Origin of the sequence: Oscillibacter valericigenes (assembly GCF_016902445.1) — a bacterium.
Classification (GTDB): Bacteria; Bacillota; Clostridia; order Oscillospirales; family Oscillospiraceae; genus Oscillibacter; species Oscillibacter avistercoris.
Genome location: NZ_JACSNX010000007.1, coordinates 1 through 55,873 on the forward strand (window position 1 = coordinate 1; position 55,873 = coordinate 55,873).

52 protein-coding genes, 5 tRNA genes, 1 riboswitch and 1 other annotated feature (1 of these 59 cut by a window edge) are annotated in these 55,873 nt (G+C 64.2%); of the genes, 19 read left to right on the top strand and 38 right to left on the bottom strand.

The window, feature by feature from the left end:
* Positions 1-468 precede the first annotated feature (468 nt).
* The 5 genes from thrS to H9X91_RS06795 all read right to left on the bottom strand — a co-directional run bounded on the left by thrS (position 469) and on the right by H9X91_RS06795 (position 6,027).
* Positions 469-2,235, bottom strand: coding sequence for a threonine--tRNA ligase (thrS, locus tag H9X91_RS06775; protein WP_204803792.1), 1,767 nt, complete (start codon positions 2,233-2,235; stop codon positions 469-471).
* 356 nt (positions 2,236-2,591) lie between these two features.
* Positions 2,592-3,584, bottom strand: a complete 993-nt coding sequence (locus tag H9X91_RS06780; protein WP_204803794.1) for an asparaginase — start codon at positions 3,582-3,584, stop codon at positions 2,592-2,594.
* A 14-nt stretch (positions 3,585-3,598) separates the two neighbouring features.
* Positions 3,599-4,696, bottom strand: coding sequence for a metallophosphoesterase family protein (locus H9X91_RS06785; protein WP_204803796.1), 1,098 nt, complete (start codon positions 4,694-4,696; stop codon positions 3,599-3,601).
* Positions 4,693-5,181 carry a YbaK/EbsC family protein gene (locus H9X91_RS06790; RefSeq protein ID WP_204803798.1) on the bottom strand — a complete coding sequence of 163 codons (489 nt, stop codon included), beginning with the start codon at positions 5,179-5,181 and terminating at the stop codon, positions 4,693-4,695. The genes H9X91_RS06785 and H9X91_RS06790 overlap by 4 nt, the downstream gene beginning before the upstream one ends.
* 72 nt (positions 5,182-5,253) lie before the next feature.
* Complete coding sequence (locus H9X91_RS06795; RefSeq protein ID WP_204803799.1) at positions 5,254-6,027, bottom strand: TIGR00282 family metallophosphoesterase; 774 nt, start codon at positions 6,025-6,027, stop codon at positions 5,254-5,256.
* 162 nt (positions 6,028-6,189) lie between these two features.
* On the opposite strand from H9X91_RS06795, the gene H9X91_RS06800 reads away from it, so the two are divergent.
* Positions 6,190-7,077 (top strand): LysR family transcriptional regulator, encoded by an 888-nt coding sequence (locus H9X91_RS06800; RefSeq protein WP_204803801.1) that lies wholly within the window; start codon positions 6,190-6,192, stop codon positions 7,075-7,077.
* Between the two features lie 4 nt (positions 7,078-7,081).
* Positions 7,082-7,711, top strand: coding sequence for a trimeric intracellular cation channel family protein (locus tag H9X91_RS06805; protein WP_204803802.1), 630 nt, complete (start codon positions 7,082-7,084; stop codon positions 7,709-7,711).
* Positions 7,712-7,742: 31 nt separating this feature from the next.
* On the opposite strand, the gene H9X91_RS06810 is transcribed toward H9X91_RS06805, so the two are convergent.
* A complete protein-coding gene (locus H9X91_RS06810) occupies positions 7,743-7,952 on the bottom strand; it encodes a helix-turn-helix domain-containing protein (protein ID WP_243414470.1) in 210 nt (69 codons plus the stop codon).
* Between the two features lie 92 nt (positions 7,953-8,044).
* Between H9X91_RS06810 and H9X91_RS06815 the strand changes: the two genes are divergently transcribed.
* A complete protein-coding gene (locus H9X91_RS06815) occupies positions 8,045-8,215 on the top strand; it encodes a hypothetical protein (protein ID WP_204803804.1) in 171 nt (56 codons plus the stop codon).
* A 46-nt stretch (positions 8,216-8,261) separates the two neighbouring features.
* Here H9X91_RS06815 and H9X91_RS06820 read toward each other — a convergent pair whose 3' ends face one another.
* The 4 genes from H9X91_RS06820 to ychF all read right to left on the bottom strand — a co-directional run bounded on the left by H9X91_RS06820 (position 8,262) and on the right by ychF (position 11,542).
* Positions 8,262-9,632 carry a M23 family metallopeptidase gene (locus H9X91_RS06820; protein WP_204803805.1) on the bottom strand — a complete coding sequence of 457 codons (1,371 nt, stop codon included), beginning with the start codon at positions 9,630-9,632 and terminating at the stop codon, positions 8,262-8,264.
* Entirely contained in the window at positions 9,571-10,110 is a 540-nt protein-coding gene (locus tag H9X91_RS06825) for an RNA polymerase sigma factor (RefSeq protein ID WP_204803806.1), read from the bottom strand. Before H9X91_RS06825 ends, H9X91_RS06820 begins: the two co-directional genes overlap by 62 nt.
* 137 nt (positions 10,111-10,247) lie before the next feature.
* Positions 10,248-10,433 (bottom strand): hypothetical protein, encoded by a 186-nt coding sequence (locus H9X91_RS06830; RefSeq protein WP_204803807.1) that lies wholly within the window; start codon positions 10,431-10,433, stop codon positions 10,248-10,250.
* A 17-nt stretch (positions 10,434-10,450) separates the two neighbouring features.
* Positions 10,451-11,542 carry a redox-regulated ATPase YchF gene (ychF, locus tag H9X91_RS06835; RefSeq protein ID WP_204803808.1) on the bottom strand — a complete coding sequence of 364 codons (1,092 nt, stop codon included), beginning with the start codon at positions 11,540-11,542 and terminating at the stop codon, positions 10,451-10,453.
* A 195-nt stretch (positions 11,543-11,737) separates the two neighbouring features.
* On the opposite strand from ychF, the gene H9X91_RS06840 reads away from it, so the two are divergent.
* Together H9X91_RS06840 and H9X91_RS06845 are read left to right on the top strand one after the other, a co-directional pair.
* Positions 11,738-12,043 (top strand): hypothetical protein, encoded by a 306-nt coding sequence (locus H9X91_RS06840; protein WP_204803809.1) that lies wholly within the window; start codon positions 11,738-11,740, stop codon positions 12,041-12,043.
* A gap of 3 nt (positions 12,044-12,046) precedes the next feature.
* Entirely contained in the window at positions 12,047-12,241 is a 195-nt protein-coding gene (locus tag H9X91_RS06845) for a helix-turn-helix transcriptional regulator (RefSeq protein WP_204803811.1), read from the top strand.
* 470 nt (positions 12,242-12,711) lie between these two features.
* On the opposite strand, the gene H9X91_RS06850 is transcribed toward H9X91_RS06845, so the two are convergent.
* The gene (locus tag H9X91_RS06850) at positions 12,712-14,079 is read right to left on the bottom strand and encodes a S1C family serine protease (protein ID WP_204803813.1); all 1,368 of its coding nucleotides are present in this window, start codon (positions 14,077-14,079) and stop codon (positions 12,712-12,714) included.
* Between the two features lie 218 nt (positions 14,080-14,297).
* On the opposite strand from H9X91_RS06850, the gene H9X91_RS06855 reads away from it, so the two are divergent.
* From H9X91_RS06855 to H9X91_RS06870, 4 genes are all read left to right on the top strand, one after another.
* Positions 14,298-15,899: an FAD-dependent protein gene (locus tag H9X91_RS06855; RefSeq protein ID WP_204803815.1), complete on the top strand. Its 1,602-nt coding sequence runs from the start codon at positions 14,298-14,300 to the stop codon at positions 15,897-15,899.
* A gap of 4 nt (positions 15,900-15,903) precedes the next feature.
* Complete coding sequence (locus H9X91_RS06860; protein WP_204803817.1) at positions 15,904-16,875, top strand: D-2-hydroxyacid dehydrogenase; 972 nt, start codon at positions 15,904-15,906, stop codon at positions 16,873-16,875.
* Between the two features lie 100 nt (positions 16,876-16,975).
* Positions 16,976-17,473 carry a helix-turn-helix domain-containing protein gene (locus H9X91_RS06865; protein WP_204803819.1) on the top strand — a complete coding sequence of 166 codons (498 nt, stop codon included), beginning with the start codon at positions 16,976-16,978 and terminating at the stop codon, positions 17,471-17,473.
* Between the two features lie 49 nt (positions 17,474-17,522).
* A complete protein-coding gene (locus H9X91_RS06870) occupies positions 17,523-18,716 on the top strand; it encodes an iron-containing alcohol dehydrogenase (protein WP_204803821.1) in 1,194 nt (397 codons plus the stop codon).
* A 54-nt stretch (positions 18,717-18,770) separates the two neighbouring features.
* Here the strand turns inward: H9X91_RS06870 and H9X91_RS06875 are convergent, their stop codons facing one another.
* Complete coding sequence (locus H9X91_RS06875) at positions 18,771-19,619, bottom strand: AraC family transcriptional regulator (RefSeq protein WP_204803823.1); 849 nt, start codon at positions 19,617-19,619, stop codon at positions 18,771-18,773.
* A gap of 215 nt (positions 19,620-19,834) precedes the next feature.
* Here H9X91_RS06875 and thyA point away from each other — a divergent pair, with 215 nt between their 5' ends.
* Positions 19,835-20,665 carry a thymidylate synthase gene (gene thyA / locus H9X91_RS06880; RefSeq protein ID WP_204803826.1) on the top strand — a complete coding sequence of 277 codons (831 nt, stop codon included), beginning with the start codon at positions 19,835-19,837 and terminating at the stop codon, positions 20,663-20,665.
* A gap of 13 nt (positions 20,666-20,678) precedes the next feature.
* Positions 20,679-21,182: a dihydrofolate reductase gene (locus H9X91_RS06885; RefSeq protein ID WP_204803827.1), complete on the top strand. Its 504-nt coding sequence runs from the start codon at positions 20,679-20,681 to the stop codon at positions 21,180-21,182.
* 79 nt (positions 21,183-21,261) lie between these two features.
* Here the strand turns inward: H9X91_RS06885 and H9X91_RS06890 are convergent, their stop codons facing one another.
* From H9X91_RS06890 to H9X91_RS06900, 3 genes are read right to left on the bottom strand one after another with little or no spacing between them, the layout of a single operon-like run.
* Positions 21,262-21,804 (bottom strand): hypothetical protein, encoded by a 543-nt coding sequence (locus H9X91_RS06890; RefSeq protein ID WP_204803828.1) that lies wholly within the window; start codon positions 21,802-21,804, stop codon positions 21,262-21,264.
* Positions 21,801-22,553, bottom strand: a complete 753-nt coding sequence (locus H9X91_RS06895; RefSeq protein WP_204803829.1) for a zf-HC2 domain-containing protein — start codon at positions 22,551-22,553, stop codon at positions 21,801-21,803. The genes H9X91_RS06890 and H9X91_RS06895 overlap by 4 nt, the downstream gene beginning before the upstream one ends.
* Positions 22,534-23,016, bottom strand: a complete 483-nt coding sequence (locus tag H9X91_RS06900) for a sigma-70 family RNA polymerase sigma factor (protein WP_204803830.1) — start codon at positions 23,014-23,016, stop codon at positions 22,534-22,536. The genes H9X91_RS06895 and H9X91_RS06900 overlap by 20 nt, the downstream gene beginning before the upstream one ends.
* Before the next feature lie 463 nt (positions 23,017-23,479).
* Between H9X91_RS06900 and recG the strand changes: the two genes are divergently transcribed.
* From recG to H9X91_RS06915, 3 genes are all read left to right on the top strand, one after another.
* Positions 23,480-25,528 (top strand): ATP-dependent DNA helicase RecG, encoded by a 2,049-nt coding sequence (gene recG, locus H9X91_RS06905; protein ID WP_204803831.1) that lies wholly within the window; start codon positions 23,480-23,482, stop codon positions 25,526-25,528.
* A 93-nt stretch (positions 25,529-25,621) separates the two neighbouring features.
* Positions 25,622-26,089: a sigma-70 family RNA polymerase sigma factor gene (locus H9X91_RS06910; RefSeq protein ID WP_204803832.1), complete on the top strand. Its 468-nt coding sequence runs from the start codon at positions 25,622-25,624 to the stop codon at positions 26,087-26,089.
* Entirely contained in the window at positions 26,086-27,243 is a 1,158-nt protein-coding gene (locus H9X91_RS06915) for a hypothetical protein (protein WP_204803833.1), read from the top strand. Before H9X91_RS06910 ends, H9X91_RS06915 begins: the two co-directional genes overlap by 4 nt.
* A 76-nt stretch (positions 27,244-27,319) precedes the next feature.
* On the opposite strand, the gene yfbR is transcribed toward H9X91_RS06915, so the two are convergent.
* Both yfbR and mtaB read right to left on the bottom strand, forming a co-directional pair.
* Positions 27,320-27,895 carry a 5'-deoxynucleotidase gene (gene yfbR, locus H9X91_RS06920; protein ID WP_204803835.1) on the bottom strand — a complete coding sequence of 192 codons (576 nt, stop codon included), beginning with the start codon at positions 27,893-27,895 and terminating at the stop codon, positions 27,320-27,322.
* A 1-nt stretch (position 27,896) separates the two neighbouring features.
* Positions 27,897-29,186, bottom strand: coding sequence for a tRNA (N(6)-L-threonylcarbamoyladenosine(37)-C(2))-methylthiotransferase MtaB (gene mtaB / locus H9X91_RS06925; protein ID WP_204803837.1), 1,290 nt, complete (start codon positions 29,184-29,186; stop codon positions 27,897-27,899).
* Positions 29,187-29,399: 213 nt separating this feature from the next.
* Here mtaB and H9X91_RS06930 point away from each other — a divergent pair, with 213 nt between their 5' ends.
* Genes H9X91_RS06930 through H9X91_RS06945 form a run of 4 tightly spaced genes read left to right on the top strand, consistent with a single transcriptional unit; the run spans position 29,400 to position 33,499 of the window.
* Positions 29,400-30,536, top strand: a complete 1,137-nt coding sequence (locus tag H9X91_RS06930) for a cysteine desulfurase family protein (protein WP_204803839.1) — start codon at positions 29,400-29,402, stop codon at positions 30,534-30,536.
* 36 nt (positions 30,537-30,572) lie between these two features.
* Positions 30,573-31,958 (top strand): MATE family efflux transporter, encoded by a 1,386-nt coding sequence (locus tag H9X91_RS06935; RefSeq protein WP_204803840.1) that lies wholly within the window; start codon positions 30,573-30,575, stop codon positions 31,956-31,958.
* Positions 31,958-32,782, top strand: a complete 825-nt coding sequence (locus tag H9X91_RS06940; RefSeq protein WP_204803841.1) for a putative RNA methyltransferase — start codon at positions 31,958-31,960, stop codon at positions 32,780-32,782. Before H9X91_RS06935 ends, H9X91_RS06940 begins: the two co-directional genes overlap by 1 nt.
* A gap of 15 nt (positions 32,783-32,797) precedes the next feature.
* Positions 32,798-33,499 (top strand): cysteine hydrolase family protein, encoded by a 702-nt coding sequence (locus H9X91_RS06945; protein ID WP_204803842.1) that lies wholly within the window; start codon positions 32,798-32,800, stop codon positions 33,497-33,499.
* Between the two features lie 66 nt (positions 33,500-33,565).
* Here the strand turns inward: H9X91_RS06945 and abc-f are convergent, their stop codons facing one another.
* From abc-f to H9X91_RS07045, 20 genes are all read right to left on the bottom strand, one after another.
* Positions 33,566-35,059 carry a ribosomal protection-like ABC-F family protein gene (gene abc-f, locus H9X91_RS06950; RefSeq protein ID WP_204803843.1) on the bottom strand — a complete coding sequence of 498 codons (1,494 nt, stop codon included), beginning with the start codon at positions 35,057-35,059 and terminating at the stop codon, positions 33,566-33,568.
* 357 nt (positions 35,060-35,416) lie between these two features.
* Entirely contained in the window at positions 35,417-37,078 is a 1,662-nt protein-coding gene (locus H9X91_RS06955; RefSeq protein ID WP_204803844.1) for an ATP-binding protein, read from the bottom strand.
* Between the two features lie 20 nt (positions 37,079-37,098).
* Positions 37,099-37,767, bottom strand: coding sequence for a response regulator transcription factor (locus tag H9X91_RS06960; protein ID WP_204803845.1), 669 nt, complete (start codon positions 37,765-37,767; stop codon positions 37,099-37,101).
* A 61-nt stretch (positions 37,768-37,828) separates the two neighbouring features.
* Positions 37,829-38,488 carry an HD domain-containing protein gene (locus H9X91_RS06965; protein ID WP_204803846.1) on the bottom strand — a complete coding sequence of 220 codons (660 nt, stop codon included), beginning with the start codon at positions 38,486-38,488 and terminating at the stop codon, positions 37,829-37,831.
* Between the two features lie 83 nt (positions 38,489-38,571).
* Positions 38,572-39,219: a phosphate signaling complex protein PhoU gene (gene phoU, locus H9X91_RS06970; protein WP_204803847.1), complete on the bottom strand. Its 648-nt coding sequence runs from the start codon at positions 39,217-39,219 to the stop codon at positions 38,572-38,574.
* A 12-nt stretch (positions 39,220-39,231) separates the two neighbouring features.
* On the bottom strand, positions 39,232-39,987 hold the full coding sequence (pstB, locus tag H9X91_RS06975) for a phosphate ABC transporter ATP-binding protein PstB (protein ID WP_204803849.1): 756 nt from the start codon (positions 39,985-39,987) through the stop codon (positions 39,232-39,234).
* A 14-nt stretch (positions 39,988-40,001) separates the two neighbouring features.
* The gene (gene pstA, locus H9X91_RS06980) at positions 40,002-40,883 is read right to left on the bottom strand and encodes a phosphate ABC transporter permease PstA (protein WP_243414471.1); all 882 of its coding nucleotides are present in this window, start codon (positions 40,881-40,883) and stop codon (positions 40,002-40,004) included.
* A 6-nt stretch (positions 40,884-40,889) separates the two neighbouring features.
* On the bottom strand, positions 40,890-41,765 hold the full coding sequence (gene pstC, locus H9X91_RS06985) for a phosphate ABC transporter permease subunit PstC (protein ID WP_204803850.1): 876 nt from the start codon (positions 41,763-41,765) through the stop codon (positions 40,890-40,892).
* 102 nt (positions 41,766-41,867) lie between these two features.
* A complete protein-coding gene (locus H9X91_RS06990; protein ID WP_204803851.1) occupies positions 41,868-42,740 on the bottom strand; it encodes a phosphate ABC transporter substrate-binding protein in 873 nt (290 codons plus the stop codon).
* Between the two features lie 380 nt (positions 42,741-43,120).
* Positions 43,121-44,200: an iron-containing alcohol dehydrogenase family protein gene (locus tag H9X91_RS06995; RefSeq protein WP_204803852.1), complete on the bottom strand. Its 1,080-nt coding sequence runs from the start codon at positions 44,198-44,200 to the stop codon at positions 43,121-43,123.
* 87 nt (positions 44,201-44,287) lie between these two features.
* Positions 44,288-45,514 (bottom strand): hypothetical protein, encoded by a 1,227-nt coding sequence (locus tag H9X91_RS07000; RefSeq protein ID WP_204803853.1) that lies wholly within the window; start codon positions 45,512-45,514, stop codon positions 44,288-44,290.
* An 80-nt stretch (positions 45,515-45,594) separates the two neighbouring features.
* Positions 45,595-45,842: a binding site (T-box leader), on the bottom strand.
* Positions 45,843-45,940: 98 nt separating this feature from the next.
* A complete protein-coding gene (locus tag H9X91_RS07005) occupies positions 45,941-50,362 on the bottom strand; it encodes an acyl-CoA dehydratase activase (RefSeq protein ID WP_204803854.1) in 4,422 nt (1,473 codons plus the stop codon).
* 413 nt (positions 50,363-50,775) lie between these two features.
* Positions 50,776-50,850, bottom strand: a tRNA-Cys gene (locus H9X91_RS07010).
* Positions 50,851-50,949: 99 nt separating this feature from the next.
* Positions 50,950-51,025, bottom strand: a tRNA-Gly gene (locus H9X91_RS07015).
* Between the two features lie 3 nt (positions 51,026-51,028).
* Positions 51,029-51,104: transfer RNA gene (locus H9X91_RS07020), tRNA-Phe, on the bottom strand.
* Between the two features lie 86 nt (positions 51,105-51,190).
* Positions 51,191-51,267, bottom strand: a tRNA-Asp gene (locus H9X91_RS07025).
* Between the two features lie 10 nt (positions 51,268-51,277).
* Positions 51,278-51,354, bottom strand: a tRNA-Val gene (locus tag H9X91_RS07030).
* Positions 51,355-51,422: 68 nt separating this feature from the next.
* Complete coding sequence (gene hslO / locus H9X91_RS07035; RefSeq protein ID WP_204803856.1) at positions 51,423-52,322, bottom strand: Hsp33 family molecular chaperone HslO; 900 nt, start codon at positions 52,320-52,322, stop codon at positions 51,423-51,425.
* 19 nt (positions 52,323-52,341) lie between these two features.
* A complete protein-coding gene (locus tag H9X91_RS07040; protein ID WP_204803858.1) occupies positions 52,342-53,094 on the bottom strand; it encodes a class I SAM-dependent DNA methyltransferase in 753 nt (250 codons plus the stop codon).
* Positions 53,091-53,387, bottom strand: coding sequence for a YerC/YecD family TrpR-related protein (locus tag H9X91_RS07045; protein ID WP_204803860.1), 297 nt, complete (start codon positions 53,385-53,387; stop codon positions 53,091-53,093). The genes H9X91_RS07040 and H9X91_RS07045 overlap by 4 nt, the downstream gene beginning before the upstream one ends.
* A 199-nt stretch (positions 53,388-53,586) precedes the next feature.
* On the opposite strand from H9X91_RS07045, the gene H9X91_RS07050 reads away from it, so the two are divergent.
* Entirely contained in the window at positions 53,587-54,276 is a 690-nt protein-coding gene (locus H9X91_RS07050) for a DUF3298 and DUF4163 domain-containing protein (RefSeq protein WP_204803861.1), read from the top strand.
* A gap of 57 nt (positions 54,277-54,333) precedes the next feature.
* On the opposite strand, the gene H9X91_RS07055 is transcribed toward H9X91_RS07050, so the two are convergent.
* Positions 54,334-55,704 (bottom strand): alanine/glycine:cation symporter family protein, encoded by a 1,371-nt coding sequence (locus H9X91_RS07055; protein ID WP_204803917.1) that lies wholly within the window; start codon positions 55,702-55,704, stop codon positions 54,334-54,336.
* Positions 55,705-55,807: 103 nt separating this feature from the next.
* Positions 55,808-55,873, bottom strand: a riboswitch (glycine riboswitch); it runs 26 nt beyond the window's last position.

Genomic DNA, 55,873 nt, shown 5'->3' on the forward strand with positions numbered 1-55,873 from the left:
GGCGGGGATCCGCCCCCCCCCCGGACGAATCCGCCGGATCGGGACGGCATTTGAATTTTGAACGCCCAAGGAGTTTTGTTCCCTTCACACGGCACACATACCGTGGCTAGCCGTTATACCCGTATCTGCGCCGGGCTGTCAGGAACGGACACCTCGTTTGTTCATGATGGATTGTATCAGAGCAAAAATCCTTTTTCAAGAGCTTCAAATGATTTGTAACACAGCCGTAACAAAAGCCGTGTATGGATTATGGAAACCGGTTTTTGGAGATCCCTGGATGGAAAGACTGGCATTTTTTCTATATTCAGCGGGCATTTCGGCCGTTGATGCACGGTTTTGTGCAACAAAAGCGAAGAAAACCTCCCCGGCGGGCACATGGTCCGCCGGGGAGGCAAGAGATATGATTTGAAATGTCCCGCAGCCGTCACATTCGCCGGGGACGCCGGGCGGCTGTCCAGGAAAACCGCTTTACCAGATGGCCTTGGTGTCCACGTCCTGCTTCAGGCGGGCAGTGAAGTCCGCCAGGGACATGGCCCCCAGGTCCTCGCCGGTCCGCAGGCGGACGGAGACGGTCTGGTTCTCCATGTCCCGGTCGCCCACCACCAGCATGTAGGGGATCTTCTCCAGGGTGGCCTCCCGGATCTTCTTGCCGATCTTCTCGTTGCGGCCGTCCACTTCCACCCGGAAGCCGGCGCCGTCCAGCTGCTTTGCGATCTCATCGGCATACCCCAGGGCACGGTCTGTAATGGGCAGGACCTTCACCTGCACCGGGTTCAGCCACACGGGGAAGGCGCCGGCGAAGTGCTCGGTGATGACGCCGATGAACCGCTCGATGGAGCCCAGCACTACCCGGTGGATCATGACGGGGCGGTGCTTCTCGCCGTCCTCGCCCACATACTCCAGCTCGAACCGCTCGGGCAGCTGGGAGTCCAGCTGGATGGTGCCGCACTGCCAGGTGCGGCCCAGTGAGTCGGCCAGATGGAAGTCCAGCTTGGGGCCGTAGAAGGCGCCGTCCCCCTCGTTGACGGTGAACTCCTTGCCCATGTCGGTGATGGCGTTCTTCAGGATGTCCTGGTTGTGTTCCCACTGCTCCACGGTGCCGATGTGGTCCTCGGGCATAGTGCTCAGCTCGATGGCATAGCTCAGGCCGAAGGTGGAGTACACCTCGTCAAACAGGCGCACCGTCTCCTGGATCACGTCCTTGAGCTGGTCGGGGGTCATGAAGATGTGGGCGTCGTCCTGGTTGAAGCAGCGCACCCGGAACAGGCCGTGGAGGGCGCCGGACAGCTCGTGACGGTGGACCAGACCGATCTCACCCACCCGCAGGGGCAGCTCCCGGTAGGAGTGGGGCTCGCTGGCGTAGACCAGCATGCCGCCGGGGCAGTTCATGGGCTTGATGGCGTAATCCTCCTCGTCGATGACGGTGGTGTACATATTCTGCTTGTAGTGGTCCCAGTGACCGGACCGCTCCCACAGCTGCCGGTTCAGGATGATGGGGGTGGAGATCTCCACATAGCCGTACTTCTTGTGGACCTGCCGCCAGTAGTCCAGCAGGGTGTTCTTCAGCGTCATGCCCTTGGGCAGGAAGAAGGGGAAGCCGGGGCCCTCGTCCCGGAGCATGAACAGGCCCAGCTCCTTGCCCAGCTTCCGGTGGTCCCGCTTCTTGGCCTCCTCGATGCGCTGCAGGTAGGCGTCCAGCTCATCCTTCTTGGGGAAGGCGATGCCGTAGATGCGCTGCAGCGTCTCCCGGTTGGAGTCGCCCCGCCAGTAGGCGGCGTTGCAGGCGGTCAGCTTCAGGGCGTTGCCCTTGATGCGGCCGGTGGAGTCCAGATGGGGGCCGGCGCAGAGATCGGTGAACTCACCCTGCTTGTAGAAGGAGATGTGGGCGTCGGCGGGCAGGTCGTTGATGAGCTCCACCTTGTAGGGCTCGTTCTTTTCCTCCATGAACTTGAGGGCTTCCTCCCGGGGCAGCTCGAACCGCTCCAGCTTCAGCTTCTCCTTGCAGATCTTCCGCATCTCCGCCTCGATCTTCTCCAGGTGCTCCGGGGTGAAGGCGAAGGGGGCGTCCAGGTCGTAGTACCAGCCCTCGTCGATGGAGGGGCCGATGGCCAGCTTCACCTCCGGCCACAGGCGCTTCACAGCCTGGGCCATCACGTGGGAGCAGGTGTGCCAGTAGGTCTGGCGGTACTCCGGGTTGTCAAAGGTAAATTCGTTGTTCTTCACTTCTTCAGACATGGTTGATCCTCCTTTGATGTGAGGGGCAGAAAGCAAAAATCCCACCCCTGAATGATCAGGGGTGGGATACAAAGTCGTATTCCACGGTTCCACCCTGCTTGCACCCTATTTTATATAGGATGCCGCTCGTGTCCTCTGTAACGGGAGGTCCCGTCCCAGCCTACATATCGGTGGGCGGCTCCAAGGCGGTGGCTGATCCCCGGGCTCCGACCAGGGCCGCTTGCAGCCGCGGCGGCCCCTCTCTGCTGCCTTGCCCGGACAGCGTCCTTTTCAATGCCTTTTTCTTGACAAAGCCCAATATAGCACGGGGATTTCGCCTTGTCAAGTGGCGAAATCCGGTTTTCCGCCGGGGATCGTCAGGTCCCCAGCCACAGGATGTCCCGGGCCACCGGGGTGTAGAACAGCCGCTCCACCTCCGCCCGGTCCCGGGTCTGGCCCAGGATCCACATGAGCTTGGCCACCACGGCCTCGGTGGTCATGTCATAGGCCTCCAGCACCCCCAGGTCGCTCTTCAGCCGGTAGCCCACGTGGTAGACCCCCAGGTCGCTGCCCTCGCTGGCCACCTGGGTGGTGAGCACCACGATCTTCCCTGCCTCCATCCAATGGCGGACGCAGTCGTAGAAGCCCCCCGCCTCCGGCAGGCCGCCCACGCCGAAGCTCTCGATGATCAGGGCGTCGTTCCGCTCCAGCAGGAAGTCCGCCGCCTCCCGGCCGGCGCCGGGCACCAGCTTCAGCAGGGCCACCCTCGGGTCCAGGCGGTCGTAGAACACCGGCGCCGGGCCGCAGTCCTGGTGGATGTAGCGCAGCAGCACGCCGTCCCTCAGCACAGCCAGCTCCGGGTGGTTGATGCTGGAAAAGGCCTGAAAGCTCTTGGACCGGGTCTTCCGGGCCCGGGTCCCCAGGATCACTCTTCCGTTGAACACGATGGACACGCCCGGCAGGTCCGCCGCCGCGCAGCGGAAGGCGTCCGTCAAATTCACCTTGGAGTCCGTGGAGTCAAAGCCGATGGGCTTCTGGGCGCCGGTCAGCACGATGGGCTTGGGGCTCGCCTGGATCAGATAGCTGAGGGCCGCCGCTGTATAGGCCATGGTGTCCGTGCCGTGGGTGATGACGAATCCGTCATAGCGGCCGTATCGTTCCCGGATGCAGGCGGCGATCTCCAGCCAGTTGGCCGGCGTCATGTTGGTGCTGTCCAGATTCAGCAGCTGAACGCAGTCCGCATGGCAGATCTCCGAGATCGCCGGCAGGTGGGAGAGCAGCTGCTCCGTGGTCAGCTCCGGCGCCAGACCGCTGTCCGTCACCTCGGAGGCGATGGTGCCGCCGGTGCCGATCAGCAGGATGGTCTTCATAGCGCAGCCCCTCCTTATCCCAGGTCCCGGTGGTCCAGGGCCGCCAGGCCGAACCGGGCCGCCAGGTCGATCTCCGCCCGGGCCGCCTCGTCCTCCGCCGCCTCCCGGCGGGCCAGCAGCTCCCGGAGGAACAAACCCCGCAGGGAGTCCTCCCCCGCCCGCTGCCACAGATCCTCCGCCATGCGGGTCCGGTCCCGGACCTCCAGCGTGTCGAAGCGGTCCGCCAGAGCCTCCCGCAGCGCCGCAGCGCCGGCGCCGCCCTCGGCCGTCTCGCCGGTGAGGAGGATCCGGTACAGGTCCCCCGCCGTATCCGGCGGCAGGGCCGCCTCCACGGCGGTCCGGGGATCCTTTCCTGTGACGTCCACCTCTAAAATCTCATACCGGTGCCGGGCAAAGGGCACAAAGGCCAGCGACACCTCGCCGCTGTCAGAGATCGTGCCCTCATAAAAGCCCTTCTCCCCCAGCTCGTCGAAGCCCCGACCCTCCAGACAGCCGGGCCAGGCGCAGACGGTCCGGCCCAGCGTCAGAGGCTCCATCCGCTTGTGGACGTGGCCCAGGGCCAGATAGGCAAGGCCGCTGGCCGATACCTCTTCCCGCCGGATGGGGTCATACCGGTCCTCCGCTCCGTCCAGCTCCCCGTGGAGCAGGCCGATGTGGACCTTCCCGTCCGCCGGGGCGGTGAAGCCCGCCAGCAGGCTCTCCGGCTGGTCCGGCCCGGTGAAGGCCGCGCCGTGGACCACCAGATCCAGCTCCGGCACCTCCGCCGCCGTCATGGCTCTCTCCCGGAACACGGTCACGTTCTCCGGCCAGGTCTCCGTCTCCCAGGGGCTGCCGGGGCCGTACCAGTCGTGGTTGCCGGGGGCGACGAACACCCGGGCCCGCATCTGCCCCAAAGCCGCAGCCAGCTGCTCCCCTGTCTCCCGGAAGGGACTGGCGCTGTCAAACAGGTCTCCCGCCAGCAGCACCAGGTCGATGTCATGCCCATTCACATAGTCCGCCAGACGGAACAGCAGCTCCCGGCTCTCTCTCCGCCGCTCCGCCGCCCGCTGGGCCGGCAGGGCGCCGAAGGCGCTGTCCAGATGGAAGTCCGCCCCGTGCAGAAACCGGATCATCCCTGCTTCTCGGGCCGCCAGCCCTTGCACACGTCCACCCATTCCACGAAGTTGGAGGCGTACCGCTCCAGCTCGTCGCAGGTCATCTCCACGGCGCTGTTGTCACTGCCCGCGGCGGGGAACACCGTGCTGAACCGCTTCAGAGACGCATCCAGATAGACCTTCACATCCTCCGGCAGGGCGAAGGGGCAGACGCCGCCCACGTCATGGCCGATCCAGTCATGGGCCTCCTCATGGGTCAGCATCTTGGCCTTGGTGTGGAACTGGGCCTTGTAGCGGCTGTTATCCACCTTGGCATCTCCCGCCACCACGATGATGATGGGCTTGTCCTCCACCTTGAAGCTGAGACTCTTGGCGATGCGGGCGCCCTCCACCCCCACGGCCACCGCCGCCAGCTCCACCGTGGCAGAGGACACGTCGAACTCCCGGATCCGGTCCTCGATGCCCAGGGGCTTGAAGTAGGCTCTGACTTTTTCAATCGACATGATGGTTCGTTCCTCTCTATTATAAAATAGTGTAAGATCTGTCCTATGCCGCGCGTTTTCGGACAATCCCGCTCAGCGGATGTCGATGCGCTCCACGGCGGTGCACAGCCCGGTGGCGCTGTCCAGGGTGAAGATGGCCCCCTGGAGCTTGGCCGGTCCCTCCGGCGCCCGGTAGCGGCCGGGCAGCCCCCCCAAGAATCCCTCCACCGACTGGCGGGGGTCGATGCCCAGCACCGACTCGATGACGCCGGTCATCCCCAGGTCCGTGATATAGCCCGTGCCCTTGGGGCACACCCGCTCGTCAGCGGTGGGCACGTGGGTGTGGGTCCCCCACAGGGCGGAGACCCGCCCGTCCAGATAGTAGCTCATGGCCAGCTTCTCGCTGGTGGCCTCGGCGTGGAAGTCCACCAGGGTGAAGTCCGCCTCCCCCTCTTCCAGCAGCCGGTCCGCCGCTGTAAAGGGGTTGTCCGCTCCCCAGGCCAGGTCGCACCGGCCGATCAGGTTCAGCACCCGGATGCGGACCCGGCCCAGGTCGTAGATCCCGCAGCCCCGCCCCGGGGCCCGGCCGGTGTAGTTGGCGGGCCGCAGCAGCCAGGGGGCGTCCTCCAGGAAGTCGGCGATCTGGCTCTTGCCGAAGGCGTGGTTCCCCAGGGTCACCACGTCTGCGCCGGCGTCGTAGATCCGCTCCGCCTGCTCCGCCGTCAGCCCCACGCCGGCGGCGTTCTCTCCGTTCACCACGGTAAAGTCGATGGCCTTCCACTTCTGCAGGGGCCGCAGGTGCCGCTCCAGATGGCGGAGACCCGGCTCCATCACCACGTCTCCCACCGCCAGAATGTGATATTCCATATACGCGCCCCCGTTTCTGCGATCTAATGGTTTAGTATAACAAAAACCGCCCGGATTGGAAAGGTCCTTCAAAAATTTTTCTCTCCGGTTGCGTTTCCTCCGGTCATCCCTTATAATGGTTCCGGCATCTATTAGAAATTCTGATTACTGGAGGAATGGTCCATGGCGGTGAAACTGGAGCTGTACCGGGTCTTCAAAGAGGTGGCGGAGACGGGCAACATCTCCCTGGCGGCGAAAAACCTTTACATCTCCCAGTCGGCGGTGAGCCAGTCCGTCAAGCAGCTGGAGACGGCACTTCAGGCCCGGCTGTTCGCCCGCAGTCCCCGGGGCGTCTCCCTCACCTGGGAGGGGCAGATGCTCTACCAGTACGTCCGCAGCGCCCTGGGCCTGCTGGCCACGGGGGAGGACAAGCTGTCCCAGGCCCAGCAGCTGCTGCTGGGGACGCTGACCATCGGCGCCAGCGACACGGTCACCAGCTTTTTCCTGACGCCGTTTCTGGAGACGTTCCACCGTCAGCACCCGGGCATCCGGCTGAAGATCGTCAGCGGCCGCAGCGCCAAGGTGCTGAGCATGCTGCGGTCCGGCGCCGTGGACATCGCCTTCGCCTCCTCCCCGTCGGAGCCCGGACTGTCCACCTGGTCCTGCTTCGCCACCCACTCCGTGTTCGTGGCCGGCAGCGGCTATGACTGCGACTTCGACCACGTGTACACCCGGCAGGAGATCGCGGACTTCCCCCTGATCCTGCTGGAGCGCAAGGCCAGCAGCCGGGTGTTTCTGGAGCAGTACTTCCTGCAGAGCGGCATCACTCTGACGCCGGAGATCGAGCTCTCCTCCCGCAGCCTGCTGGTATCCCTGGCCAAGATCGGGCTGGGCGTGGCCGGCGTGACGCTGGAGTTCGTGCAGGACGCCCTGCTCAGCGGGGACATCCGCCTGCTGAAGACGGACTTCACCATCCCCTCCCGCAGCGTGGACATGTGCACCCTGCAGGACGTGTCCCCAACTGCTGCGGCCGCCGCCTTTATGGAGATGGTCCGCAGAGAGGCCCGGTGACTGCATGGAGCGGCTGTTTTTGATCCTGGAGCTGGCGGGCACCCTGGCCTTTGCCGCCTCCGGCGCCATCACCGGGCTGAAAAAGAACATGGACATCTTCGGCGTGTGCATCCTGGGTCTCACCACCGCGGTGGGGGGCGGTGTCATCCGGGACGTGATCCTGGGCATCACCCCGCCCACCACCTTTCTGGATCCCATCTACGCGGTGGTGGCCCTGCTGACCTCTCTGGTGCTGTTCCTGCCCCGCATCCGGCGGCTGCTGATGTGGGACCAGCGGCTCTACGACCTGGTGCTGCTGATCATGGACTCCGCGGGGCTCGGCATCTTCACCGTGGCGGGCATCCGCATCGCCTACCAGCAGGCGTCCCGGCCCACGCTGTTCCTGCTGGTGTTCGTGGGGGTGGTCACCGGCGTGGGCGGCGGCGTCCTGCGGGACGTGATGGCCGGGGACACGCCCTACATCTTCGTCAAACACGTCTACGCCTCCGCCTCCCTGGCCGGAGCACTGACCTGCGTGGGGCTGTGGCCCCTTGTGGGAGAGGCGGCGGCCATGCTCTGCGGCGGCGGGCTGGTCATCGCCATCCGCATCCTCTCCGCCCACTTCCGCTGGAATCTGCCCCACGCCCACGACTGAACAGACAGAGGACCGCTCGAAAGAGCGGTCCTCATTTTTTCGGGGGATAGGGCCTCTGCTCGTCCGTCAGCCCGGCAAGATAGTCCATGCTGGTCTCCAGCGCCAGGGCGATCCGTCGGCACTGTTCAAAGGTCATATTACGCTTCCCCGTCTCGATCTTGGAGTAGTCGCTCTGATCGATCCCCGTCAGCATCTGCATCTTGACCTGGGAGTACCCTTTGGCCTTTCGCAAGGCTCTCATTGGAGTCATCGTCATCACCCAGAGAAATTATGCCCTGTTGACCTATTGAAAATAGGGTGATTTGGACCTATAATAAATATGAGGTGATGACCATGCCCCAGGAACCGGACTACAAGGCTGCCTATGAAATCCTGGAGGAAGCCCTGCGGAATGCCGACCGCATCCTGCGCCAGGCCCGGCTGCACACCGCTCTGCGGCTGGAACAGGAACGGGACGCCTGGGAACCCGCAGACCCTGAATTCCCGCAGGACGAAACCAAATAACACGGGAGCCGCTGCGATGCAGCGGCTCCCGCCTTTTCAGAGCACGTTATCCCATCCGCAGCGTGTCCCGGACGTCGCTGTCAAAGTACGCCACCGGGTTCTGGGGCTCATCGTCCTGGCGGACCTCAAAGTGGAGGTGGGGGCCTGTGGACATGCCGGTGGAGCCCACGGCGCCGATCATCTCCCCAGCCCGGACGGTGTCGCCCTCTTCCACCGTGAAGTCCCGGCACTGGCCGTAGAGCGTCGTGAGGCCGTCCCCGTGGTCCAGGACCAGGTAGTTGCCCCGCTCCGGATCAAAGCCCACCTCGGAGACGGTGCCGTCCGCCGCCGCCAGGATCACCTCACCCTCCGGGGCCGGGATATCGATGCCGGCGTGGACCGTCTCCCCCTGCCCGCCGGGCTTGACCCGGCTGCCGTAAGGATTGGAGAGGCTGATGGTATTGGTCCCCTGCACCGGCCATTGGAAAAAGCGGCTGCTTTCCTCATCCACGGCGTAGACGCCGTAGATCCAGGGATCGTCGTCCCCCGCCAGCTGGGGCAGGAGGGTCATGGTGCCGTCCTCTTCGTATTCCACCTTCAACTGCCCTGTGGACAGCGTGTAGATCTTGGTCTGCTCTGTGCCATCAGTGAAGGTCACGGTCACCGTCAGCCGGGCGCCGTCCAGCCGGTCGATGCTCTCCTGGTTGGCCGTCCGGGGATCCCCTTCCCAATCAATATCGCCGGTGTCCGGGATCAGGAAGCCGTAGCGGGCCTCCGGGTCATAGTCCTCCGTGACGCTGGCCCCCAGGTCCGTCACCACCTCCAGGGTCAGGGGCTCCTCTTCCCCCTCGCTGTAAACTGCGGCGATGACATCTCCGCCTCCGGGCAGCTGGTATTCCGTGCCGCTGGCCTCGGCCTCCAGGTACTTCTGCACCTCCTCCCCGGGGAGGTCAGTCAGGGTCCTGCTGCGGTACAGCGCCTCCCGGTCGATGGCCAGGGAAATGGTCTGGATGTTCTCTCCTGCCACCTGGAACAGGCAGCCGGTGTAGTGTCCGTCCTCGGCGGACCAGGAGCCCTGGCCGGATGTGCTGAAGGCCAGTCCCCCGTTGGCGTTGGCTTCGTAGCGCTCCCCCGTGTCGGCGGCATAGGCCGTCAGGCCGAAGGAAAACGCAGGCAGGGCCGTCACCGGGGCGCCGTCGGCGGTCGTCTCTCCGCCGCCGATGGGCCACAGGGTCACGGAGCCCGCCACCAGGGCCAGGGCGCAGGCGGCGCACACCGCCGCCCGGACCACCGGCCGCCATTTCCTGGGCGCCAGGCGCTTGGGGCCGGCGGGCTCTTGCTCCGCCGCCCGCCGCCGGGCGGCGGACAGCACCCGGTCATTCAGCCCGGCGGGGGGCTGGATATGCTCCATCATATTCTGATAATCGTTCTTCTTCATGGTCGTCTCCTCCCAGCAGGTCGTGCAGTTTGTTCCGGGCCCGGCGGAGCCGGGTGCGGACCGTGGCCGCCGGAATATCCAGCAGTCCGGCGATCTCCTCCGTGGAATACCCCTCGGCATAGTACAGGTGGATGGGGATGCGCAGCTTTTCCGGCAGGCGGGCCACCGCATCCCACAGCTCGGCGGTGCCGCTGTCCGGCTCCGCCGCGGTCTCCGGCAGGTCCGCCAGGGCCAGCACCGGCCGCCGCAGGCGGAAGCGGTGCAGATCATGGCACCGGTTCACCGTGCACCGCAGCAGCCAGGCCCGCAGGTGGTCACCGTCCCAATGTGTGCTGTCCTGGTCCAACAGCCGGAGAAAGACGTCCTGGTACACGTCCTCCGCGTCCTGGACGCTCTGCATCCGGCACAGTGCCAGCCGGTACACGGCGGCGCCGTGGTGTTCCATGGCATTGCGCAGCAGGATCTCCGTATCTTCCATGCAATGCCTCCTTTCTCTCGTCTGAAAAGCGCTTTCACTCTATACACGCCGGGGGACGCCGAAATGTTTCCTGCGGGCGGAGATTTTTTCGTCTGCCGGGCAGCAAACAGGCAGGCGCGTCTGCGCCTGCCTGTCTCTCACATCTCTTTGATGCCGTAGATCTCGAACCGGCCGATCAGGTTCTGGACCGTCAGCTTCTGGGCCAGCAGCTGCTGGTAGGTGGCGCCCCGGTTCTTTCCCGCGGCGCGGAGCTTGTCCATGTCAGAGGCCACCTTGTCCCGCTCCTTCAGCAGGTCGGCATACAGGCGGTCGTAGGCCGCCAATCTCTCCTGGTCCGTCATCACACGTTGAACCGGAAGTAGATCATGTCGCCGTCCTGGACCACGTACTCCTTGCCCTCGCTGCGGAGCAGGCCCTTCTCCTTGGCGGCGTTGACGCTGCCGCAGGCGATCATGTCGTCATAGGCGATGACCTCCGCCCGGATGAAGCCCCGCTCGATGTCGGAGTGGATCTTGCCGGCAGCCTGGGGGGCCTTGGTGCCCTTCTTGATGGTCCAGGCCCGGCACTCGTCCTTGCCGTAGGTCAGGAAGGAGATGAGCCCCAGCAGGGCATAGGAGCACTTGATGAGCCGGTCCAGGCCGGACTCCTCCACCCCCAGCTCCTCCAGGAACATCAGCTTCTCGTCGCCCTCCAGCTCGGCGATGTCCTGCTCCATCTTGGCGCAGATGGGCAGCACCTGGCTCCCCTCCGCGTCGGCGATGGCCTTCACCTGCTGGTAGTACTGGTTATGCTCCAGATCGGTGAAGCCCGCCTCGTCGGTGTTGGCGGCGTAGATCACCGGCTTCAGGGTCAGCAGGTCGCTGGTGGCGATCAGAGCCGCGTCGTCCTCGTCGCATTCGAACGTCCGGGCCAGGTTGCCTTCGTCCAGGTGCTTTTGGAGGGCGGTGAACACGTCCACCTCATGCTGGAACTTCTTGTCGCCCTTCAACGCCTTGGTAGCCTTCTCCACCCGGCGCTGGACCATCTCCAGATCCGCCATCACCAGCTCCATGTTGATGATGTCGATATCCCGCCGTGGGTCCGTGCTGCCCTCCACATGGATGACGTTCTCGTCGTCAAAGCAGCGGACCACGTGGACGATGGCGTCGGTCTCCCGGATGTTGGCCAGGAACTTGTTGCCCAGACCCTCGCCCTTGCTGGCGCCCTTCACCAGGCCGGCGATGTCCACGAACTCGATGACCGCTGGGGTCTTCTTGTCCGGCTGGTACATCTCCGCCAGCTTGTCCAGCCGCTCGTCCGGCACCGCCACCATGCCCACGTTGGGGTCGATGGTGCAGAACGGATAGTTGGCGCTCTCCGCGCCGGCGTTGGTGATGGCATTGAACAGAGTGGACTTGCCCACATTGGGCAGTCCCACGATTCCTAATTTCATAAAAGCAGCGCTCCCTTGCTGATATTTTTGGACAATTATTGTATCATTTCAGTTCCAAAAGCGCAAGGGCCAGCCTGGATTCCTCAGCAGGTTTCTGCCTTGCTCGCAAAATGTAAAATATTATGACATTTTCGCCCCGCTATGCTATAGCCAAAATGTCAAGAAGATTTGACAATTCAAAAAGGAGGCCGTCCCATGAAACTCTTTCGGAAAATGGATGGGATGGAACTCCACCTCTCTCTGAACGCCATCCGGGTGGCCTGGTTCTTCATGGTGATGGCCCTGTTTGTGTGGGGGACCTGGGGGTACGTTCAGACGGGCCGCTTCACCGCGCCCATATACCTGTTCGTCTTTCAGAATCCGCTGTACTTCCTGGCTCCGCAGGTGGGCCGGTGGCGCACCGGGGACCGGGACGGCGCCAAGCGCCTCCTGCTGTATGTCCTGCTGCTGGTGATCTTTCTGCTGGCCTTCGGCCTGCTGCTGTGGCGCGTGGGGCTGTGAGCCATGGAGAATCGGATCCGGGAGCTGCGGAAGGCGGCGGGTCTCCGGCAGGAGGACCTGGCCCGGCTGCTGGGCGTCACCCGCCAGACCATCCACGCCATCGAAAACAACAAGTACGACCCCACCCTGGGCCTTGCCATGCGGCTGGCCCGGCTGCTGGGTGCGCCGGTCGAGGAGATTTTCCATCTGCCGGAGTAGTGCAGCGCCTTGTTTTGGGGGTTGCATTCGGGTCCCCCCAGTGTTAAAATGTCGTTAAGATGATCAGGCACTGGCGGATCGCCGGCCACCGGTCATCTGCCCTGCCAAAAGGCCCTCCGGCAGGATCTCTCCAGTCTCCGCGGGCCTTTTGCCGGGCGGTGATCCTCAAGGGCCTGCCCTTTGATGAGGCTCCATCTGTCACCTCCCTCTTTACTCAGCACAGGGGCGCCGTTCGTGAAAGCCGGACGGCGCCTTTGTGCTGCAAACACAGGCATCTCATCCGCAGCACGAACAGAAGGCGCACCGCGTTCATAAAACGCGGTGCGCCTTTGGGGTGTTTTGGAGTGTTTGGGGATCTATTTGAAATCTCCGCTGTCCGTCGCATCCGGTAGCCTTTGCCCTTCCGCAGCTTTTGCCGCAGGGCCGCCCACAGACTGCGAAGTGATTTCTCACGTCCCCCTGTCAGGGGATCAGCCGAAGAAGTAATTGAAGAGGTCGTTCGGGTCAATATATCCGCCGCTCTGGCTGTTGTCCTGCTGGGTCTGGCTCTGGCTCTCCGCCTGCTGTTCCGCAGGGGCCGCGCCCCAGGTCAGCTGCAGGGTGATGGTCTCCCCCTGGCGGTAGACGGTCAGGGTGCAGGTGTCGCCTGCGGTGTAGGACTTTCTGGCAGCCGTCAGATCATCCAGGGAGGTGATCTCCGTGTCGTCGATGGCGATGATCACATCGCCCAGCTGCAGGCCCGCCTGGTCGGCCGGGCCGCCGTCCTCCACGGAGTAGACGAAGGCGCCCTCGGTGATGTCATAGCGGTACTGCTGGGCCATGCTGGCATTCAGGGAGCCGATGGTGGCACCCAGATAGGCCCGGTTGCTCACATAGCCGTTGGTCATGATGTCCTGGATCATGCTGGACACATCGTTGATGGGGATGGCGAAGCCCAGGCCCTCCGCTGTCTCACCGTTGCTGCCGGTGCTGGAATACTTGGCAGACACGATGCCCACCACCTCGCCGTAGCTGTTCAGCAGCGGACCGCCGGAGTTGCCGGGGTTGATGGAGGTATCCGTCTGGATCATGTTGAAGGGCGTGCCATCCACATTGATGGTCCGGTTCACGCTGGAAACCATGCCGCCGCTCATGGAGAAGGTCAGCTCGCCCAGGGGGTTGCCGATGGCCAGCACATGGTCGCCCACGTTCAGCTCCTCGCTGTCGCCCAGGGTGACGGCCTGCAGGCCGGTGGCCTCGATCTTGATGACGGCGATATCATAGTCCTCGTCGCCGCCCACATACTGGGCGTCATACGTATCGCCGCTGTACAGCGTCACCTGGATGGTCTGGGCGTCGCCCACCACATGGTAGTTGGTGACGATGTAGCCGTCGCTGGTCAGGATAAAGCCGGAGCCGGCGGACGCCGTCTGCACCGGCTGGCCGAACCAGTTGGTGCCGCTGGTGCCGGTGACGTTGATGGACACCACGCTGTTGACATTGGCGGCGTAGACCTCCGCGTCGCTCATCTCGGTCTGTCCGTCCACCTTGTTTACAGCCACCTGGCTGACGGTGCGGTCGCTGACGTTGATGGTGGTGCTGTCTTCTTCGCCGCTGTTGCTGACGCCCCAGACGATGCCGCCGCCCACAGCGCCGCCCAGAAGGGCACAGCACAGGGCCAGTGCCGTGAGCTTCATGCCCACACGATTTTTCTTCACAGGCTTCATCTCCTGCACAGGCTGCTGGGGCCCGTTCTGATATTCCGGTGCCGGACCGGCCTGGGGAGCCGGATGCGTCTCCGTCTCACTGCCGTCCTTGCGGTATGTGTAATGGTACAGGTTGTGTTCGTCGTTATACATAATTGATGCCTCCTATTATGTATCCCGTACATCGTCTCTTTAGAACTGATGATAGCAGGGAATCATGTCGGGAATATGAACTTTGTTTGTATGCTTTTTAAATTTCCTCGGGGAAGCCGCCCGGAAAAACCGGGATCTTTTCAAAGGCTCTTCCTTGAACCTTTACCTGAAGTATAGTATGCTTATCTTAAAATCATCTGAAAGGAACTTTGAACAAGGTGTTAAGAATCGATTCCGTCAAGCTCCCGCCGGAGGCCGGCATGGGGGCGCTGGCCGCCGAGGCCGCCCGCCTCCTGCGGGTGCGGGAGAAGGATCTCCTCTCCCTCCGGGTCCTGCGGCGCAGTGTGGACGCCCGGGAGGAGGTCCGCCTTGTCTATACGGTGGAGGTCTCCGTAAAGGATGAGGCGTCGGTGCTCCGCCGGGTCCGGAGCCGGAAGGTCAGCCGGGCCGTCCCCCAGGCGGCCTATGCGCCCCCCGCTCCCCTGCCGGCGCCGGCGGTCCCGCCCGTGGTGGCGGGGGCCGGGCCCGCCGGACTCTTCGCCGCCCTGGTGCTGGCCCGGGCGGGCCAGCGGCCCATCCTGCTGGAGCGGGGCCGCCCGGTGGAACAGCGGAAGGCGGACGTGGAGCGGTTCTGGACCACAGGAGAGCTGGACCTGACCTCCAATGTCCAGTTCGGCGAGGGCGGCGCCGGCGCCTTCTCCGACGGCAAGCTGAACACCGGCACCAAGGACCTCCGCCACCGCTTCATTCTGGAGACGCTGGTGTCCTGCGGCGCGCCGGAGGACATCCTCATCGACGCCAAGCCCCACGTGGGCACGGACTTTCTCCACATCGCCCTGGTGAACCTGCGGCGCCGACTGCTGGAGCTGGGGGCGGACATCCGGTTCGAGAGCCGTCTGGCGGACCTGGACATCCGGGACGGCGCCCTGGCCGGCATCACGGTGGAGGGCCCGGCGGGGACGTATGCCCTGCCCTGCCGCCAGCTGATCCTGTGCCCCGGCCACTCCGCCCGGGACACCTTTGAAATGCTCTACGAGAGGGGTGTGCCCATGGAGGCCAAGCCCTTCGCCGTGGGGGTGCGGATCGAGCACCGTCAAGCGGACTGCGACGCCGCCCAGTACCGGCAGTACGCCGGGCACCCGGGGCTGCCGGCGTCCACCTACAAGCTCTCCTGCCATCTACCAAACGGACGGGCGGCCTACTCCTTCTGCGTCTGCCCCGGCGGGCAGGTGGTGGCCGCCGCGTCAGAGGCGCAGCGAGTGGTCACCAACGGCATGAGCGAATTTGCCCGGGATCAGGAGAACATCAATGGCGGCCTGCTGGTGAACGTGACGCCGGAGGACTACGGCGGAACGCAGGATCCGCTGGCGGGCATCGCCTTCCAGCGGAGGCTGGAGGCGGCGGCCTATGACCTGGGGGGCGGCGGCTACCGGGCACCGGCCCAGCGGGTGGGGGATTTCCTGGCGGGCAGGCCCTCCACGGGCCCCGGCCGGGTGAAGCCCAGCTACCGCCCCGGCGTCACCTGGACGGATTTGCGCCAATGCCTGCCGGACTTCGTGGCGGACACCCTGGCGGGCGCCCTGCCCCTGCTGGGGCAGAAGCTCCGGGGCTACGATGACCCCGACGCCGTGCTGACGGCGGTGGAGAGCCGCTCCTCCTCCCCGGTGCGGATCCCCCGGGACGAGACGTACCAGTCCTCCCTCCGGGGCCTGTACCCCTGCGGCGAAGGAGCCGGCTATGCCGGCGGCATCCTCTCCGCCGCTGCGGACGGCATGCGCTGTGCCGAACAACTCTGTCAATCCATCGAGAAAGGATCTTGATCATATGAGCCGTGATATCTGCGTCTATCTGGAATTCCTCACAGAGGGTCACAAAGCCCAAATCCGGGAAACTGCCCGGCGGACCGGCTTTGTCCCTCACTTCTTCACCCTGGACCAGTTTGAGGAGGCGAAGGCCTGCCTCCAGCACTGCAAGGTGCTGTACGCCCACTCCGCGGACCTGCTGCGCACCGCCCCCGCCAGCCTGAGATGGTACTGCTGCTCCTTTGCCGGGGTGGACCTCTACTGCAAGGACCCCGCCCTGTTCGCCAACCCCGACTGCCTGCTCACCAACTCCAATGTCTACGGTGTCACCATCGCCGAGCACGTGGTGATGGTGACGCTGATGCTGCTGCGGCGGATGCCGGAGTACGCGGTCATCATGGGGCAGCGGAGCTGGTCCAACCAGCTGCCTGTCCGCTCCATCCGGGACAATGAGTTCACCATCCTGGGCACCGGAGACATCGGCCGCAACGTGGCGGAGCGGCTGCGGGGCATGGGGGCGGCGAAGATCACAGGACTCAGCCGCAGCGGCAGGCCCCATCCCGCCTTTGACGAGGTGCGCCCCATCTCCGACCTGGACGACGTGCTGCCCCGGACGAAGATCCTGGTGATGGCCCTGCCCAGCACGCCGGACACCATCCACATCCTGAACCGGGAGCGGATCGCCCTGCTGCCCGCTGACGCCTATGTCATCAACGTGGGCCGGGGCACCGCCCTGGACCAAACAGCCCTGGCGGAGGCCCTGAACGGCGGAAAGCTGGCCGGCGCCGCCCTGGACGTGATGGACCCGGAGCCCCTGCCCAAGGACGACCCCCTGTGGGACGCCCGGAACATCATCCTCACCCCCCACGTCTCCGGCAACATGACCCTGGGCTACACCTGCGACGAAAACGTGGCCCGCTTCTGCGCCGATCTGGAGAACTACGCCGCCGGCCGGCCTCTGGCGGGGCTGGTGGACCGGGCGCTGGGGTACTGAGCAGTCTGCAAGCGGAAATTGCAGCATTGCCCGCTGGCAGCGGCAGACTTCCCGGCAGTTTCGTGATATGCTGATGCTGTCTAAGAAAGGAGTTTTGCCCATGACCATCGGTGAAAAAATCTCCCTCCGGCGGCGGACTGCCGGTCTCTCCCAGGAGGCGCTGGCAGCACAGCTGGGTGTCTCCCGCCAGGCGGTCAGCCGCTGGGAGACTGGCGAGTCCCTCCCAGACGCGGAGAAAATCGTTCAGCTGTGCCAGATCCTTGGCGTCTCTGCTGACGAGCTGCTGATGAAAAACGCACAGCCAACTCTCAGGGGCAGCCAAAATACCTCGGTTTCAGCGCCCTCCGGACGGCAATGGGCCAGCCTGGCCGCGGCGCTTCTGCTCTGCTTAGGCGTGTTATCCATCCTTGCCTCCCTTCTGGCACTTTTCTTCCGTGTATGGGATTACTGCTTTATCACAGCCGGCATCGGATGGAGCTGGTATATTACGGGAAACTTCCTCTTCTACTCCTGGCGCGGCCTTCTTCTGACGGTGGGGACTGGAATGACAGCTAGCGGCATCATAATTCGGATCTGGCTGCGGAAAAACGGTTTTTAAATACCACGCTCTCTCCACCCCATATTCCATTCAGAAAGGAAATCATCTTATGAACAACTTCACCTTCTACTCCCCCACTCTCTTCTCCTTCGGCGACGGAGAGGAGAATAACACCGGCGCCCTGGTGCGCCGGTTCGGCGGCACCCGGGTGCTGCTGGTCACCGGCGGCGGGTCCGTCCGCCGCAACGGCGCCTATGACGCCGTCACCGCCTCTCTGGAGGCGGCGGGCATCCCCTTTGCCGAGCTCTCCGGCGTCCAGGCCAACCCCCGCAGCGGCAAGGTCTATGAGGGCATCGACATCGTCCGGCGGACCGGCGCGGACTTCCTGCTGGCGGTGGGCGGCGGCAGCGTCATCGACACCGCCAAGGCCATCGGCTTCGGCGCGCTGTACAAGGGGGATTTCTGGGACTTCTTCACCGGTGCCGCCAAGATCGAAAAAACGCTGCCCGTGGGCGTGGTGCTGACCATCTCCGCCGCCGGCAGCGAGGGGTCCGACAGCTGTGTCATCACCCAGGAGCGGGGCAACCTGAAGTGGGGCTGTCCCAAGACGGATGTCATCCGCCCCAAATTCGCCGTGCTGGACCCCCGCTTCACCTGCTCCCTGCCCGCCTATCAGACCGCCAGCGGCGCCGTGGACATGATGGCACACATCCTGGAGCGGTACTTCACCAACACCCCCGACGTGGCCCTGACGGACCGGCTGTGCGAGGCCCTTCTGAAAACCGTGCTGGACGCGGCCCCCAAGGCCATCGCCGATCCAAACGACTACGCTGCCCGGGCGGACCTGATGTGGGCGGGCATGCTGGCCCACAACAACTCCTGCGGCGTGGGCCGGGACCAGGACTGGGCCAGCCACCAGATCGAGCATGAGCTCTCCGCCTTCTACGACTGCGCCCACGGCGCGGGCCTGGCGGTGGTGCTACCCGCCTGGATGGAGTATGTGCTGCCCCACGATCCCGCCCGGCTGGCCCAGTTCGCCGTGCGGGTCTTCGGGTGCGAGATGAACTTCGCCGACCCGGCGGAGACCGCCCGCCAGGGCATCGGGCGGCTGCGGAGCTTCTTCCGCTCCCTGGGCATGCCCACCACGCTGGAGGAGCTGGGTGCCAAGGCGGAGGACATCCCCGCCATGGCGGCCCACCGGGCGGAGAAGCCCAACGGCTTCCCCTTCGGCGGCTTCGTCAAGATCCAGCCCGCCGACATGGAGGCCATCCTCCATCTGGCCGAGGGCGGAAAGCAGGCCTGACGACCATCAGGAGGCGGGAGCGCCGTGCGCTCCCGCCTCTTTTTTCCCGCCGCCTCACCGGAACTCCCGGGGGCTCATGTGGAACGTGCTGCGGAAGGCCCGCAGGAAGGTGGAGTACTCGGTGAACCCCGCCTGCTCCGCCGCCTTCATCACCGGCACGCCGGAGCGGATCAGCTCTCCGGCCCGCAGCAGCCGCTTCTGGGTGATATACTGGTGGACCGTATAGCCGGTGACCGCCTTGAACCGGTGCATGAGATAGTACCGGCTGATGAAGAACTGCCTGGACAGGGTCTCCACTGTCAGATCCTCCTCCAGATGGCTCAGGATGTACCGCAGGATCTCCTCCATCTTGGGATCCACCCGGTAGCTGTCCCGCTCCTCCTGGGCCGTGCGGGACCGCAGCACATCCCGGTTCACGTCGATCAGCAGCTGCTGGCACAGGGTGTCCGCCATGCGGGCGGCACCGAAGCCCCGGTCCCGCTGGGCCGCCTCCATCTGCTGGATGCGCTGCATATAGTGGAGCCGCCGCTCCGCGTCGAACCGCAGCAGGTGGAACCCCCGCTGCCGGGTGGTGTCGAAGCAGGCCGACAGCGCCTCGCCGGGGTCGCTGCGCCGCTCCAGCCACTCCCGGCCCAGCCACACCACCACCCTCTCATAGGGCTCCGCCGGGTCGATGATGGGCCGGTGGATCAGGTCGTGGCCCACCAGCAGCATGTCCCAGGGCCGGAGGAAGTAGGTGACGCCCTCCACCACGTAGGTGACCTTTCCCCCCAGCAGCAGGATCAATTTGTCAAAGGCGTGGTAGTGGTAGTCCACCGTCTGGGCCCGGCTGTCCTTCAGGTGGAACAGGCGGAAGTCCTCCTTCAGATATCCCCGCCTGCTGATCTCGTTCCGGTCCAGCATCTTCCGCCTCCTCTCCCGTGCAATGGTCCCCGCCGCCCGCCGGCGGCAGGGGCGTTATTGGTTATTGTACCGCATCTCGCCGGTTTTCACAACCGGGAGGCGGAAAAATCCCTCCGATTTGGAAGCCCCCGCCCAACTGCGGGATTGAGTTTTCCCGCCGGATTTGCTATACTTTGCTATACGAGAAAAAAGTCGAATCCTGAGGAGGGACCGCCATGAGCCGCGCTGACGCGCTCTTTCTCCAAAACTGCCGGGACATCCTGGACCACGGCGTCTGGGACACCGACCAGGCCGTCCGCCCCCGCTGGGAGGACGGCACCCCCGCCCATACCGTCAAGAAGTTCGGGATCGTCAACCGCTATGACCTGCGGGAGGAGTTCCCCATCCTGACGCTCCGCCGGACCTACTGGAAGACGGCGGTGGACGAGCTGCTGTGGATCTGGCAGAAGAAGTCCAACAACATCCGCGACCTGCGGGGCCACATCTGGGACGAGTGGGCGGACGCGGACGGCTCCATCGGCAAGGCCTACGGCTATCAGCTGGGCATCAAACACCAGTACCCCGAGGGGGAGATGGACCAGGTGGACCGGGTGCTGTACGACCTGAAGCACAACCCCGCCTCCCGCCGGATCCTCACCAGCCTCTACAACCACCAGGACCTCCACGAGATGAATCTGTACCCCTGCGCCTGGTCCATGACGTTCAACGTGTCCGGCAATGTGCTCAACGCCATTTTGAACCAGCGGAGCCAGGACATGCTGGCGGCCAACAACTGGAACGTGGTGCAGTACGCCGTGCTGGTCCACATGCTGGCCCAGGTCAGCGGCCTGATCCCCGGCGAGCTGGTCCATGTCATCGCGGACGCCCATATCTATGACCGCCACGTGCCCATCATCGAAAAGATGCTGACCCAGACGCCGTCCCCGGCGCCGGTGTTCCGCATGGACCCGTCCGTGACAGATTTCTACGCCTTTACCCGGGACAGCTTCTCCCTGGAGGGATATACCCCCGCCCCCTTCGAGGACAAGATCCCCATCGCCATTTGAGGAGGTCGCCGCTGTGAATGCCATTGTCGTTGTGGATCGAAACTGGGCCATCGGCCGGGAGAACCATCTGCTCTTCTCCCTGCCCGCGGACATGAAGCGCTTCCGCTCCCTCACGCTGGGGGGCACCGTCATTCTGGGCCGGAAGACGCTGGACACCTTCCCCGGCGGGAAGCCCCTGCCCCAGCGGAAAAACATCGTCATCACCCACTGCGCGGACTTTCACCGGGAGGGGGCCGTGGTGGTCTCCAGCCTGGATGCCGCCATGGAGGCCGCGGCGGACACGCCGCCGGACAAGCTCTGGGTCATCGGCGGCAGCAGCGTCTACGCCGCCCTGCTCTCCAAGTGCCGGCGGGCCTGTGTGACGCGGGTGGACGCCGCCGCGGAGGGGGCCGACTCCTTCTTCCCCAACCTGGACAAGCTGCCGGGCTGGACCGTGGAGTCCGTCAGCGACCCGGTGACGGAGAACGGCCTCACCTATCGGTTCTATGACTATGTGAATACGAAGCTGTGCATCTGAACAGGCAGGCGGCCCGCCGGGGTTTTCCCGGCGGGCCGCCTGTTTCTGTATCGTCCGAGCGGCCGGCGGGCCGCGCAGGTCACGGGATCCCCCAGATCTCCCGGGCCCGGGACAGCAGCGCCTCCACATTCTCCCGGTGGGCCGCCAGCACCGCCTGGTTGGCAGCGTCCTCCGCCGCGTCGCCGTAAGGGATATAGGTCCCGTCCGGGGCGATATACAGCTGATGGCCGGTGCAGGTGACGCCGCCCTCCTGAACGTCGTACTCGTACAAAATTACGCCCAGCTCCGGCTCCCCAAGCATATGGGGCCAGATGATCAGGGAGTCTGTGAATACCGCCTCTTCCCCATTTTCCAGCGTCAGCGCAGGCAGGCCGATCCCCAGATTTCCCGTCCAGTGGAGGAAGCCGGGCCGGGCCACGTTGCAGGTGCAGCCCTCCCCGTCCACGCCGCACTCCGGGAAGCCCGGGTCCTCCCGAAAGCCCGGCTGGGCCCGCAGGGCGGAGACGTATGCGTCATAGGGGCGGTAGGCGGTGACATACCACACGGCAGAAAGCAGGGCGAAGGCGGCGAGAATGATTGCCAGCAACTTCAGTCCCCGGCGGCGGAGCTGCGCCCCGGTCATGGCGTCGCCTCCAAGGGACCATAGTGGGCCTCCCAGTAGGCAGCACTGGGTGCACTGTATCCCCACTCTGCCTCGTCTGCCGCACTGGCGGCTGGCAAGTCCATTCCCTCTTCCCACAGGAGAACGCGGTCCTCGCCCATACCGTACCAGACCGCCGTGATTTCGGCATGGATACCATCTGTCTGGGCATAGTCCTGCATTTCCTTCATATCCAGGATCATATCCATATCCGCCGCATTGGAGCTGTGCGAAATCCTCTTTTCCGTAATCAATGCCCGCCGGGGCACATAATACGCATTACCCTCCTCATTAAACTCAAAGTAGATATTGCGCAAGCCCAGGTCGTCGTCGATATAGAAGTGATACAGGATCCGTCCGTCGGAGAGCTGGCGGACATTCGTAATCTCGATCTTCTCCGGGTCCACCGGAAAGCAATGCAGCTGGGTGGCTGCCAGCCAGCCTCCCACCAGCACTGCGCACACCGCCGCCGCGATGGCCGCTCCCTTGAGCCGCGCCTTCCACTTGGTTTTTTTCCATTCCTCCGAGATCTTCTGCACCGCCGCCGCGTCGTCGGCGGCGGCCTCTTTCTCAGCCCCCGGCAGGGGCGCGTCCATGGCCGCCAGGGTGGCCCGGCAGGTCTCGCAGGTTTTCAGATGTTCCTCTACCGCCGCCCGGCTCTTCTCCGAGCAGACGCCGTCGTGGTACAGGGGCAGCAGGTCCTGCACGATGTCATGGTCCAGCCGGTCCATCAAATCCCTCCTTCAATTTCTGTCTCGCCCGGAAATAGGTCACCCGTGCCCAGGACTCCGTCTTGCCGAACAGCTCCCCGATCTGGGCGAAGGGCAGCTCCCCGAAGGTCCGCAGGGAGAACACCTCCTTATAGGGCTCCGGCAGGTCGTGGAGCAGCCGGTGGAGCCGCCTGGCGGCGTCCCGGTCCGCGAAGCCTCGCTCGATGCCGTCGTCTCCCGGGTCCTTCCCCAACTCCCCCCGGCGCTTTCGCTCCCGGCACAGCGAGAGGTACTGGTTCCGGGCGATCTGGCACAGCCACACCCGCAGCTGGCAGTCCCCCCGGAACTGGTCGATGGAGGCCAGAGCCCGGAAGAAGGTCTCCTGGGTCACCTCCTCCGCCGTGTGGGCGTCCCGGCTGAGAGCCAGGACATAGCGGTACACGTCGGCGAAATACGTCTGATAGATCTCCTCAAAATCCGGCACAGCCTCACCTCCCTCTCTCTGCCATAGGACGCATGGGCGGCGGTTTCGTTACAAAAAAAGTGTCCGGAGGACCGGACACTTTTTTATGACTCTTTTCTGCGGCATTCCTCTACGGGAAACATGGCTCCGCAAATGTGGCAGCACATGATTTTGTTCCCATCCGGGCCCCACTTGGATGATCGGGAGTCCCGCCCCGATAACTCTGCGCCGCAGGCGGGGCACACAAATACAGCCGTATACCGCCGGCCCCACAGGACCAGTCCCACGGCGCCCACCGCCGCCGCTGCCGCCCCCAGGGGCCACAAACCGGTCCCGGCCAGGATCATCCCGCCGAACAGAACCACGCACCAGATCACGAAGCCCGCCCATTTCCTCCAGGTCCCCATCCGCCTCATCTCCTTGTTTTTTCTCTGGCGCCATTATATAATGGAGGCCAGTGATTTGCAAGGCGGGAGGTGATCCAATGGCGGACCTGAACACAGACGTACGGTACATCAAGGGCATCGGCGAGCAGCGGGCCAAGGCCCTGGGCAAGCTTGGCATCGCCACCCTGCGGGACCTGATCTCCTACTTCCCCCGGGCCTATGACGACCGCACCCAGCTCCGCCGCATCGCCGACCTGGTGCCCGGCGAGGCCGCCGGCGTGGCCGCCATGGTAGCATCTCCCCCCACCGTCTCCCATATCCGCCGCGGGCTGGACCTGGTGAAGCTCCGGGCGGTGGACGACACCGGGGAATTGAACGTGACCTTCTTCAACCAGGCATGGCTGAAAAATAACCTGCGCCAGGGGGAGACGTATGTCTTCTACGGCCGGGCGGAGGGCTCCCTCTTCCGCCGCCAGATGACGAATCCCGTGGTGGAGCCGGAGGGGCGGCGGGAGGTCACCGGCCGCATCGTGCCCATCTATCCCCTCACCGCCGGGGTCAGCCAGCTGATCCTGTCCCGGTCCATCCGCCAGGGGCTGGACGCCTGCGCCGACATTCTGCCGGACGTGCTGCCGGACCTCGTGCGGCGGGACCATCAGCTCTGCCGCATCGAGTACGCCTACGAGAACATCCACTTTCCGGAGAGCGCGGAGGCCCTGGACCTGGCCCGGCGGCGGCTGGCCTTTGAGGAGCTGTTCCTCTTCACCATCGGCCTGGAGCGGCTCCGCCAGCGCCGGGAGGTGGTCCACGTGCCCCCCTGCGGCCAGGTGGACATGGAGCCTTTCTATTCCGCTCTGCCCTTCACCCTGACGGACGCCCAGCGCCGCTGCGTGGAGGAGGCCCTGGCGGACATGCGCTCCGGCACCCCCATGAACCGCCTGGTCCAGGGAGACGTGGGCTCCGGCAAGACCATGGTGGCCGCCGCCTGTGTGTTTTTTTGCGTGAAGAACGGCCGCCAGGCGGCCCTGATGGCCCCCACGGAGATCCTGGCCCAGCAGCACTACCAGGGCCTGGCCCCCCTTCTGGAAAATTTGGGCATCCGGTGTGCCCTGCTGACCGGCTCCACCACCGCCAAAACAAAAAAATCCATCACCGCCCAGCTGGAGAGCGGGGAGATCGACTTTGCCATCGGCACCCACGCCCTCATCACCGGCAGTGTGGCCTACCGCGACCTGGGGCTGGTGGTGACGGACGAGCAGCACCGCTTCGGTGTGGCCCAGCGGGCGGACCTGGCCGCCAAGGGGGACCACCCCCATATCCTGGTCATGTCCGCCACGCCCATTCCCCGGACGCTGGCCCTCATCCTCTACGGGGACCTGGACGTGTCCGTCATCGACCAGCTACCCCCCGGAAGACAGCCGGTGCAGACCTTCGCCGTCACCGGGGGCTACCACCAGCGGGTGTACAGCTTCATCCGCAAGCTGGTGGGAGAGGGCCGCCAGGCCTACATCGTCTGCCCCATGGTAGAGGAAAACGACGAGCTCCCCGACGAGCGCAAAGCGGTGACGGAGTACGCCAAAAAACTCCAGGCGGAGGTGTTCCCCGACCTGAAGGTGGCCTTTGTCCACGGCAAGATGAAGCCCAGGGAGAAGGATGCCGTCATGGCCGCCTTTGCCGCCCGGGAGACGGACATCCTGGTGTCCACCACCGTCATCGAGGTGGGGGTGGACGTGCCCAACGCCGCCGTGATGGTCATCGAGAACGCGGAGCGGTTCGGCCTGAGCCAGCTCCACCAGCTGCGGGGCCGGGTGGGACGGGGGAAACACCAGTCCTACTGTATTCTGATCTCCGACAACCAGAACGAGGAGACCCGGCAGCGGCTGAAGGTGATGACCAGGACCACCGACGGTTTCAAAATTGCCGAAGAGGATCTGCGGCTCCGGGGCCCCGGCGACTTCTTCGGCCAGCGGCAGCACGGCCTGCCGGGCCTGAAGGTAGCGGACCTGGGCTGCGACACCCTGCTGCTGCAGGAGGCACAGGCCGCCGCCCGGCAGCTGCTGGCGGAGGACCCGGAGCTCATCTCCTGCCCTGCCACGGCGGAGCGCATCCAGGCCCTGTTCACCCAGGCAGCGGACACTCTGAACTGAAACGCCCCGGCGTCTGCCGGGGCGCTTTTTTCCATTCCCCCCGTGACCTTTCTGCCCGCTCATTCGTAATGAAAACAGAAGGAGGTGAGGCCAGTGACCGAATCGGAGCGGCTCTTTGAGCAGGTGTACCGGACCTATGGGCCCTCTCTGTATCGGTTCTGCCTCCTCCAGATGAAGAACCCGGCGGACGCGGAGGACGTGCTGCAGGAGGTGTTCTGCAAGCGGCTCTACCAGGCGCCGACCTTCGCCTCGCCGGATCACGAGCGGCGGTGGCTGTTCCGGGTGGCCCTGAACCAGTGCCGGGACGCCTGGAAACGCTCCAGCCGGTCGGACCTGCCGCTGGAGGCCGCCTCCGCCGCCGTCACGCCGGAGGAGCTGGGCCTGCTGGAACACGTGGCCGCCCTGCCGGAGCCCCAGCGGACGGTCCTCCACCTCCACTACTACGAGGGGTACTCCCTCCGGGAGATCGCGCGGCTCCTGGGGGTGACGGTGCCCACGGTGAAAATGCGGCTGAAGCGGGGCCGGGACGCCCTGCGGTCAACATGGGAGGAACACTTATGAATCGCTATCACGACGCAATGGAACACTGCGCGCCCCCGCCGGAGCTGGAAGCGCGGCTGCGGGAAGCCATTTTGTCGACAGAGCCGATGCCACAGGCACGGCCCGCCGTCTTTCGGCCCAAGGGCTTTGTCCGCAAGGCGGCGCTGGCGGCGGTGCTAGCCGTGGCGCTGACACTGTCCGTAGGGGCGGCGGTGCTGGTGAACTGGGATGACATCTTCACTGACTACTTCGGCCCCGGCGCGGCGGAGACCCCCATGGCGGCGAAGGCCTTCCAGGAGGTAAACATCTCCTCTGTCTGCGACGATGTGACGCTGACCCTCCGGCAGGCCCTGGTGGATGAGAAAAATCTCTATCTGATCCTGGACTACCAGCTGCCGGACACGGTGGACCGGGAGGCCGTGGCAATGGCCTATGAGAGCGAGGACCGCCAGGTGAATGGGATCGGCCTGCCGGACATCTCCTACTACCTCACCGGCGACGTCTCCTGGGAGGACCTGAAGGCCGCCGATCAGGGCATGTGGGCGGACATCGACTGGACTGATCCCAACGCCTATATCAGTTATGTGGGCAGGGAAAAAGCCCTGATGGGATCTGCCCTGGCAAAACACACCAGCGGGACGACCGGCGGCTCGGAGAGCCAGGGCTATGACATGGAGGCCAACACCCTCACCTATCTCTTCCGCATCGCCGTGGAATCCGGCAGCGTCGACTTCATCGCCCAGCCGGTGACGGTGCTGCTGACGCCACCCGTCCTGCGGGTGGACGGCGTAGACACCGCCGTCACAGACCACCCGGCCCTGGTGACCTTCCGGCCGACGGGGGGCTCCCAGACGCTGACGGCCTCCTACCAGCAGGATGGCACCTCCATTCAGGTGGTTTTGTCCCCCTTCACCATCAGCCTGCACCTCACCGGCAACACCACCTATCTGGACATGGAGGAATTGATCTCCGACACCTCCCTGGTCCTGACAGACGGCAGCACCCTGCCGGTGCGGGGCCTGAACCGTAGTGGAGGATACAGTGGCCACACCAGCCGCAAGCAGGGCGAGGAATTCCCCTTCTCCCTGTCCTTTAGCGGCTCCTTCCGGGACCTGCTGGACGTGAGCCAGGTAGCAGCCATCCAGGTGGGCGGCATGACGGTTCCCCTGGCGTGAGGCGCTGTCCCTACTAAAATCCCATACAGACGCAAAAGGAAGCCGGAGGGCAGTGCCCGCCGGCTTCCCTGCTGTTTCACTTCAATTCATCCAGCGTCAGGGAGAAGCTGTCCATGAACGTCTCCAGAAAATAGGCCACCTCCGGCAGGCCGTAGCTCTCCAGCGCCCGCAGGGTCTGGCCGGCGGCCTCCCGGAACTCGTTGTTGCCGGCCTTCAGCTCCTCCACGCACTTGATGTAGGCGGAGAGCTTGTCCGCCGCCTTCACCACCTGCCGGATCTCCGGGTCCGCTTCCGTCAGGATGGGCTCGTACACCCCCTGGAGCTCCGGCGGCAGCATCTGGAGCAGCTTCCGCTCCGCCACCGTCTCCACGTCCTGGTAGGCGCTGCGGATAGCGGGGTTGTCATACTTGATGGGGGTGGGCATGTCGCCGGTGAGGATCTCGCTGGCGTCGTGGTACAGCGCCGCCACCGCCACGGCGCCGGGGTCCAGATGCCCGCCGAACTGTTCGTTGCGGATCACCGCCAGGGCATGGGCCAGGACGGCCACCTGGTGGCTGTGCTCCTGGACGTTCTCCGGGGCGGTGTTCCGCATCAGGGCCCACCGCTGGATGAACCGCATCCGGGAAATATAGGCAAAGAAGTGGCTCTTCATGTCAGTCCTCCAAAATCTCACCCAGCAGGGACTCCCCGTCGCTGCCGGTGATCTTCACGCTCCGGATCTGGTTGTGCAGATCCGTGCCCTCCGCCAGCACCTCCATGTAGTTGGGAGCGTGGCCGACATATCTGCCATCCCTGGGCTGCTCGAAGAGGACGGGGTACACCGCCCCCACGCAGTCCGCCAGATACTTCCGGTGGAGCTCCGCCGCCGCCTCTGCCGCCCGGTGGGCCCGCTCCTCCTTCACAGCTTTCGGCACCTGCCGCATCTGCGCCGCCGGCGTGCCGGGCCGGATGGAGTAGGGGAAGATGTGCATCTGGGCAAAGCCGCACCGGCGGAGGAAGTCCAGGGTCTGGGAGAATTCCTCCTCCGTCTCCTCCGGGAACCCGGTGATCAGGTCCGTCGTCACGGCCGGATGCGCAAAATATTGGTTTAAAAGCGCAACAGATTGCACATATCGAGCCGTGTCGTATTTTCGGTTCATCCGTCTCAGGGTGTCGTCGCACCCGCTCTGCAGGGACAGATGGAACTGGGGGCAGAGGTTCGGCAGGGCCGCCGCCCGGCGGCAGAAGTCCTCGGTGATGGTCCGGGGCTCCAGGCTCCCCAGCCGGATGCGGACGTCCGGCGCGGCGGCACAGACGGCCTCCAGCAGATCGATCAGGGTCTCGCCGTTCTTCAGGTCCTGGCCCCAGGAGGAGATCTCGATGCCCGTCACCACGATCTCCCGGTAGCCCTCCGCCGCCAGCTGCCGGGTCTGCTCCGCCGCCGTGGGGATGGGCAGAGACCGGATCCGACCCCGGGCATAGGGGATGATGCAGTAGGTGCAGAAGTTGACGCAGCCGTCCTCAACCTTCAGCATGGCCCGGGTGCGGCCCTCCAGCCCGCCGGCGGGCAGCACCTCGAACACCCGCCGCTCAAAGGGCTGGTCGATGGCCTCGATCTGCCGCTTCTCCGCCGCGGTCTCCTCCAGAAGGCGGATGAAGCCCGTCCGGTCGCCGGTGCCGGCGATCAGGTCCACCCCCAGCTTCCGCACATCGTCCACGTGGGTCTGGGAATAGCAGCCGCACACCGCCACCACGGCGCCGGGGTGCTTCCGCTGGATGCCGTGGATCACCTGCCGGGACTTCTGGTCGCTGACCGCCGTGACGGAGCAGGTGTTCACGATATAGGCGTCCGCCTCCTCCGCAAAGGGCACGACGGCGTGCCCCCGGGCCCGCAGCGCCTGCTCCATGGCCTGGGACTCGTATTGGTTCACCTTGCAGCCCAAGGTGTAGATGGCAATTTTCATGTCGATTCCTCCGGTGGGGTTTTGGCCGAAGCGGATCCGGCAGAGGGCGGCAGAGGCAGGGCGTCCGATGCGTTGTCTCCTTCCGGACTTTCTTCTGGTCCATCTTACCACACCCGCCAGGAACCGGCAAGTTCTCCTTGCCTTTTTTCTGTTTTCTCTATATAATATTTAAACGTGCGACCGTTTTCCTTTTCAGAAAGAGGGTTTTTCCATATGATCTATCTGGACCACGCCGCCACCACGCCTGTCCCCCGGGCGGTGGCGGACGCCATGTACGAGGTGCTGACCGAGCAGTTCGGCAACCCCAGCTCCCAGTATCCCCTGGGGCTGGAGATGAAGCGCCGGGTGGAATCCTGGCGCCGTACCATCGCCGGTGCCCTGGGCTGTGACGCCAGGCAGCTGTTCTTCACCTCCTGCGGCACGGAGGCGGACAACTGGGCCGTCACCGCCGCCTGCTGGCAGAACCGCCACGTGGGACGCCACATCGTCACCACCGCCGTGGAGCACAGCGCCGTGCTGGAGGCCTGCCGCTGGATGGAACGGCAGGGGTACGAGGTCACCTACCTGGCTCCGGCCCAGGACGGCTCCATCACTGCGGAGCAGGTATTGGACGCCGTCCGGCCGGACACGGCGCTGATCTCCGTCATGCTGGTGAACAACGAGCTGGGGAACGTCTACCCCATCGCCGACATCGCCCGGGGCCTGGCGGCGAAGAATCCCAAGGCCCTGCTGCACACCGACGCCGTCCAGGGCTTTCTGAAGGTCCCCTTCACCGCCAGATCCCTGGGGGCGGATTTCCTCACCATCTCCGCCCACAAGATCGGCGGCCCCAAGGGCATCGGCGCCCTGTACATCGGCCAGCGGGTAAAGAACCCCAAGCCCCTGCTGGCCGGCGGAGAGCAGGAGAGCGGCCTCCGGGCCGGCACCGAGGCCACAGCCCAGATCGCCGGCTTTGCCAAGGCCGCAGAACTGCGGCTGGAAAACCTGGAGGACAAGCTCCGCCACATGGCCCGGATCCGGGACTACGCCGTGGAGCGGCTGGCCGCCATCCCCGATCTGAAGGTCCTCTCCGCTCCTGGCGGGGCGCCCCACGTGCTCTCCGTCTCTCTGGTGGGCTGGCCCAGCCAGAACATCGTCAACGACCTGGGGCAGCAGGGCATCTGCATCTCCGCCGGCTCCGCCTGCCACCAGGGCAAGCCCAGCCATGTCATCGCCGCCCTGAAGCTGCCGAAGAAGGTCTCCGGCGGCGTCATCCGCCTCAGCTTCGGCCCGGAGACCACCGCCGCCGACATCGACGCCTGCGCCGAGGCCCTCCAGCGGCACCATGACACCCGGATGCCCATGCTGTAAGGCATATCCACTTCACAGTTAAGAGGTTTCGTTTCTATGCTGCGTCATCTTCACCGGGAGCCCGGTTTTTATAAGCGGCTGTTCTATCTGGCGCTGCCGCTGATCCTGCAGAATCTCATCACCACATCCCTGGGCTTTGTGGACACTTTCATGGTGGGCATGCTGGGGCAGAACGAGCTGTCTGCCGTCACGGCCGCCAACACACCCATCTACATGCTGCAGATCATCATTTTGGGCCTGCTCAGCGGCCTCTCCGTCCTGGCCAGCCAGTACTGGGGCAAAGGGGACACCGAGAGCATCAACCGCTGCATGGGCGTCAGCCTTTACGCCGGCCTCATCATCGCGGTCTCCGTGGCCGTGGTGCTGTTTTTCTTCCCCCTTCAGGTCATGGCCCTGGTCACCAACAACGGCCTGCTCATCGAGCTGGGCGCTCCCTATCTGCGGATCGTGGGACTCAGCTATATCTTCAACACCATCAGCTCCGTCTACATCGGCATGCAGCGCAGCACGGAGAACCCTGCCATGGGCATGATCGTCTTCGGCATCTCCATGCTGACCAACACCTGCCTGAACTACATCCTGATCTTCGGCAAACTCGGTGCTCCCGCCCTGGGCATCACCGGTGCCGCCATCGCCACCCTGATCTCCCGGGTGGTGGAGGTGGTCATGGTCCTGTGCTATGCCACCCACTACCACCGGGTCCCGCTGATGCCCCACCTGCTGCTGCGGCCGGGCCGGGCCATGGTGCACAGCTTTCTGAAATACGCCACTCCCGTCCTGGTCAATGAGGTCCTGTGGGGCCTGGGCGTCAGCGTCATGACCGCCATCATGGGGCATATGGCCATCAGCACCGACATCCTGGCGGCCTACGCCATCATGGGCAACATCGACAAGTTCTCCACCGTGGCCTGCTTCGGCGTTGCCGGCGCCACTGCCGTCATCGTGGGCAAGCGGATCGGCGAAGGTGCCGGCCGGGAAGAAGTCTACTCCGTGGGCTGCTGCCTGCTGACGGTCTCCTTCGGTGTTGGCCTGGCGGTCTCCCTGTGCCTGGCCGTGCTGCTGCCCACTGTCTTCATTCCCTACCTCTACCCCCTGTTCCACCTGAAGGGCCTGGCTCTGGAGATCGCCGTCATCATGTGTGTGGTCTATCTCTTCATGCTGCCGTTGAAGGCCTTTGACATCACCAACATCACCGGCCTGCTGCGGGCCGGCGGCGACTCCCGCACGGCCTCCATCATCGACCTGAGCTGCCAGTGGGTCATCGCTGTGCCCCTGACCTTCCTGACAGCTCTGGTGTTCAACGCGCCGGTGGCAGTGGTATGCCTGTGCATCCAGTCGGAGAACGTGTGCAAGTGCCCCTGGGGCATCCTGCGGCTGCGGAGCCGGAAGTGGATCAACAACGTGACGGAAGAGGGACTGTGATGGAGAGCCTCTTTCGCTGCCCAGTCTGCGGCGCGCCCCTGACGCGGGAGACGCATGTCTACCGCTGTCCGAACCGCCACAGCTATGATATCGCCCGGGAGGGCTACACCTACCTGCTGCCCCCCAACCAAAAACACTCCGCCGCTCCCGGCGACGACCGCGGCATGGCCGCCGCGCGGCGGGATTTCCTCTCCAAAGGGTATTATGCCCCGCTTTTGAATACCCTTTGTTGTCAGATTTTGTCCCACTCCGGCGATTCACCGGTGATTTTGGATGCAGGCTGTGGAGAGGGTTATTATACCGCCGGTATCTATCAGGCCCTGACTGCCGCCGGGAAAACGCCCCGGATGGCGGGCACGGACATCTCCAAAGCCATCCTCCGGTCCGCCGCCAGGCGGGCGCGCGGCGTCGAATGGGCCGTGGCCTCCTCTTTCCATCTGCCGGTGGCGGACGGGACGGCGGATATCCTGCTGGACTGCTTCTCCCCTCTGGCGCTGGAGGAATTCCGCCGGGTGCTGAAGCCGGGCGGCCGCTTCCTCTACGTGGTGCCCGGGCCGGACCACCTCTGGGAGCTGAAGCAGGTCCTCTACGACCGGCCCTATCCCAATGAGGAAAAGGAGACGCCCTATGAGGGCTTTGCCTACCGGTCCATCGTGCCGGTGGAGGACACCATCACGCTCCCCTGTCAGGCGGACATCCACGCCCTGTTCCAGATGACGCCCTATTACTGGAAGACGCCGAAGGCGGGGGCCGTGCGGCTGGCGGCCCTGGATACCCTCACCGCCCGCATCTCCTTCCGCATCCATATCTTTCAAAAATCCTGACAGGAGGTCCTGCTGATGAAACCCAATCCCACCCGTTCCGCCCTGCTGGTCATCGACATGGAGAACGGCTTCGTCCATCCGGAGGGCGGCCACTGGATCCGCTTCGCCCAGTCCATGGTCCCCAACTGCGTCCGGGCCGTGGAGCTGGCCCGGTCCAAGGGCATCCCGGTGTTTTTTGTCAAGCGCGTCTACCGCTCCGACGGCAGCGATGTGGAGCTGACCCGCTACCCCGGCTGGGTGGCCGGCGGCCGGGCCTGCCAGCCCGCCTCCACCGGTCCCAACAGCGCCCAGGCGCCGGAGGGCCTGCGGCCCCAGCCCGGGGACTACACCATCCTCAAGCCCCGGTGGAGCGCCTTTTTCCAGACAGAGCTGGACCTGATCCTCCGGCGGCTGGACGTGCGGACGGTGATCCTCACCGGCACCACCACCCCCAACTGCATCCGCACCACCTGCTATGACGCCATCGCCCTGGAGTACAATGCCGTGGTGCTGACCGACTGCTGCTCCTCCCACACGGAGGAGATCCAGCGGGTGAATCTGGAGGACATGGCCCGTGCCGGCGCCATTCTCATGGACTCAACGGCCTTCGCCGATTACGGCCCCGACACGGTGGAGGACCTCTCCGCCGCCATCCGGGCCCGGATGCTGGATGAGGACACGGTCCCCGAGCCCTTCCGGACGGAGGACGGGCAGACGTTCTGGCCCGACCTCTGGTGACCGCAGAGAATCGCAAAGAAAAACGGACGCCTTCCGTGATCGCGGAGGGCGTCCGTTTTTAACGCATCACGCCCGCCAGATCCGGACGCGCTGTGTGGCGATCTCCTCGCAGAAGCGGGCGTCGTGCTCCACGAACAGCAGCGTGGGCCGGCAAGCCAGCAGCAGTTCCTCCACCTGCATCCGGGAGATGACGTCGATGAAGTTCAGCGGCTCATCCCACACATACAGGTGGGCCTGGGTGCAGAGACTGGCGGCCAGCAGCACCTTTTTCTTCTGGCCGCTGCTGTAGTCCGCCAGGTCCCGCTCAAACTGCTCCCGGGGGAAGTCCAGCTTCCGCAGAATGGTCCGGAACCGGCTGCCGTCCAGCCCCTGCTCCCGGGCAAAGTCCGTCAGACTGCCCCGCAGGTGGTCTGTGCTCTGGCTCACATAGGAGATCACCAGGCCGCTCATGGTCTCCACAGTGCCGCTGTGGGGGATGTTCTCCCCCAGCAGCAGCTTCAGCAGGCTGGACTTGCCGCAGCCGTTTCCCCCCTCCAGGGCGATCCGCTCCCCCGCCAGGACCTCAAAGGTGACATCCTCGCAGACGGTCCGTCCGTCATAGCAGACGGCCACGTTCCGGAACTCCGCCAGCCGGATCCCCGCCCGGCAGGGCAGCGGCGAGACGGCCAGCGTCTCCTGCCGCTCCAGATCCTGCAGCAGCTGCCGCTTCTCCTCCACCGCCTCCTCCCGGCGGCGCTGGATGGATTTGGACCGCTGCATCAGCTTGGCGGCCTTGTGGCCCACAAAGCCCCGGTCGGCGGCCTTGGCGCCGGTCTTGTCCACGCCGAACTTGCTCTTCTCCGTCCGGTCCGACCAGCCGGAGGCCCGCCGGGCGGACTCCGTCAGCCGGCCGATGTCCCGCTGCAGCTTCTCCTGCCGGGCCAGCTCGAAGGCGTCCTGCCGCTGCCGGTTCTCCCACCAGGAGGAGAAGTTCCCCCGCTGGACCTCGATATGGGTGCGGTTGATGGCCAGGATGTGGTCCACACACTGGTCCAGGAACGCCCGGTCATGGGACACCAGCAGAAATCCCCGCTTCCGGGCCAGATAGCCCCCCAGCTTCCGCCGCCCCTCCAGGTCCAGGTGGTTGGTGGGCTCGTCGATCAGCAGAAAGGCATTCTCCTTCAAAAACATGGCCGCCAGCAGCACTTTCGTCCGCTCCCCGTTGGAGAGGACAGAGAAGGGCTGCTCCAGGGCCTCTTCCGCCAGGTCCAGGAGCCCCAGCTCCCGCTGGATCTCCCAGTCCTCCGCCTCCGGGGCGATCTCCCGCACCACCTCCAGCCCTGTCCGGGACAGGTCCGCCACCTCGTAGGGAAAGTACTCGAACGCCACGGAGGCGGAGATGGTGCCGCTGTAGGGATACTTCCCCTGCAGCAGCCGCAGGAAGGTGGTCTTCCCCCGGCCGTTCCGCCCGGTGAATCCCAGCTTCCAGCTGGTGTCGATCTGAAAGCTCACATGGTCAAAGATCAGCTCCGGGCTGCCCTCATATCCAAACGTCAGATCCGAGACGTCGATCATCGACATATTGCATTCCTCCTTTGCGTAAACGCCGCAGGCGCCGGCAGATGCCGCAGGAACGGCGGTTTCATGGGGCGGTCCCGTTGCGCGATGCCTTTGCATCACAAAAAAACGGCCGCAGGAGAGCAGACCTCTCCTGCGGCCGGGCAAACGCCGTCCGCCCCGTTTCCGGGGCCGTGGGGCGTCTGGGTGCGTCAGCGGTCTGCCTTCCCTGTGATGGCATGGAGATGCCGGCGGCGTCTCCGCCGCAGCGTCCCTCTGTTCTGCCAAAACACGAAAGCTCAGATCCGCATCTTCACACCCCTCCGTTCATTTCTTGATTCTTGGCTATCCTAGCACACTTCCGCCGGGATTGCAACCCTTTTATGCCTCCGCTTTGGGAAACGTGAGGACAAAGGTGCTGCCGTGGCCCGGCTCACTGTGGAGCTCCACCTGAGCGCCCAGATAGGCCGCCCCGTGCTTGACGATGGAGAGCCCCAGCCCCGTGCCGCCGGAGGAGTGGCTCTTGTCCACCCGGTAGAACCGCTCAAACACCCGGCCCTGGGCCTCTCTGGGGATGCCGATGCCGGTGTCCGCCACCGTGATCCGGGGGCCGAAGGCGGTGTCCTCCACCGTGACGGTGACGCTGCCGCCGGGCCGGTTGTAGGCGATGGCGTTGTCGCAGAGGTTGTAGACGATCTCCTCCACGATCTGGGGCACGCCCCGCACCAGGGCCCTGTCGCCCCGGAGCTGAGTCGTCACCTGCTTCCGCTGGGCCGCAGGGGCCAGCTGCTCCAGCACGGCCCGCGCCTGCTCATACAGATCCACCGTCTCCCACTGGCCCAGGCCGCCGCCCTCGTCCAGACGGGAGAGCTTGATGATGTCGTTCACCAGCCCGATGAGCCGTTCCGTCTCCCGGTGGATGTTCCCGGCAAAGTGGGGGATGTCCTCCGGCTTCACCAGGCCGCCCTTCATGATCTCCGCCGTGCCCAGGATGGAGGTCAGAGGCGTCTTCAGCTCGTGAGAGACGTTGGCGGTGAACTCCCGCCGCAGCCGCTCCCGCTGCTCCTTCTCCGTCACGTCCAGGATCACCAGCACCGCGCCCGCGATCTGGCCGTCCTGCTCCACAGGGCTGGCGATGATCTGGCGGCAGTCATCGTCCTTCTCCAGCAGCTGCTCACAGCGCCGGCCGGCCAGGGCCTCCTCCACGCAGCGGCGGAAGCCGGCCTCCCGGTTCAGGGCGTAGACGCTCTCCCCCTCCTCTGCCGGGTCCTGGGCGTAGAGCAGCCGCAGCACTGCGGAGTTGTAGGTCAGCACCCGGGTCTCCTGATCGATGACCAGAAAGCCCTCGCTCATATTCTCCGTGATGGCGATGAATTCCTCCTGCCGGCGCTTCAGATCCCGCATCTGCCGCTGGATCTGCCGCTGCTGGCTGCGCAGCTTGGAGAGCAGGGGCGTCAGCTCCTCATAGGTCTCGCTGGCGGCAGGGTCGCTCAGGTCGATGTTGTTGATGGGCTCCACCAGCTGCCGGGACACCCGGGATGCCAGCACCATGGCCAGGACGAAGGCCAGCAGCATCATCAGCGCCACCGGCTGCAGCGCCTGCAGCACCAGCATCCAGACAGAGTACTGGTCGCTGGATACCCGCAGCACCGTCCCGTCAGAGAGCCGCTGGGCCACATACAGCGTCTGGCGGGAAAGCGTGGCGGAATAGCGGGCGGCCTGGCCCTTTCCCAGGGTCATCGCCTCCCGGATCTCCTCCCGCTGGCCGTGGTTCTCCATTCTGGCCGGATCCTCCTGATTATCGAAGAGCACGGTGCCGTCCGTGTCCACCCAGGTGACCCGGTAGCTGTTGGGCAGATCCTCTGACAGATAGTCCGCTCCCGTCTCCTCCACGCCATGGGCGATATACTCCGCCAGGCTCTCCAGCTCGTCTGCCACCCGGTCCTGGAAATAGCCGTGGAGCACCCCCACGATCAGCACCAGACTGGCCAGCAGCACTGCCAGAGACACTGCCAGGATGGATCGAAAAATCCGTTTCGTCATGTCCCTACTTCCGCCTCCGGTCAGTCCGCAGGGCTGATCTTATAGCCGTAGCCCCGGACAGTCTCGATGTACGCTCCGGCCTCTCCCAGCTTTTGGCGCAGCGTCCGAACATGGACGTCCACGGTGCGGCTCTCCCCTGTGAAGGCATAGCCCCAGACGTTTTCGATCAGCTGCTCCCGGGACAGGACCTGGCCGGGATTCCGCAGCAGCAGGCACAGCACCTCGAACTCCTTCTGGGTCAGGGCAGCCTCCTGGCCCCGGACCCGGACGATGTGCTGGCCCGGATCCACCTCCAGGATGCCGCAGCGCAGGATGCCGTTCTCCGTCTCCGTCCGCCGCAGCAGCGCCCGGATGCGGGAGAGCAGCTCCATCATGCCGAAGGGCTTGGCCACATAGTCGTCGGCGCCGCCGTCCAGCCCCACCACCTTGTCGTACTCCGTGCTCTTTGCCGTCAGCATGATCACCGGCAGCTTGGCGGTGCGGGGCGTGGCGCGCAGCTTTTTCAGCACGCTGAGGCCATCCTCCTCCGGCAGCATGATATCCAGCAGCACCAGAGAGGGCAGCTGCTCCCCCACGGCCTGCCAGAACAGGGAGGGCAGCGGGAAGCCCCTGGCCTCCATGCCCTGGCTGTTCAAGGTATAGATCACAAAATCCCGGATACTGTCGTCATCCTCCAGCAGATAAATCACAGTCATCCCTCCAAATTCAGTCTCTCCGCCCCACTGGAAGGGCGGAGGGGCGGGCCGCCGGTCAGATCAGCTGCTGCTCGTTGATCATCAGCTTGAACTGCAGGCCCAGTTTCTCCGCCGCCTTCCGGCAGAGGATCATCCGCTCCATAAAGATCTCGAAATACTCCATGACAGAGCCGTATTTGGTATCCACTGACAGCTTCAGCTTGATCAGGGACCGCTCTTCATTGATCTTCAGCCTGGATTTTTTCACCGAGTAATTCACCCGGTCATGGATGTCAAAGCTGGCAATGTCCTGGTTGCGGACCCGGCTGCGGCGCACATCGGACTTGTCCGCCAGGATCAGGGCCGCCGCCACGGCGTTCACCGGCACGCCGGTGCCCTCGTCGTGGTTGCCGATGGCGGTGACGATGACGGCGATCTCCTCCGGCGGACAGTCCAGATTGTCCAGAATGCGGAACGCCATCACAGCCCCGGACTGGGAGTGGTCCACCCGGTTGACCAGATTTCCGATGTCATGGAGAAAGCCGGCGATCTTGGCCAGTTCCACCGTCCGCTCCGGATACCCCAGCGTGGTGAGGATATAGGCCGCGTTCTCCGCCACCACCGTCACATGGGCAAAGCTGTGTTCCGTATATCCAAGGGCGCCCAGGGACTCATCCGCCCGCTGGATATACGTTCGGATGGCCGGGTCATTTCTGATGTCCTCATATGTGAGCACTGCATCTCCCCCTTCCGCTCCGGCCGGCACCGCCGTGTCCGGATAGGGCGCGACCGCCGCGGGGTGCGGCGGTGCTCTTCCAGTCAGTTATTGGAGGGATGGTTGCCGGTGATGGAGTACTCCACCCACTCCGCCACATTGGTGGCGTGGTCGCCGATCCGCTCCAGATACTTGGCCACCATGATCATATCCAGCCACAGCTCGCCGGAGGCGGCATCGGCAGCGATCAGGCTGATCAGCTCCTTTTTCACCTGGTTGAACAGCTCATCCACCTGATCGTCTTCCCGGCAGACCTCCCGTGCCAGGTCCAGATCCCGCTTGACGAAGGAGTCCACGCTGTCCGTCACCATGCGGATGACGGCCTTGGACATCTCCTCGATCCGCTGGCGGCCGGGTCCATCCGGCAGGCGCACGAACCGGGTCAGCTCCGCGATGTCCGCCGCCTGATCGCCGATGCGCTCCAGGTCGGAGATCATCTTCAGGGCAGAGGAGATCTCCCGCAGGTCTCTTGCCACAGGCTGCTGCTGCAGCAGCAGCTTCAGGCAGAGGTTCTCCACCTCCCGCTCCTTCTGGTCGATCTCCCGCTCGGCCTCCTCCGCGGCCTGCGCCAGATCCTCATCGCCCTTCATCAGGGCCTGGGCGGCGGCGGAGATGGCGTCCTCACACAGGGCGCCCATCTGGATCATTTCCACATGCAGCTGTTCCAGCTGCTCACCAAATTTGTTTCTCACCTGGCATCCTCCTTAGCCGAACCGGCCGGTAATATAGTCTTCCGTGCGCTTGTCCGTGGGCGTGGAGAACAGGACCTCGGTCTTGCCGTACTCCACCAGGTCGCCCAGCAGGAAAAACGCCGTGTTGTCAGAGACGCGGGCGGCCTGCTGCATGTTATGCGTCACCATGATTACAGTATACTTGCTTTTCAGCTCCACTGCAAGGTCTTCGATCTTGGAGGTGGAGATGGGGTCCAGGGCGCTGGTGGACTCGTCCATCAGCAGGATCTCCGGCTCCACTGCCAGGGCCCGGGCGATGCACAGCCGCTGCTGCTGGCCGCCGGAGAGGCCCAGGGCGCTCTTCTTCAGCCGGTCCTTCACCTCGTCCCAGATGGCGGCGGAGCGGAGGGAGTTCTCCACGATCTCATCCAGCTTTGCCCGGGAGCGGATGCCGTGGGTCCGGGGGCCGTAGGCCACGTTGTCATAGATGCTCATGGGAAAGGGATTGGGCTTCTGGAACACCATGCCGATCTGCTTGCGCAGCCAGGTCACGTCCACGCCGGGGGCATAGATGTCCTGCCCCCGATAGGCCACCGTGCCCTTGATCTTGACGCCCTGCACCAGGTCGTTCATGCGGTCCAGCGTCTTTAAAAAGGTGGACTTGCCGCAGCCGGAGGGGCCGATCAGGGCGGTGATCTCATGCTCGGGGATGTCGATATTCACGCTGTGCAGGGCATGGTGTGCCCCGTACCACAGATTCAGATCTTTCACTTCAATGATGGAGGACATTTGGCACACTCCTATTATTTTTTCTTCAGTTTCCGGCCCACCAGGCTGGCGGCCAGGTTGATGATCAGGGTCAGCAGCATCAAAATGGCGGCAATGGCAAACGCCACGTCGAACTCCGCCCGCTCACGGGCGTACACATACAGCGCCACTGTGAGGCTGGAGCCGGAGGAGTGCATGAAGTTGCTGACAGAGCCGAAAAAGTCGTTCATGCTCATGCCCATGCCGGCTGTGAACAGCAGGGCTGCGCTCTCGCCCACGATGCGGCCGATGGCCAGGATGCAGCCGGTGACGATGCCGTCGATGGAAGAGGGCAGCACCACCGTGCGGATCATGTGCCACTTGCCGGAGCCCAGGCCCAGGGATGCCTCCCGGTAGGACTGGGGCACCGTCTTCAGGGACTCCTGTGTGGTGCGGATGATGGTGGGGATGGTGGCGATGACCAGCGTCAGGGAGCCGGCCAGCAGGGATGCCTGCAGGCCCAGCAGCTCGCAGAAGAACAGCATGCCCACCAGGCCGAAGATGATGGACGGGATGCCGGTCAGGGTCTCCGTTGCGAACTCGATGGAGGCCACCAGCTTCTGGTTTTTGGCGTACTCCGTCAGGTATACGGCTGCACCCACGCCCAGGGGCAGGATGATGATCAGCGTCACCACCACGATATAAATGGTATTGGTGATGTTGGGCAGGATGCCGATGGTATCGTTGATATAGCTGGGCTCCGTGCTCAAAAACTCCCAGGTGACGTGGGGCAGGCCCCGGACAAAGATGTACCCGATGATAAAGATCAGCAGGGCGCAGGTCAGCGTGGCGCAGAAATACAGCAGGAACCGGAGCACCCGGTCATAGGCCCTGCGCCGGCCGGAGAGGGGCTGCATAGTGATCGTTTTCTCTTCCATTCCCGCTCACCCCTTTTTCCGCTTCAGCAGCGTGTTCAGTGCAATGTTGATGATCATGATGAAAATGAACAGCACCAGGGCGATGGAGTACAGCGCCTGGCGCTGCAGGCCGGAGGCATAGGCCATCTCACTGGCCACGGCGGTGGTCAGGAACCGGACGCTGGAGAAGAGGGAGGGCATGTTGGCCACATTGCCCGCCACCATGATGATGGCCATGGCCTCGCCGATGGCGCGGCCGATGCCCAGCACCACCGCCGCGGCGATGCCGCTGGAGGCCGCGGGCACGCTGACCCGAAACACCGTCTCGATGTGGGTGGCGCCCAGGGCCAGACTGGCCTCCTCATACTCCGGGGGGACGGCCTTCAGGGCGGTCTCGGACACGGAGATGATGGAGGGCAGGATCATGATGGCCAGGACGATGATGGCGCAGAACAGGCTGGCGCCGTCCGGCAGGTCAAAGGCCTTGCGCACGGCCGGGACCAGCACCATCATGCCGATCAGGCCGTAGACCACGGAGGGGATGCCCGCCAGCAGGTCCACTGCCGGGCGGACCACAGCGGCCAGCTTGGGAGGGGCCACTTTTGCCAGGAACACCGCGGTCATGAATCCCACCGGCACACCCAGGAGGATGGCGCCGCAGGTGCCGTAAATGGAGGTCAGAATAAAGGGCAGGATGCCGAATTTGGGCTCAGCGGCGGTGGAGGCCCACTCGGTCCCGAACAGAAAGTCCACCAGGCCGATCTCCCGGATGGCAGGCAGCCCTGAGATGATCAGATAGATGCTGATAAAGAGCACGAACACGATGGCAATGAAGCCGCAGATAAAAAACACGGCGTTCATGATCCACTCCATCGGTCGGATTTTTTGTTTCGTGGCATTCATGGTAAATACCGGCCTTTCTCAAAAGGGTCTTGACTCTTACATGCGGAGTGCCCCCTCGAAATCAAGGGGGCACTCCGACGATCATGTGGACGTGTTGTTGACTTACTCGGCAACAGGCACAGCGCCGGCGCCGGCGATCAGGTCAGAGGCTTCCGTGGAGGTAGCCCAGTCGACAAAGGCCTGAGCGGCGTCAGACAGGGCCGTGCTGTCGTTGATGATGAAGTTGAAGTTGCGCTGGATCTCGTACGTACCGTCCAGAACGGTCTCCTCAGAGGGAGCCACGCCGCCCACGGTCAGGATCTTCACGGTGTCATCGCCCTCAACAGCGGACAGGGAGGCATAGCCGATGGCGTTGGGGTTGGAGGCAACACCTGCGACCACCTCGCCGGTGGAGGTGTACTCGTTCTGGTACACGCAGGCCTCCTCGGTGCCGGTGATGGACTCGAAGCCGTCCCGGGTGCCGGAACCGGCCTCACGGCCCATGAACACGACCTCAGCGTCATTGCCGCCCACCTCGGACCAATTGGCGGTGGCGCCGGTGGCCAGAGCGGCGATCTGCTCGATGCTCAGGTCAGAGACGGGGTTCTCGGGGTTGACGATGATGGCGATACCGTCCTTGGCAACGGTGATCTGGCTGACGCCGGTCTCGTCCTCCTTCAGGTCGCGGGAAGCCAGGCCGATGTCGCAGGTGCCCTCCTGAGCGCCGGTGATGCCAGCGCCGGAGCCGCTGCCGGTGTAGTTCACAGTCACGCCGGGCTGCACTTCCTTAAAGGCCTCGATCAGAGTGCCCATCACGTCCTCCATGGAGGTGGAGCCGTTGGTGTTGACGGTGCCGCTCAGCTCCGTGGTCTCGGTGGTATCGGCCGTATCCGTGGTGGAATCATCCGCAGTGTCCGTGGTGGTGTCGCCGCCGCAGCCGGCCAGCAGGGCCATGACCATGGTCAGGGACAGCAAGAGAGAGAATACTTTTTTCATATTGAAGATTACTCCTTTTTCCGATGTCTTTGCTCAAGGGACGGTCTTAGTATAAACACCGCCAAGTAAAATCCGACACCAGGTCTTCGTAAAGTCTGTGTAAAATCCCGCGGTAAATTCAAAGCTTCTCGCAATATAAACGATTTACCAAGTCTTTTCCCCCATCTGTTTTGTTGCTTTGTTGAATCCGCACCCGCTCGCCGAATGGTTTTGTAACCGTTTCAGGGATCGTGGCTTCTCAAATTTAACCGGCCTTCACCCCATCTGCCGCAATATACCGGAGGTTCTCTCTCCAAGTTCCAACGTCTCATGCCGAAAAAACGGGAGCGGCAAACCGCTGTTTGCCGCTCCCGCTCCGATTATCCGATTAAAAATGGATGTTACGCCTCTGCCCGCTGGCGGTTGTACGCCTCCAGCTCCATGACGGCGTCGATCAGCATCTGCTGGTCCACCGGATAGGGCCACACCCGCACGTCGATGCCCTTTAGGGCCTTCTCCGTCACGGCGGGCAGGTCCTCCTCCCGGGCGTGGATGTCCGCCAGGCAGGTGGGCAGGCCGATGGACTTGTTGAAGGCGAAGATCTTGTCCCGCTCGGCATACTGCTTGTCCGCCGTCAGCATCACCAGGATGCCGTAGGACACCACCTCGCCGTGGAGGTGATGGTTGGCCTCTGTGCTGGGCAGGATGGTAAAGCCGTTGTACATGGCATGGGCCATGCCGGTGGTGTAATCCACCTGGACGAAGTTGGACACAAACCCCGTGGACACGATGATGGCCAGGATGATCTCCGTCAGCTCCATGGTCACCTGGTGGGCCTCGCAGTCCTCCATGGCCTTCCTGCCCCAGCGGACAATGGGGGCGGCGCACATGGTGCTCAGGGCGATGCCCATGGCGTCGGAGTGGGCGGGGGTGTCGTTCCGGGAGGAGATGGTGCACTCATAGTGCTTGGCCATGGTGTCCCCCATGCCTGCCCAGAGGTAGCGCACCGGGGCGTTGGCGATGATCTCCGTGTCGATGAAGATGTGGTTGGGCGGGATCTTGGAGAAGGAGTACTCCCGCAGGCTCCCGTCCGGGTGGTACACGATGCCCAGAGATGTGCAGGCGGCGCAGGTGGAGGCGATGGTGGGGAAGGTGAAGAAGGGCCGGCCCATGCTGTGGGCCAGGACCTTGCAGGTGTCGATGGCCTTGCCTCCGCCCACGGCGAAGAGCATGTCCGCCTCCGCCACCTGGGGCCGCAGCATCTCCATATTCTCCACAGAGGCCTCACCGCCGTACCAGAACACGCCGATGACCTCCAGGCCGGAGCCCTCCATGGCCTTCAAAATCTTATCCTTGGCGGCAGCCAGGGCCTTCTCGCCGCCGATGATGGCCACCTTCGTGCCGTAGGCCGGGCAGACGTTCCCAATGTCCTCGTAGGCGTCCGCCCCAATGGTATATCCGGGAAACAGGGATCTTTCCATAATACAATACACTCCTTTGCTGATGATCCGGTCGCTTGCTCCGCTCCGGCCCCGCGGCCTGTCAGGCCGCGGGGCCAGGCGCATGCTTTATTCGGCTTCCACCGCCGCGCGGGGCGCGGGCCGGGCTTCCGTTCTGGCGGGCGCAGCCTCCTCCGGCACGGGGGCAAATGCCTCGTTGTGCTCCTTGAGATACTTGCGGTTTTTGTAGACGCCCACAGTCAGGAAGGGGATCACCACCACGACGATGCCCAGATAGCCGCAGTAGCCGTAGCCGTACTTGATGATGTTGCTGAGGCCCACCATGGAGATGGACATGGACAGGATGATGATGAAGGCGGAGACGATGGCGCTGCGCACGGGAGCGGACTGGATGCCGCGGAACACCGGGAGCTTCTCAAACCGGGCCACAAAGCCGAAGATGGTGGTCACGCCGGTGGAGATCAGGCAGAGCAGCAGGCAGACACCGTAGATCACGGTCAGGCCCTGGATGCCCATGGTGTTGCACACGGTGAGGGTGGGGATGGTGGTGCCGCCGTCCACTGCGGTGTAGACGTTCTCCCAGCACAGCAGCATGAACACGGAGAGGACCAGAGCCACGGCGTTCATCACGAAGGAGATCCACATGGCCTTGGCGCAGCCCTGCTTGTTGCGCATGGTGGTGCCGCAGGCCACCATGGTGGGCAGCGTCACGCACTGGAAGCCGGCGTAGGTGAAGGCATTCACGATGGCGGTGGGCACATCGGCGAAGCCGGTGGTCTGGAAGTCCGCGGCCAGCACATCCATGATGGTCCGCTCGCTGTTGAAGATGCCCACGGCATAGATGGTGATGGCGGTGACCAAAATGGCGATGCCCATGTAGGTGGAGGCCGCCCGGACGATGCCGGCGCCGAAGATGGTCAGCACCAGCACCAGCGCGCCCACGGCCACAACGCCCAGATAGTAGTTCAGGCCAAAGTACGTGGTCAGGGCGGAGGCGGCACCGGAGATGGCGGCGGCCACCGCCATCAGCACCATGATGTAGAAGAAGATCTCAAACAGCCAGACCAGCTTGTCAAAGGGATGGTACAGCGTCTCGAACAGCTCCTTGTGGCCGGTGAGGCCCCGGGAGTTGTACATGATCATGGCCTCCCGCATGGTCAGCGTCAGCAGCAGCATGGCCACGATGGCAGAGGCCACGCCGGCCCAGCCCAGGCCCACGTAGTAGGTGTTGGCCTGGTTGCCGGTGGCAAAGCCGCCGCCGGCGTGGGCGGAGAACAGCACCGCGCCCACAGAGAATGCGGCAAGGAAGGGGGTCTTTGCGTACTTGGTTTTCATGCTTGTTTCCTCCTGCAAAAAAATGGGTGATGGTCTTGGCAGGGCAACAAAAAATCCCTCCGTCGCTCCTGCCGTTTGGCAGAAGAGACGAAAGGATGAAAAACCTTCCGCGGTACCACTCTTCTTTGCCCTTCCGGATAGAAGGACACACTCACTGGGATACCATCATATCCCTGCACTGTAACGGGAGCCCCCGTCTGCGCCTACTTCTCTTCAGCACAGCCGCTGCTGCAGCCAGTTCGGCGGGTCCGTGAACTTCGTGCCTCGCACCACCCGGCACTTCTCTGAAAGCACATCGCCGCTTACTACTCTGCGTCATTGCGTTTGATGTAATGGATGATAGCAGATGCGAATCGAATTGTCAACATAAATTTTCTGAACGCCCGCCGCAGGCTCCGGCACATGCCGGAGCCTGCGGCTCTGTCCTCAGGTGGAGGACAGGGCTGGGCGCTGACAGCTGTTCCTCGTCTTTTTCTGCACGGGAGCCGCCTCTTCCGCAGGGAGCAGGGTCTCCGCAGTCTGGTTCATGATCAGCATCTGGAGCCGGTTCTCCACGTTGGCGTAGCTGGTGTCCGGGTCCAGGTCCAGGGGCAGGATCTGCACGCCGGGGAATTCCTCTTTCAGCCGTTTGGTGACGCCCCGCCCGCACACATGGTTGGGCAGGCACCCAAAGGGCTGCAGAATGATGAAGGACCGGACGCCCTGTGCGGCGTAGTGGGCGATCTCGCCGGCCATCAGCCACCCTTCGCCGCAGGTGAGGGTCTTGGGGATGATGTCCCCCACCCCGCTGTGGAGCTCCTGGGGCCGGGCCGCCCGGCGGTACAGGGGGTGGGCCTTGGCGATACGCTCCAAAAACCGCTGGATGCCCTCCACCGCGGTGTCCAGTGCGAAGGGATAGGGCGCCAGATGGGCGCCGAAATCCCGGATCTCGCTGATGGCCGCCTGGAAGTCCTTGCGGAACTGGTAGGTGATCCGAGGCAGGATGACCTCCATGCCGTTTTTCTCCAGGTACTCCTCCACATGGAAGTTGGTGCCAGGGTGGAAGTTCACCAGCAGCTCGCCGGTGACCAGCACCCGGGGCTTGCGGCAGGAGCGGTCCCAGGAGAGATCCCGCAGGGCGCCGATGGCCCGCCGGAAGGCGCCGATCATCTTTCCCAGTCCCTGCTTGGATGCCTCGGCGATCCACTCCACACAGGCTTGGAACACCCGGTTGGTCTCGCCGGCCGCTGTCTCGTAGGGCCGGATCTTCCGGCACAGCTCCTCCAGGATGTCCAGCATAGAGAAGGCCCAGGCCGCCAGCAGCACGGAGTGTGCGCCCAGCATGGACACGCCGGGGTGGATACCCTTGGTGTCGCCGGGGTCGGTGGTGAGGATGGGGACATTTTCAAATCCGGCGCTGTCCAGGGCCTTGCGGAGGATAGGCGTATAGTTGGCCATGCGGCAGTCGCAGCTGAGCTTGGCCATGCCCACGGCTACAGAGTCCTCCGGATAGTTCCCCTTCTGCAGCGCGTCGATCAGTTCGCCGATGACCATCTGGCAGGGGAAGCAGATGTCGTTGTGGGTGTACTTCTTGCCCACCCGGATCTGCTCCGGGCCGCCCACCGGCAGGCTCACCGCCCGGATGCCCTCCCGCTCCATCAGGGCCGTCAGCAGAGTGGACACCGGCGCGGAGATGTTGGGCACCAGCACGGTCCGCAGCTTCCGGTCCTCCCTGCGGTATTTGACAGGATAGGGCTCCGGCAGGGCGCTGACGTTCACCGCCGTCTCCGCCAGGGCGGAGCGGCGCAGCTGCACCGTCTCGATAAAGGACTGGACCCGGATGCCCAGGGACCCGGCGGCCTCGCTCTCGTCCACCTTCAGGATCAGGGGCGGCTTGCCGCTGCCCTCCCCCAGCAGGCGGATGATCTCGTCGGACAAAATGGCGTCGTGGCCGCAGCCGAAGCTGACGATCTGTACATACTCCAGGCAGGACTTCTCCGCCGTCACCATGGCGCCGGAGAGCATCCGGGCGTGGAAGTCGTTGGTGATCTCCACCCGGGACTTCCGCAGGTCTGCCGTCTCCAGCCCCGGCAGGCTGTCCACCGTCAGCACGGGGATGCCCCCGCGGGTGAACATCCGGGAGAGGTCATGGTTGATGAGGGGGTCCGTGTGATAGGGCCGGCCCGCCAGCACCACGGCGAAGCCGCCGGTTTTCTCGGTGTCGGCGATGACCTGCTTTCCCGCCTCCGCCAGCTGATGGCGGAAGGCGGTGATGGCGGCCGCCGCCTGGCGGCAGGCCTCCTCCGCCTGCTGCTTCGTGGCGCCGCAGCGGTCCATGGCGTACTGACAGATCTGCCGCTTCCGGTCCTTTTCCGTGAACCAGTGGAACACCGGCGTCTCAAAGTCCACGGAGAAGTGCTCCTCCGGAGACTGGAAGTTCCGCACCACCATGGAGTAGCCCATGATCACCGGGCAGACATAGGGGCTCTTCTCCCGCTTGTTCTCCGGCGGCATATGTAAGATGTAGGGCAGGAAGATCCGGTCCACCCCCTGTTTGGACAGGTCCAGCATGTGGCCATGGACCAGCTTGGCCGGGAAGCAGATGGTGTCCGATGCCACGTACTGCAAGCCGCTCTCGTACTGCTTCCGGCTGCTGGGGCGAGAGAACTTCACCGGATACCCCAGGGCCCGGAAGAAGGTGCTCCAGAAGGGCATGCTGTCCCAGAACTCCAGCACCCGGGGCAGGCCGATGGTCTCGCTCTGCTCCTCCCGCACGGGAGTGGCAGGCCAGGTCTTGAATAGCAGCTCCTGCCGCAGCCGGAACAGGTCCGGCACTTCCCCGGCTTTTTTGACAGGCGCAGCCTCTTCCGTCACCACGGCGCCCCGGTCGCACCGGTTGCCCGTGACAAAGCAGCCCCCGTCCGGGAACCGCAAAATGGTCCGGCTGCAGTGGTTGGCGCAGTGGGGGCACAGCACGCCGCTCTCCCGGGTGTAGTGGAAGTCCTTCACCGCATCAAAGCCGATGAAGGCGGAGCAATGTCCGTTGGCGTAGCCGTGGGCCTCCACCTCCTGCTTCACCGCGAGAGCCGCGCCCAAAGCGCCCATCTCGCCGGGATAGGGGGCCAGGGTCACCTCCCGGCCCAGGTACTCCTCCAGCGCCCGCAGAACGGCAAAGTTCCGGAAGGTGCCGCCCTGGACCACCACCCGGTCCCCCAGCTCCGAGACGTTGGCGATCCGCACCACCTTGGTGAACACGTTCTCGATGATGGACCGGCAGAGGCCCGCCATCAGGTCATCGGGCTGCTTGCCGTTGCGCTGCTCGTTGATGATGGTGCTGTTCATGAACACGGTGCACCGGCTGCCCAGCTCCGCCGGGGATGAAGACCGGAAGGCGGCCTCCGCCACCTGATCCACCGGCATCCCCAGGGTGGAGGCGAAGTTCTCCAGAAAGGACCCGCATCCGGAGGAGCAGGCCTCGTTCAGCATGATGTTGGTGACCACGCCGTCCTTCAGCCAGATGGCCTTCATGTCCTGGCCGCCGATGTCCAGCAGGAAGGTGGCGTCCGGGAAGAAGCGGCGGCAGCCCCGGGCGTGGGCCACGGTCTCCACCGTGTGATAGTCGGCGTGGAAGGCGGCGGAGAGCATCTGCTCGCCGTAGCCGGTGGTGCCCAGGCCCAGCACCTCCAGCTGGATGCCCAGCTTCCGGTACTTCTCCGCCAGGGCCAGCAGCCCCTCCCGGACCACCTTCAGGGGCTCGCCCTTGTTGTTGGCGTAGAAGGTGTCTGTCACCTGTTCATTCTCGTCCATGAAGACGAACTTGGAGGTGGTGGAGCCGGAGTCGATGCCGATGTACCCCCGCAGGACCTTCCGGTCCGTGGCATCCACCGGCTGCCGCAGCTCTGCCCGGTGCCGGCGGAGGAAGGCATCCCGCTCCGCGTCGCCGGCAAAATAGGGCTTCCCCACACCGGCGGCATCCTCGGCCGGGTCCGGCGCGGCTTCCAGCCGCTCCAAAGCCTGGGCCAGCGTCACAGCGTCCTCCTGACCGGGGAACAGCTCGTCCACCGCAATGGCAGTGCCCCGGGCCACGATGGTCTCCGGGTGCTCTGGCCGGACGATATCCTCTTCCCTCAGGTCCAGCCGCTCCGCGAACACCCGCACCAGCGTGGGGTTGAAGGTCAGGGGGCCGCCCTCGAAGATGATGGGGGCCGTCAGCTCCAGCCCCTGGGACAGACCGCCGATGGTCTGCTTGGCGATGGCGTGGAAGGTGGACAGGGCGATGTCGGACCGCTCCGCTCCCTGGATCAGCAGGGGCTGGATGTCCGTCTTGGCGAACACGCCGCACCGACCGGAGATGCTGTAGACGGTCTTCCCTTGGGCGGCCAGCTGCTCGAACTCGTCCGCCGGCACATTCAGCAGGGCGGCGATCTCGTCGATGAACGCGCCGGTGCCGCCGGCGCAGCTGCCGTTCATCCGCATGTCGGAGGTCTGGAGCTTTCCGGTGGCCTCGTCATAGTGGAAAAAGATCACCTTGGCGTCCTGTCCGCCCAGCTCCACGGCGGTGCGGACCTGGGGGTACAGGGCCCGGACGGCGGCAGCATTGGCCACCACCTCCTGGACGTAGCTGGCCCCCAGAGCGGCGGCGATGGGCCGCCCGCCGGAGCCGCAGACCCCGATGCGGAACCGGGCAAGGGGAAACCGCCCGGCCGCTTCCTCCAGAAGCTGCCGGACGGTGGCCGCCTGATGGGCGTTGTGCCGCTGATACCGGGTAAATAACACGCTGTTGTCGGCGGGATCCAGCACGACTGCCTTGACGGTGGTGGAGCCAACATCCACACCAAGGCGTAAAACATCTGAAACTGTCTGTGCCATATGTACTCCTTCCGGAGGCCCTCCACAGCAGCGGTTTTGGCGCAGAAAACCCCCGTTTTTATTTATTCAGAAGTATTATAACACATCCGTCACTTTATCGTTTGTATAGTTTTTGTTAAGAATTTTAGACTATTTTTCCCATTTTTCACAATTTTCAGCGATATATATTCAGGTTTATTGTTCAATCCTGAACAGGCGTGTGACCTCTGGAGCCTTTGCGCCCAGGTCCGGCACCACGCCTGACCGGATGCAGACCGCCCCACGCTCTGCCGGCGGTCTCCGCTCCCATGTGCCCTGCGCAGAGAGCCTGCTGCAACGGGAGAAAACCTGCATTTCCAAAGGCTAAAAATAAGGCTAAAAACGGTTTTGGCAAGAAAAAATCCCTAGAACCGTTGCGGCTCTAGGGATTCCTTTGGAGGTGACACCCGGATTTGAACCGGGGAATCAGGGTTTTGCAGACCCTTGCCTTACCACTTGGCTATGTCACCATAGGGTTCCTTTATATTATATGCGAACTTTTCAAAAAAGTCCACACTTATTTTTAGAAAATGCAATGCCCACACCATCTTCTGTGTGGGCATTGCATCTGGAGCGGGCAACGAGGCTCGAACTCGCTACCTCCACCTTGGCAAGGTGGCGCTCTACCAGATGAGCTATGCCCGCAGGTGGTGCCCAGAGCCGGAATCGAACCAGCGACACGGGGATTTTCAGTCCCCTGCTCTACCAACTGAGCTATCTGGGCGTGTCTTTCTCCGCGTCAGAAAGACGCGGACGGGGAATCTCAACCCCAAAAGGGACCCACGAGATGGAAGTCCATCTCGTGGGAGATGGCGACCCGGAACGGGCTCGAACCGTCGACCTCTAGCGTGACAGGCTAGCGTTCTAACCAACTGAACTACCGGGCCATGTATAACTTGGTGGGAACAACTGGACTCGAACCAGTGACCCCCTGCTTGTAAGGCAGGTGCTCTAACCAGCTGAGCTATGCTCCCCGATCGCCGCTCTTGTCAGACGGCAAAAGTTATTATACTCAAAGACACCCGGTCTGTCAACCATAAATTTAATTTTTTTGCTTTTTTTTCAGAATGTCCCGCACCATGGCCTCCAGGTCCTCTCTGGAGAAGTGCTGCACATTGTCGCAGAACCGGCAGGTGAGGTCCGCGCTGCCCTGCTCGTCGATCATGCTCTGCAGCTCCTCCGCCCCCAGGCTGATGAGGGCCCGCTCCATCCGCTCCCGGCTGCAGTAGCAGCGGTATTCGATGGGGCTCTTCTCCAGGATCTCCAGGTCAAAGTCCGACAGGGCCCGCCGCAGCATGGCCTCCGGGTCGGGATCGTCCCGCAGCAGGCCCGTCACGGCGCCTGCCGCCATCAGGCTGCCCTCCACCTTGGCGATGGTGTCCTCTCCGGCGCCGGGCAGCAGCTGGATCAGATACCCGCCGGCGGCCAGCACGCTCTGGTCCCGGTCCACCAGCACCCCCAGGCCGCAGGCCGTGGGGATCTGCTCCGACTCCACAAAGTAGGCCGCCAGGTCCTCGGCGATCTCGCCTCCCAGCAGGCCCACACTGCCCACATAGGGCTCTTTCATATTCAGGTCCCGGATCACCGTCAGGGTGCCGTCCTGTCCCACGGCGGCGCCCACGTCCAGTTTGCCGTCCGGCCGCAGGGGCAGATCCACCTGGGGGTCATCCACGGTCCCGCGGACATTGCCCTGGTTGTCGGACACCGCCAGCAGCGTCCCCAGGGGGCCGCCGCCCTTGATCTGCAGCGTCACGCTGGCCCCGTCCTCCTTCAGGGCGTTGCCCATCATGGAAGCGGCCGCCAATGCCCGCCCCAGAGCCGCCGTGGCCACCGGCAGCGTCTTGTGGATCTGCCGCGCCCGCTCTGTAAGGTCTCTGGTAGAGACCGCCACTGCCTTTACACGGCCATCACTGGAGATGGCCCGGATCAGTTGATCGCTCATCTTACAAACTCCTGCTGTTTTATGAATTGACCGCCTTCCGGCACCGGAAGATCCACCGGTCCTCCTCCGGCGCGGGGGGCCGGCTGGTCAGATCCCCCGTAACGGTGACATCGTCGAATCCGGCCTCCTTCAGGAATGCCTCCAGCTCCTCCCGCTCCCAGGACCGCTCCCGGTGCTCCTCAAACGTCCGGTCCCAGGTCCCGTCCCCGGTCCGGCGGAACAGGTCCACCTGATAGGTGCAGATCTTCTGCCGGGGAGCGTAGAACGTCCTCCAGACGCAGTAGCTGTCCTCCGTCTCGTCCAGATACACCTGACCGTCCATGCGCCGAAACTTATAGGGGGTGTTCACGTCAAAGAGGAACAGTCCGCCCGGCCGCAGCCAGCGGCACACCCGCCGCAGCGTCTCCTTCAGGTCCGCCGTGCGGGTGAGATAGTTCAGGGCGTCCAGGGTGGAGACCGCCGCGTCCACCGTCATGCCCAGCCGCAGGCGGGGCATGGACTGATGCAGGAACAGCGGCGGCCGCTCCAGTGCCGCCGCCTTCCGGGCCGCCTGGGTCAGCATCTCCTCAGACCCGTCCACGGCCACCACCTGATACCCCCGCTCCGCCAGCAGGCAGGCGATGGTGCCGGTGCCGCAGGCCAGGTCCAGCACCGTCTCCACAGGGGCGGCGCTCCTGCGGAACTGCCGCGCCAGATAATCCGCCCGCCGGCGGTATCCCACATCCACCGTCAGCGCGTCATAGCTGGCGGCCAGTGCGTCGTAACTGCTCATTTGTCCTGTTTCTTGTACCGGGCGAAGATCTTCTCATAGGCGCCGGTGCCGTAGCTCAGGGACCGGTTCACCCGGCTGATGGTGGCGCTGGAGGCACCGGTGCGCTCCAGGATCTCGTTGTAGATCATGCCGTCGTCCAGCAGAGAGGCCACTTCGAACCGCTGCTCCATGGCCCGAAGCTCCGACACGGTGCACAGATCCTGGAAGAACTCATAGCACTCCTGCTCATCCTTCAGCAGAAGGATGGCCTTGTACAGTTCACCGTTCTTTTCCTTTTTGCCGATTTTCACCATATCCAGTACCCTTTCTTTCGGGAGACATTCTGTATGCTGCGGCACATGCCGCCATGTTGTATTTTAACACTCTGCCGCGTGAAAGTAAAGGCCTCCGGGCAGAAAATTTTTTTACACTTTAAAGTGTGTCGCGTCACCTCCCGCCCGCCGGCAGCATAGGCTGGGGCAAATCACTCTCTCGTCGGAAGGAGCGGCGCCCATGAAGGAATCCCTCACCCAGCTGCACACAGAGCCTGCCTCCGCGGAGCGGGAGTGGACCGTGGAGGAGATCCCGGTCCTCTCCGCCTCCGTCTCTCTGCCGGAGCCGGTACCGGCGGCGGACCGGCTCTCCCGCCGCATCCGGCGGTACTACCAGCTCCAGTGCCGCTCCTTTCTGCGCTACTGCGAGGCCTATCTGCTCCCTGCGGCTGCAGAAGCCTGCCGCACCGCACTGGAGGCCAGCCAGCCGATTCCGAAGTTTTGTGCGGAGCTGACCTACCGGGTCACCTACAACGAGGGTGGTCTGTGGAGCCTGTACACCCAGTCCCGGGAGAGCGGGCCGGGCGGCCGGACCGTGCTCCTCCGCCGGGGAGACACGTGGGATCTGGCCTCCGGCTATCCGGTGGCCCTGTCCGCCTTTTTCCCCCGCCGCAGCGGCTGGAAGCGGCGGCTGCTGGACGCAGCGGAGGCGGAGATCCAGCAGCAGGAGCAGGCAGGCGCCGCCCGGTATCACGAGGGGACCCGCCGCCTGCTGCGCAGGCATTTCAACCCGCAGAACTACTATCTGACCCCGGAGGGGCTGGCCATCTTCTATCCCATGTACGCCATCGCCCCGGCGGCAGAGGGCATCCCCGTGTTCACCGTGCCCTATAGCCGGAGCGGACCGGCGCTGCCCTCCCGCGAAGCGTGAAGCGCCCCTCCGCCCGGCAGGTCGGGCGGAGGGGCCGCTGCATCCAGAGGATGTCCGTTATTTCCGCAGGGAATCCGGCTCCCGGGCCGCCTTGGCCACCAGACCGCTGAGGGCCAGCAGCGCCAGCAGGTTGGGGAACACCATCAGGGCATTGAAGAGGTCGGAGAGGTTCCAGACCAGCGGGGCCTCCAGCATGGAGCCCAGGGCCACGCATACCACCGCGATGCAGGCGTAGACCTTGACGGCCTTCACGCCGAAGAGGTACTTCACGTTCTGCTCGCCGAAGAAGTACCAGCCGATGACGGTGGAGAAGGCGAAGAACAGCAGGCAGATGGCCACATAGAGGTTGCCGAAGCTGCCGAACACCGTGGTGAACGCCACCTGGGCCATGTTCTCCGCCGCCGGATTGGCAGACATGTCCGCCACATTCAGCGCGCCGCTGGTGAGCATCACCAGGGCCGTCATGGTCAGGACCACGAAGGTGTCGATGAACACACAGATCATGGCCACGATGCCCTGGTCCTGGGGCTTTGCCACCTTGGCCATGGCGTGGGCGTGGGGGGTGGAGCCCATGCCCGCCTCGTTGGAGAACAGGCCCCGGGCCACGCCGTAGCGCATGGCCTCCCGCACGCCGATGCCGGCGGCGCCGCCCAGGATGGCCTGGGGATTGAAGGCCCCCTCGAAGATCAGGGCAAAGGCGTGGGGCAGATTTGTGATGTTGGCGATCAGCATGACAAGGCCGCCGATCAGATAGAAGGCCGCCATGACGGGCACCAGCTTCTCCGTCACGGAGGCGATCCGGGTGACGCCTCCCAGGAAGATGAAGGCCGCCACCACCGCCAGGATCACGCCCACGATCCAGGTGGGAACGCCCAGCGCCTCCCGGAAGGCGTTGCTGATGGCGTTGGACTGGACCATGTTGCCGGTAAAGCCCAGGGCGAAGATGATGGCCAGGGCAAAGAAGCCCGCCAGGATCTTGCCGAAGGTCCCCTTGAAGGCCTGCCGGATGTAATAGACGGGGCCGCCGATCACCTGGCCGGTGCCGTCGGTGGTCTTGAAGGTCTGGGCCAGCACCGCCTCGCCGTAGATGGTGGCCATGCCGAAGAAGGCGGCCACCCACATCCAGAAGATGGCCCCCGGTCCGCCGGAGATCATGGCGGTGGCGCAGCCGGTGATATTGCCGGTGCCCACCTGGGCGGCGATGGAGGTGGCCACGGCCTGGAAGGAGCTCATGCCCTCCTTGCCGGCCTTTTCGCCGTTGAGGCTGATGCTGCCGAACAGTCGCTTAAAGCCGGTCCCGAACTTGCGCACCTGGATGAAGCGGGTGCGGATGGTGAAAATAATGCCGGTGCCCACCAGCAGATACAGCAGCAGCCCGTTCCACACGAAGCCGGCCAGTTCGCTGACCTTTGCGGCCAACAGGTCCATGTCCATTGTTCTCTCTCCTTCTCCGCAAACGAAAAGGGCCGGACGCACCCTGTCCAGCCCAATGAAAGCGGATGCCCTCTCCGTCCGCGGGCGGAAAGGCCATGCCTCTTACTCTGTCCTTTTACCTGAGAGATTCAGCGGGTGACCCGCCTTGCACCTTCGGTACTCA

Coding starts and splice junctions, on each gene's coding strand:
- abc-f (WP_204803843.1), bottom strand. CDS start 35,059: ATGTCGATGATCGACGTCTCGGATCTGACGTTTGGATATGAGGGCAGC.
- H9X91_RS06860 (WP_204803817.1), top strand. CDS start 15,904: ATGAGCCGTGATATCTGCGTCTATCTGGAATTCCTCACAGAGGGTCAC.
- thrS (WP_204803792.1), bottom strand. CDS start 2,235: ATGTCTGAAGAAGTGAAGAACAACGAATTTACCTTTGACAACCCGGAG.
- pstA (WP_243414471.1), bottom strand. CDS start 40,883: ATGGAAGAGAAAACGATCACTATGCAGCCCCTCTCCGGCCGGCGCAGG.
- H9X91_RS06870 (WP_204803821.1), top strand. CDS start 17,523: ATGAACAACTTCACCTTCTACTCCCCCACTCTCTTCTCCTTCGGCGAC.
- H9X91_RS06990 (WP_204803851.1), bottom strand. CDS start 42,740: ATGAAAAAAGTATTCTCTCTCTTGCTGTCCCTGACCATGGTCATGGCC.
- yfbR (WP_204803835.1), bottom strand. CDS start 27,895: ATGAAGAGCCACTTCTTTGCCTATATTTCCCGGATGCGGTTCATCCAG.
- H9X91_RS06940 (WP_204803841.1), top strand. CDS start 31,958: ATGGAGAGCCTCTTTCGCTGCCCAGTCTGCGGCGCGCCCCTGACGCGG.
- H9X91_RS06840 (WP_204803809.1), top strand. CDS start 11,738: ATGAAACTCTTTCGGAAAATGGATGGGATGGAACTCCACCTCTCTCTG.
- H9X91_RS06955 (WP_204803844.1), bottom strand. CDS start 37,078: ATGACGAAACGGATTTTTCGATCCATCCTGGCAGTGTCTCTGGCAGTG.
- pstB (WP_204803849.1), bottom strand. CDS start 39,987: ATGTCCTCCATCATTGAAGTGAAAGATCTGAATCTGTGGTACGGGGCA.
- H9X91_RS06815 (WP_204803804.1), top strand. CDS start 8,045: ATGCCCCAGGAACCGGACTACAAGGCTGCCTATGAAATCCTGGAGGAA.
- H9X91_RS06810 (WP_243414470.1), bottom strand. CDS start 7,952: ATGAGAGCCTTGCGAAAGGCCAAAGGGTACTCCCAGGTCAAGATGCAG.
- H9X91_RS06785 (WP_204803796.1), bottom strand. CDS start 4,696: ATGATCCGGTTTCTGCACGGGGCGGACTTCCATCTGGACAGCGCCTTC.
- H9X91_RS06895 (WP_204803829.1), bottom strand. CDS start 22,553: ATGGACCGGCTGGACCATGACATCGTGCAGGACCTGCTGCCCCTGTAC.
- H9X91_RS06930 (WP_204803839.1), top strand. CDS start 29,400: ATGATCTATCTGGACCACGCCGCCACCACGCCTGTCCCCCGGGCGGTG.
- H9X91_RS07000 (WP_204803853.1), bottom strand. CDS start 45,514: ATGAAAACCAAGTACGCAAAGACCCCCTTCCTTGCCGCATTCTCTGTG.
- H9X91_RS06865 (WP_204803819.1), top strand. CDS start 16,976: ATGACCATCGGTGAAAAAATCTCCCTCCGGCGGCGGACTGCCGGTCTC.
- H9X91_RS06805 (WP_204803802.1), top strand. CDS start 7,082: ATGGAGCGGCTGTTTTTGATCCTGGAGCTGGCGGGCACCCTGGCCTTT.
- H9X91_RS06825 (WP_204803806.1), bottom strand. CDS start 10,110: ATGGAAGATACGGAGATCCTGCTGCGCAATGCCATGGAACACCACGGC.
- H9X91_RS07005 (WP_204803854.1), bottom strand. CDS start 50,362: ATGGCACAGACAGTTTCAGATGTTTTACGCCTTGGTGTGGATGTTGGC.
- H9X91_RS06995 (WP_204803852.1), bottom strand. CDS start 44,200: ATGGAAAGATCCCTGTTTCCCGGATATACCATTGGGGCGGACGCCTAC.
- H9X91_RS06890 (WP_204803828.1), bottom strand. CDS start 21,804: ATGACCGGGGCGCAGCTCCGCCGCCGGGGACTGAAGTTGCTGGCAATC.
- H9X91_RS06875 (WP_204803823.1), bottom strand. CDS start 19,619: ATGCTGGACCGGAACGAGATCAGCAGGCGGGGATATCTGAAGGAGGAC.
- H9X91_RS06820 (WP_204803805.1), bottom strand. CDS start 9,632: ATGAAGAAGAACGATTATCAGAATATGATGGAGCATATCCAGCCCCCC.
- H9X91_RS06850 (WP_204803813.1), bottom strand. CDS start 14,079: ATGTATAACGACGAACACAACCTGTACCATTACACATACCGCAAGGAC.
- recG (WP_204803831.1), top strand. CDS start 23,480: ATGGCGGACCTGAACACAGACGTACGGTACATCAAGGGCATCGGCGAG.
- hslO (WP_204803856.1), bottom strand. CDS start 52,322: ATGAGCGATCAACTGATCCGGGCCATCTCCAGTGATGGCCGTGTAAAG.
- H9X91_RS07045 (WP_204803860.1), bottom strand. CDS start 53,387: ATGGTGAAAATCGGCAAAAAGGAAAAGAACGGTGAACTGTACAAGGCC.
- H9X91_RS06780 (WP_204803794.1), bottom strand. CDS start 3,584: ATGAAGACCATCCTGCTGATCGGCACCGGCGGCACCATCGCCTCCGAG.
- H9X91_RS06945 (WP_204803842.1), top strand. CDS start 32,798: ATGAAACCCAATCCCACCCGTTCCGCCCTGCTGGTCATCGACATGGAG.
- thyA (WP_204803826.1), top strand. CDS start 19,835: ATGAGCCGCGCTGACGCGCTCTTTCTCCAAAACTGCCGGGACATCCTG.
- ychF (WP_204803808.1), bottom strand. CDS start 11,542: ATGAAATTAGGAATCGTGGGACTGCCCAATGTGGGCAAGTCCACTCTG.
- mtaB (WP_204803837.1), bottom strand. CDS start 29,186: ATGAAAATTGCCATCTACACCTTGGGCTGCAAGGTGAACCAATACGAG.
- H9X91_RS06845 (WP_204803811.1), top strand. CDS start 12,047: ATGGAGAATCGGATCCGGGAGCTGCGGAAGGCGGCGGGTCTCCGGCAG.
- H9X91_RS06935 (WP_204803840.1), top strand. CDS start 30,573: ATGCTGCGTCATCTTCACCGGGAGCCCGGTTTTTATAAGCGGCTGTTC.
- H9X91_RS06800 (WP_204803801.1), top strand. CDS start 6,190: ATGGCGGTGAAACTGGAGCTGTACCGGGTCTTCAAAGAGGTGGCGGAG.
- H9X91_RS07050 (WP_204803861.1), top strand. CDS start 53,587: ATGAAGGAATCCCTCACCCAGCTGCACACAGAGCCTGCCTCCGCGGAG.
- H9X91_RS07055 (WP_204803917.1), bottom strand. CDS start 55,704: ATGGACCTGTTGGCCGCAAAGGTCAGCGAACTGGCCGGCTTCGTGTGG.
- pstC (WP_204803850.1), bottom strand. CDS start 41,765: ATGAATGCCACGAAACAAAAAATCCGACCGATGGAGTGGATCATGAAC.
- H9X91_RS06790 (WP_204803798.1), bottom strand. CDS start 5,181: ATGTCGATTGAAAAAGTCAGAGCCTACTTCAAGCCCCTGGGCATCGAG.
- H9X91_RS07040 (WP_204803858.1), bottom strand. CDS start 53,094: ATGAGCAGTTACGACGCACTGGCCGCCAGCTATGACGCGCTGACGGTG.
- H9X91_RS06795 (WP_204803799.1), bottom strand. CDS start 6,027: ATGGAATATCACATTCTGGCGGTGGGAGACGTGGTGATGGAGCCGGGT.
- H9X91_RS06915 (WP_204803833.1), top strand. CDS start 26,086: ATGAATCGCTATCACGACGCAATGGAACACTGCGCGCCCCCGCCGGAG.